General features: G+C 72.5%; 55 protein-coding genes (2 of these 55 running past the window's edge). 27 read left to right on the top strand and 28 right to left on the bottom strand.

Features of this window, described 5'->3' with window-relative positions; genetic code table 11:
• The 3 genes from Q7A36_RS12120 to tcuC all read right to left on the bottom strand — a co-directional run.
• Nucleotides 1–3,701 carry the 5' portion of a bifunctional diguanylate cyclase/phosphodiesterase gene (locus tag Q7A36_RS12120; RefSeq protein ID WP_305103955.1) on the bottom strand. It extends 295 nt beyond the left edge of the window, so 3,701 of the gene's 3,996 nt are visible here — the first part of the coding sequence; it begins with the start codon at nucleotides 3,699–3,701; its stop codon lies beyond the left edge, outside the window.
• 449 nt (nucleotides 3,702–4,150) lie between these two features.
• Nucleotides 4,151–4,939 carry a substrate-binding domain-containing protein gene (locus Q7A36_RS12115; protein WP_305103954.1) on the bottom strand — a complete coding sequence of 263 codons (789 nt, stop codon included), beginning with the start codon at nucleotides 4,937–4,939 and terminating at the stop codon, nucleotides 4,151–4,153.
• A 26-nt stretch (nucleotides 4,940–4,965) separates the two neighbouring features.
• Nucleotides 4,966–6,273, bottom strand: coding sequence for an MFS transporter (gene tcuC, locus Q7A36_RS12110; protein WP_305103953.1), 1,308 nt, complete (start codon nucleotides 6,271–6,273; stop codon nucleotides 4,966–4,968).
• A gap of 245 nt (nucleotides 6,274–6,518) precedes the next feature.
• Here tcuC and Q7A36_RS12105 point away from each other — a divergent pair, with 245 nt between their 5' ends.
• Nucleotides 6,519–8,030 (top strand): MFS transporter, encoded by a 1,512-nt coding sequence (locus tag Q7A36_RS12105; protein WP_305103952.1) that lies wholly within the window; start codon nucleotides 6,519–6,521, stop codon nucleotides 8,028–8,030.
• Between the two features lie 36 nt (nucleotides 8,031–8,066).
• Here Q7A36_RS12105 and Q7A36_RS12100 read toward each other — a convergent pair whose 3' ends face one another.
• The 3 genes from Q7A36_RS12100 to Q7A36_RS12090 are packed head-to-tail and all read right to left on the bottom strand — an operon-like array spanning nucleotide 8,067 to nucleotide 10,908.
• Complete coding sequence (locus tag Q7A36_RS12100; RefSeq protein ID WP_305103951.1) at nucleotides 8,067–8,954, bottom strand: prephenate/arogenate dehydrogenase family protein; 888 nt, start codon at nucleotides 8,952–8,954, stop codon at nucleotides 8,067–8,069.
• Nucleotides 8,951–10,039, bottom strand: coding sequence for a histidinol-phosphate transaminase (gene hisC / locus Q7A36_RS12095; RefSeq protein ID WP_305103950.1), 1,089 nt, complete (start codon nucleotides 10,037–10,039; stop codon nucleotides 8,951–8,953). Before hisC ends, Q7A36_RS12100 begins: the two co-directional genes overlap by 4 nt.
• Complete coding sequence (locus Q7A36_RS12090) at nucleotides 10,039–10,908, bottom strand: chorismate mutase (protein WP_305103949.1); 870 nt, start codon at nucleotides 10,906–10,908, stop codon at nucleotides 10,039–10,041. The genes hisC and Q7A36_RS12090 overlap by 1 nt, the downstream gene beginning before the upstream one ends.
• Nucleotides 10,909–11,041: 133 nt before the next feature.
• Between Q7A36_RS12090 and metX the strand changes: the two genes are divergently transcribed.
• From metX to metW, 3 genes are read left to right on the top strand one after another with little or no spacing between them, the layout of a single operon-like run.
• On the top strand, nucleotides 11,042–12,196 hold the full coding sequence (gene metX / locus Q7A36_RS12085) for a homoserine O-acetyltransferase MetX (protein ID WP_305103948.1): 1,155 nt from the start codon (nucleotides 11,042–11,044) through the stop codon (nucleotides 12,194–12,196).
• A gap of 4 nt (nucleotides 12,197–12,200) precedes the next feature.
• A complete protein-coding gene (locus Q7A36_RS12080; protein ID WP_305103947.1) occupies nucleotides 12,201–12,695 on the top strand; it encodes an ankyrin repeat domain-containing protein in 495 nt (164 codons plus the stop codon).
• Nucleotides 12,696–12,743: 48 nt separating this feature from the next.
• Entirely contained in the window at nucleotides 12,744–13,343 is a 600-nt protein-coding gene (metW, locus tag Q7A36_RS12075; protein ID WP_305103961.1) for a methionine biosynthesis protein MetW, read from the top strand.
• A gap of 83 nt (nucleotides 13,344–13,426) precedes the next feature.
• Here the strand turns inward: metW and Q7A36_RS12070 are convergent, their stop codons facing one another.
• A complete protein-coding gene (locus Q7A36_RS12070; RefSeq protein ID WP_305103946.1) occupies nucleotides 13,427–13,648 on the bottom strand; it encodes a hypothetical protein in 222 nt (73 codons plus the stop codon).
• Between the two features lie 236 nt (nucleotides 13,649–13,884).
• Nucleotides 13,885–14,745, bottom strand: coding sequence for an SDR family NAD(P)-dependent oxidoreductase (locus Q7A36_RS12065; RefSeq protein ID WP_305103945.1), 861 nt, complete (start codon nucleotides 14,743–14,745; stop codon nucleotides 13,885–13,887).
• On the opposite strand from Q7A36_RS12065, the gene Q7A36_RS12060 reads away from it, so the two are divergent.
• Both Q7A36_RS12060 and Q7A36_RS12055 read left to right on the top strand, forming a co-directional pair.
• Nucleotides 14,744–15,016, top strand: coding sequence for a hypothetical protein (locus Q7A36_RS12060; protein ID WP_305103944.1), 273 nt, complete (start codon nucleotides 14,744–14,746; stop codon nucleotides 15,014–15,016). The genes Q7A36_RS12065 and Q7A36_RS12060 overlap by 2 nt on opposite strands.
• A 60-nt stretch (nucleotides 15,017–15,076) precedes the next feature.
• Entirely contained in the window at nucleotides 15,077–15,316 is a 240-nt protein-coding gene (locus Q7A36_RS12055; RefSeq protein ID WP_305103943.1) for a hypothetical protein, read from the top strand.
• Between the two features lie 29 nt (nucleotides 15,317–15,345).
• On the opposite strand, the gene Q7A36_RS12050 is transcribed toward Q7A36_RS12055, so the two are convergent.
• Complete coding sequence (locus tag Q7A36_RS12050; RefSeq protein ID WP_305103942.1) at nucleotides 15,346–16,476, bottom strand: M20 family metallopeptidase; 1,131 nt, start codon at nucleotides 16,474–16,476, stop codon at nucleotides 15,346–15,348.
• A gap of 187 nt (nucleotides 16,477–16,663) precedes the next feature.
• On the opposite strand from Q7A36_RS12050, the gene Q7A36_RS12045 reads away from it, so the two are divergent.
• Both Q7A36_RS12045 and Q7A36_RS12040 read left to right on the top strand, forming a co-directional pair.
• Nucleotides 16,664–17,107, top strand: a complete 444-nt coding sequence (locus tag Q7A36_RS12045; RefSeq protein WP_305103941.1) for a MaoC family dehydratase — start codon at nucleotides 16,664–16,666, stop codon at nucleotides 17,105–17,107.
• A complete protein-coding gene (locus tag Q7A36_RS12040; protein WP_305103940.1) occupies nucleotides 17,104–18,030 on the top strand; it encodes a bifunctional riboflavin kinase/FAD synthetase in 927 nt (308 codons plus the stop codon). Before Q7A36_RS12045 ends, Q7A36_RS12040 begins: the two co-directional genes overlap by 4 nt.
• A gap of 310 nt (nucleotides 18,031–18,340) precedes the next feature.
• Here the strand turns inward: Q7A36_RS12040 and Q7A36_RS12035 are convergent, their stop codons facing one another.
• Together Q7A36_RS12035 and Q7A36_RS12030 are read right to left on the bottom strand one after the other, a co-directional pair.
• On the bottom strand, nucleotides 18,341–18,766 hold the full coding sequence (locus Q7A36_RS12035) for a response regulator (RefSeq protein WP_305103939.1): 426 nt from the start codon (nucleotides 18,764–18,766) through the stop codon (nucleotides 18,341–18,343).
• A 110-nt stretch (nucleotides 18,767–18,876) separates the two neighbouring features.
• Entirely contained in the window at nucleotides 18,877–19,716 is an 840-nt protein-coding gene (locus Q7A36_RS12030; protein ID WP_305103938.1) for a Crp/Fnr family transcriptional regulator, read from the bottom strand.
• 131 nt (nucleotides 19,717–19,847) lie between these two features.
• Here Q7A36_RS12030 and Q7A36_RS12025 point away from each other — a divergent pair, with 131 nt between their 5' ends.
• From Q7A36_RS12025 to Q7A36_RS12005, 5 genes are read left to right on the top strand one after another with little or no spacing between them, the layout of a single operon-like run.
• Entirely contained in the window at nucleotides 19,848–20,213 is a 366-nt protein-coding gene (locus Q7A36_RS12025; RefSeq protein WP_305103937.1) for a hypothetical protein, read from the top strand.
• Nucleotides 20,210–21,022: a gluconate 2-dehydrogenase subunit 3 family protein gene (locus Q7A36_RS12020; RefSeq protein WP_305103936.1), complete on the top strand. Its 813-nt coding sequence runs from the start codon at nucleotides 20,210–20,212 to the stop codon at nucleotides 21,020–21,022. The genes Q7A36_RS12025 and Q7A36_RS12020 overlap by 4 nt, the downstream gene beginning before the upstream one ends.
• Nucleotides 21,015–22,787, top strand: a complete 1,773-nt coding sequence (locus tag Q7A36_RS12015) for a GMC family oxidoreductase (RefSeq protein ID WP_305103935.1) — start codon at nucleotides 21,015–21,017, stop codon at nucleotides 22,785–22,787. Before Q7A36_RS12020 ends, Q7A36_RS12015 begins: the two co-directional genes overlap by 8 nt.
• Complete coding sequence (locus tag Q7A36_RS12010; RefSeq protein ID WP_305103934.1) at nucleotides 22,784–23,479, top strand: c-type cytochrome; 696 nt, start codon at nucleotides 22,784–22,786, stop codon at nucleotides 23,477–23,479. Before Q7A36_RS12015 ends, Q7A36_RS12010 begins: the two co-directional genes overlap by 4 nt.
• Before the next feature lie 18 nt (nucleotides 23,480–23,497).
• Entirely contained in the window at nucleotides 23,498–23,956 is a 459-nt protein-coding gene (locus Q7A36_RS12005; RefSeq protein WP_305103933.1) for a cupin domain-containing protein, read from the top strand.
• 2 nt (nucleotides 23,957–23,958) lie between these two features.
• Here the strand turns inward: Q7A36_RS12005 and Q7A36_RS12000 are convergent, their stop codons facing one another.
• Nucleotides 23,959–24,939: a Bug family tripartite tricarboxylate transporter substrate binding protein gene (locus Q7A36_RS12000; protein WP_305103932.1), complete on the bottom strand. Its 981-nt coding sequence runs from the start codon at nucleotides 24,937–24,939 to the stop codon at nucleotides 23,959–23,961.
• Between the two features lie 304 nt (nucleotides 24,940–25,243).
• On the opposite strand from Q7A36_RS12000, the gene metZ reads away from it, so the two are divergent.
• From metZ to apaG, 3 genes are all read left to right on the top strand, one after another.
• Nucleotides 25,244–26,476 (top strand): O-succinylhomoserine sulfhydrylase, encoded by a 1,233-nt coding sequence (gene metZ, locus Q7A36_RS11995; RefSeq protein WP_305103931.1) that lies wholly within the window; start codon nucleotides 25,244–25,246, stop codon nucleotides 26,474–26,476.
• Nucleotides 26,477–26,552: 76 nt separating this feature from the next.
• Nucleotides 26,553–26,720: a hypothetical protein gene (locus Q7A36_RS11990; protein ID WP_305103930.1), complete on the top strand. Its 168-nt coding sequence runs from the start codon at nucleotides 26,553–26,555 to the stop codon at nucleotides 26,718–26,720.
• Nucleotides 26,721–26,724: 4 nt separating this feature from the next.
• Nucleotides 26,725–27,141, top strand: a complete 417-nt coding sequence (gene apaG, locus Q7A36_RS11985; RefSeq protein ID WP_305103929.1) for a Co2+/Mg2+ efflux protein ApaG — start codon at nucleotides 26,725–26,727, stop codon at nucleotides 27,139–27,141.
• 131 nt (nucleotides 27,142–27,272) lie between these two features.
• On the opposite strand, the gene Q7A36_RS11980 is transcribed toward apaG, so the two are convergent.
• From Q7A36_RS11980 to Q7A36_RS11930, 11 genes are all read right to left on the bottom strand, one after another.
• Nucleotides 27,273–28,247: an ABC transporter ATP-binding protein gene (locus Q7A36_RS11980; RefSeq protein WP_305103928.1), complete on the bottom strand. Its 975-nt coding sequence runs from the start codon at nucleotides 28,245–28,247 to the stop codon at nucleotides 27,273–27,275.
• Complete coding sequence (locus tag Q7A36_RS11975) at nucleotides 28,244–29,272, bottom strand: ABC transporter ATP-binding protein (protein ID WP_305103927.1); 1,029 nt, start codon at nucleotides 29,270–29,272, stop codon at nucleotides 28,244–28,246. The genes Q7A36_RS11980 and Q7A36_RS11975 overlap by 4 nt, the downstream gene beginning before the upstream one ends.
• A complete protein-coding gene (locus tag Q7A36_RS11970; RefSeq protein WP_305103926.1) occupies nucleotides 29,269–30,204 on the bottom strand; it encodes an ABC transporter permease in 936 nt (311 codons plus the stop codon). The genes Q7A36_RS11975 and Q7A36_RS11970 overlap by 4 nt, the downstream gene beginning before the upstream one ends.
• Nucleotides 30,170–31,129, bottom strand: coding sequence for an ABC transporter permease (locus Q7A36_RS11965; RefSeq protein ID WP_305103925.1), 960 nt, complete (start codon nucleotides 31,127–31,129; stop codon nucleotides 30,170–30,172). The genes Q7A36_RS11970 and Q7A36_RS11965 overlap by 35 nt, the downstream gene beginning before the upstream one ends.
• A 7-nt stretch (nucleotides 31,130–31,136) precedes the next feature.
• On the bottom strand, nucleotides 31,137–32,945 hold the full coding sequence (locus tag Q7A36_RS11960) for a peptide ABC transporter substrate-binding protein (RefSeq protein ID WP_305103924.1): 1,809 nt from the start codon (nucleotides 32,943–32,945) through the stop codon (nucleotides 31,137–31,139).
• A 113-nt stretch (nucleotides 32,946–33,058) separates the two neighbouring features.
• Nucleotides 33,059–33,706 (bottom strand): ABC-type transport auxiliary lipoprotein family protein, encoded by a 648-nt coding sequence (locus tag Q7A36_RS11955; protein ID WP_305103923.1) that lies wholly within the window; start codon nucleotides 33,704–33,706, stop codon nucleotides 33,059–33,061.
• The gene (locus tag Q7A36_RS11950) at nucleotides 33,703–34,725 is read right to left on the bottom strand and encodes an MlaD family protein (RefSeq protein WP_305103922.1); all 1,023 of its coding nucleotides are present in this window, start codon (nucleotides 34,723–34,725) and stop codon (nucleotides 33,703–33,705) included. The genes Q7A36_RS11955 and Q7A36_RS11950 overlap by 4 nt, the downstream gene beginning before the upstream one ends.
• 30 nt (nucleotides 34,726–34,755) lie before the next feature.
• A complete protein-coding gene (locus Q7A36_RS11945; protein WP_305103921.1) occupies nucleotides 34,756–35,523 on the bottom strand; it encodes an ABC transporter ATP-binding protein in 768 nt (255 codons plus the stop codon).
• 2 nt (nucleotides 35,524–35,525) lie between these two features.
• Entirely contained in the window at nucleotides 35,526–36,638 is a 1,113-nt protein-coding gene (locus tag Q7A36_RS11940; RefSeq protein ID WP_305103920.1) for an ABC transporter permease, read from the bottom strand.
• On the bottom strand, nucleotides 36,635–37,405 hold the full coding sequence (locus Q7A36_RS11935; protein WP_305103919.1) for a TrmH family RNA methyltransferase: 771 nt from the start codon (nucleotides 37,403–37,405) through the stop codon (nucleotides 36,635–36,637). The genes Q7A36_RS11940 and Q7A36_RS11935 overlap by 4 nt, the downstream gene beginning before the upstream one ends.
• Before the next feature lie 281 nt (nucleotides 37,406–37,686).
• Nucleotides 37,687–38,619, bottom strand: a complete 933-nt coding sequence (locus Q7A36_RS11930) for an NAD(P)-dependent oxidoreductase (protein ID WP_305103918.1) — start codon at nucleotides 38,617–38,619, stop codon at nucleotides 37,687–37,689.
• A gap of 191 nt (nucleotides 38,620–38,810) precedes the next feature.
• Here Q7A36_RS11930 and Q7A36_RS11925 point away from each other — a divergent pair, with 191 nt between their 5' ends.
• Entirely contained in the window at nucleotides 38,811–38,945 is a 135-nt protein-coding gene (locus Q7A36_RS11925) for a hypothetical protein (protein WP_305103917.1), read from the top strand.
• On the opposite strand, the gene Q7A36_RS11920 is transcribed toward Q7A36_RS11925, so the two are convergent.
• Nucleotides 38,942–40,609, bottom strand: coding sequence for a stimulus-sensing domain-containing protein (locus Q7A36_RS11920; RefSeq protein WP_305103916.1), 1,668 nt, complete (start codon nucleotides 40,607–40,609; stop codon nucleotides 38,942–38,944). The two genes, Q7A36_RS11925 and Q7A36_RS11920, sit on opposite strands and share 4 nt — an antisense overlap.
• 354 nt (nucleotides 40,610–40,963) lie before the next feature.
• Between Q7A36_RS11920 and Q7A36_RS11915 the strand changes: the two genes are divergently transcribed.
• Nucleotides 40,964–41,854 (top strand): hypothetical protein, encoded by an 891-nt coding sequence (locus Q7A36_RS11915; protein WP_305103915.1) that lies wholly within the window; start codon nucleotides 40,964–40,966, stop codon nucleotides 41,852–41,854.
• 52 nt (nucleotides 41,855–41,906) lie between these two features.
• On the opposite strand, the gene Q7A36_RS11910 is transcribed toward Q7A36_RS11915, so the two are convergent.
• Entirely contained in the window at nucleotides 41,907–42,608 is a 702-nt protein-coding gene (locus Q7A36_RS11910) for a response regulator transcription factor (protein WP_305103914.1), read from the bottom strand.
• A 483-nt stretch (nucleotides 42,609–43,091) separates the two neighbouring features.
• Here Q7A36_RS11910 and Q7A36_RS11905 point away from each other — a divergent pair, with 483 nt between their 5' ends.
• The 4 genes from Q7A36_RS11905 to Q7A36_RS11890 all read left to right on the top strand — a co-directional run bounded on the left by Q7A36_RS11905 (nucleotide 43,092) and on the right by Q7A36_RS11890 (nucleotide 46,182).
• On the top strand, nucleotides 43,092–44,687 hold the full coding sequence (locus Q7A36_RS11905; protein ID WP_305103913.1) for a phosphoenolpyruvate carboxykinase: 1,596 nt from the start codon (nucleotides 43,092–43,094) through the stop codon (nucleotides 44,685–44,687).
• Nucleotides 44,688–44,727: 40 nt separating this feature from the next.
• Entirely contained in the window at nucleotides 44,728–44,883 is a 156-nt protein-coding gene (locus tag Q7A36_RS11900; RefSeq protein WP_305103912.1) for a hypothetical protein, read from the top strand.
• 1 nt (nucleotide 44,884) lies between these two features.
• The gene (locus Q7A36_RS11895; RefSeq protein ID WP_305103911.1) at nucleotides 44,885–45,298 is read left to right on the top strand and encodes a DUF2237 family protein; all 414 of its coding nucleotides are present in this window, start codon (nucleotides 44,885–44,887) and stop codon (nucleotides 45,296–45,298) included.
• A gap of 143 nt (nucleotides 45,299–45,441) precedes the next feature.
• Nucleotides 45,442–46,182, top strand: a complete 741-nt coding sequence (locus Q7A36_RS11890; protein ID WP_305103910.1) for a hypothetical protein — start codon at nucleotides 45,442–45,444, stop codon at nucleotides 46,180–46,182.
• A gap of 179 nt (nucleotides 46,183–46,361) precedes the next feature.
• On the opposite strand, the gene Q7A36_RS11885 is transcribed toward Q7A36_RS11890, so the two are convergent.
• The 3 genes from Q7A36_RS11885 to Q7A36_RS11875 all read right to left on the bottom strand — a co-directional run bounded on the left by Q7A36_RS11885 (nucleotide 46,362) and on the right by Q7A36_RS11875 (nucleotide 48,611).
• A complete protein-coding gene (locus Q7A36_RS11885) occupies nucleotides 46,362–47,069 on the bottom strand; it encodes an endonuclease/exonuclease/phosphatase family protein (RefSeq protein WP_305103909.1) in 708 nt (235 codons plus the stop codon).
• Nucleotides 47,069–47,689, bottom strand: coding sequence for a DUF2238 domain-containing protein (locus tag Q7A36_RS11880; protein ID WP_305103908.1), 621 nt, complete (start codon nucleotides 47,687–47,689; stop codon nucleotides 47,069–47,071). The genes Q7A36_RS11885 and Q7A36_RS11880 overlap by 1 nt, the downstream gene beginning before the upstream one ends.
• Nucleotides 47,690–47,762: 73 nt before the next feature.
• Entirely contained in the window at nucleotides 47,763–48,611 is an 849-nt protein-coding gene (locus Q7A36_RS11875) for a prephenate dehydratase (RefSeq protein ID WP_305103907.1), read from the bottom strand.
• 72 nt (nucleotides 48,612–48,683) lie between these two features.
• Between Q7A36_RS11875 and hisN the strand changes: the two genes are divergently transcribed.
• The 5 genes from hisN to Q7A36_RS11850 form a co-directional block, all read left to right on the top strand.
• Nucleotides 48,684–49,457 carry a histidinol-phosphatase gene (hisN, locus tag Q7A36_RS11870; RefSeq protein ID WP_305103906.1) on the top strand — a complete coding sequence of 258 codons (774 nt, stop codon included), beginning with the start codon at nucleotides 48,684–48,686 and terminating at the stop codon, nucleotides 49,455–49,457.
• Nucleotides 49,458–49,499: 42 nt separating this feature from the next.
• Nucleotides 49,500–51,374: an extracellular solute-binding protein gene (locus Q7A36_RS11865; RefSeq protein ID WP_305103905.1), complete on the top strand. Its 1,875-nt coding sequence runs from the start codon at nucleotides 49,500–49,502 to the stop codon at nucleotides 51,372–51,374.
• Nucleotides 51,375–51,377: 3 nt separating this feature from the next.
• Nucleotides 51,378–52,481: a microcin C ABC transporter permease YejB gene (locus tag Q7A36_RS11860; protein ID WP_305103904.1), complete on the top strand. Its 1,104-nt coding sequence runs from the start codon at nucleotides 51,378–51,380 to the stop codon at nucleotides 52,479–52,481.
• 208 nt (nucleotides 52,482–52,689) lie between these two features.
• The gene (locus tag Q7A36_RS11855) at nucleotides 52,690–53,727 is read left to right on the top strand and encodes an ABC transporter permease (RefSeq protein ID WP_305103903.1); all 1,038 of its coding nucleotides are present in this window, start codon (nucleotides 52,690–52,692) and stop codon (nucleotides 53,725–53,727) included.
• Nucleotides 53,724–53,896: the 5' end (the start) of an ABC transporter ATP-binding protein gene (locus tag Q7A36_RS11850; protein WP_305103902.1), read on the top strand. The gene runs 1,456 nt beyond the window's last position; 173 of the gene's 1,629 nt are visible here — the first part of the coding sequence; it begins with the start codon at nucleotides 53,724–53,726; the stop codon falls past the right edge of the window. Before Q7A36_RS11855 ends, Q7A36_RS11850 begins: the two co-directional genes overlap by 4 nt.

Raw genomic sequence — 53,896 nt, 5'->3', positions numbered from 1 at the left:
TAGCTGAGCGAGGAATAGCCGGTGCCGAAATCGTCCATGGCGATGCGAACGCCCAAGGCTTTCAGCCGGTGCAGGGTGGCGAGCGTCGCCTCGGTGTCCTGCAGCATCACCGTCTCGGTGATCTCGAGCTCCAGACGTCCCGCCTCGAGGCCAGAGACCTCCAGCGCCGCCGCCACCGCGTCCACCAGGCCGCGGCTGGCGAACTGGGCGGGCGAGAGATTGACCGCCACCTTCGGCGCGCCCGGCCAGGACACCGCCTGCCGGCAGGCCTGAACGAGGACCCACTCGCCGATCGGGACGATGAGGCCGATCTCCTCGGCGAGTGGGATGAAGGCATCCGGCGGCACCAGGCCGCGCTCGGGGTGACGCCAGCGGATCAGCGCCTCGAAGCCGCTGACCCGGCGCGAGGCGACGTCCATGATGGGCTGGTAGAACAGCTCGAACTCGCCCATGGCGAGGGCGCGGCGCAGATCCATCTCGAGGGCGCGGCGCAGTTGCATGCGGGCGTCCATCTCGGGCTCGAAGAAGCGCCAGCGCCCACGCCCCTCGGCCTTGGCGCGGTAGAGCGCCATGTCCGCACCCTTGAGCAGGGCATCGGCGTCGAACCCGTCCTGCGGCGCGACCGCGATGCCGACGCTGGTGCCGACCACGATCTGGTGGCCGTCGAGCTCGAAGGGGACGGCGATGGTCTCGACCAGGCGGCGGGCGAGGGCGGTGGCATCGCGCGGCTGATCGACGCTGGCCTGGATGACGGCGAACTCGTCGCCACCGAGCCGGGCGAGGGTATCGGTTTCGCGCAACTCGGCCTTGAGACGGGTGGTGACGGCGCGCAGCAGGGCGTCGCCGGTCGGGTGGCCGAGGGTGTCGTTGACTTCCTTGAAGCGGTCGAGGTCGAGGCAGAGCACGGCGAAGCCCTCGCCACGGCGGGCCCGGGCGATGGCATCCTCGAGGCGCTGGCGGAACAGCATGCGGTTGGGCAGGCCGGTGAGGGCGTCGTGCTGGGCGATGTGAGCGATGCGCGCCTCGGCCTCGCGCCGTTCGGTGACATCGATGACGACGCCGATCGAGCGCAAGGGGCGTCCCTCCGCGTCGTGTTCGAACCGGAAGCGCGCCTCGACGTGGCGGATGCCGCCCTGTGCCGCGTCGCGAATGCGGTAGTCGACGGCGCCCTCGGGCTCACGGCGCGCCAGGATCGCGGCGACATCGGCGCGCAGCCGGTCCCGATCCTCGGGCAGCACCACGGCGAGCCACTCCGCCGTCGGGATCGGCGCCTCGCCCGCGGGCAGCCCGAACATGGCCTTCGCCTCCGGGTCGAAATCGATCAGCTCCGCGACGTAGTCGCGCCGGAAGCTGCCGATCCGGCCGATCTCCATGCCGAGGCGCAGCAATGCCTCGCTGGCGCGCAGCCGCTCCGCCGCCACGCGGCTCTCCGTCACATCGATGGCGACGCCGAGCGCAGTCAGCGGGTGCCCTTCGGCATCGTAGGCGATGCGGGCGCGGGCCTCGAGGTACCGGATCCCACCATCGGCATTGCGGACCCGGTGGATGACGGCCCATTCGGGGCCGCGGCGCGCCAGCACCGCCGCGAGCTCCGCCCGGACATGCTCCTGGTCCTCGGGCGGCACGACGGAGGACCACTCCTCGTTCGTGATGGGCGCCTCGCCCGCGGGCAGCCCGAGCATGGCCCGCGTCTCGGCGCCGCAGCGGAGTTCCCCCGTGGCGAAGTCGTGCCGGTAGGTGCCGATCCGGCCGACCTCCATGCCGAGGCGCAGCAGCGCCTCGCTCTCGCGCAGGCGTTCCTCCGCCTCGTGGCGCTCGCTGACGTCGATGACGACCCCCGTGGAGCTCACGGGCCTTCCCTCGGCATCGAAGTGGTAGCGGGCGCGCATCTCGACATGGCGCGGGCTGCCGTCGGGACGGCGGAGGATGCGGTAGTCGCAGGCCACCTCCGGGTCGCGGCGGGCGATCGCGTCGGCGATCCGTGCCATCAGCCGCGGCCGGTCCTCCTGGTGGACGGTGGCCATCCAGACCTCGGCGGTCACGGGCGCGTCGCCGGCGGGCAGGCCGAACTGCGCCCGCGAATGCTGGTTGCAGTGGAGGGCGCCGGTGGCCAGGTCGCGGCTGAAGGTGCCGATGCGCCCGACCTCCTGGCCCATGCGCAGTTGCGCCTCGCTCTCCCGCAACCGCTCCACCGCCGCGCGGCTCTCGGTCACGTCCTGCACGATGACAACGCAACGCACCGGAAGGCCATTCCCGTCGCGCGCGGAGACGGCGACGCTGAGCCGCGCCCAGGTCACCGTACCGTCCGGATGCAGGTACCGCTTCTCCGTATCCCGTGCGTCGCCGCCGGCTGAGATGTTGCGCCAGCGCTGCCGGCCCGCCTCGCAGTCGTCGGGGGGCACGATATCGGCCGGAGTGAGGCCGCCGAGCAGCTCCGCCTCGCCGCGGCCGACGATCTCGCAGTAGCGACGGTTGACGCGGAGGAAGCGGCCGGAGGCGAGGTCGAGTTCGGCGATGCCCGCCGTCCCGTTCTCGAAGATGGCACGCAGCGCCCCGTCGCGCTCGGCCAGCGCAGAGGCGGCGCGCTCGCGCTCATCCGCGACCGCGAGCCGCGCCTCCGCCTCGGCGCGGGCCGCGCGCTCGCGCTCGACCGCCAGGGCCGCGGCCGCATCGGCTTCGGCGCGGGATTCCTGCAGGCGCCGCAGCGCCGCCCGGTGCCGCGCCTGCCGGTTCAGCAGCAGCACGCCAGCGAGGATCAGCCCTTCCAGCAGCAGCACGGCGACGACAAGGCGCCGCGCCTCGGCGCGCCAGGGCGCGAGCACGTCCTCCGTCACGCGCGTCGTCACCACGACCAAGGGGCGCGCCTCCAGGGCCTGGATGCCCACGATCCTTTCGATGCCGTCCAGCCCGCCCGACGACCGCAAAGACATGCCCTGTCCGCCCGGCGGGAAGCGCCGGGCGAGCGTGCTGAGGGGAACAGCATTGCCGGTGACCATCTCCAGCCGGGGATGCCGCGCGAGCAGCACGCCCTCCCGGTGGCTGAGCGCGATCGAACTCGCCGGACCGAGGGCGATGCTGCCGAAGAAGCGCTCGAAATGGTCGAGGCCGATGGTGGCACTGACGATGCCGAGGAAGCGGCCATCCGGCGCGCTGATGCGGCGCGCGACGTAGATGTGCCAGGTGCCGTCGACGGCGCTGCGCGTCGGCATGCTCAGATAGCTGTCGCGGCCGGGATCCTCGGCGATGGCCCGGAAATAGTCCCGATCGGAGACCGCGATGGTGGGCGTCGGCCAGAATTTGTTGCCGACGAGGGCATTGCCCTGGGCATTGGTCACGAAGACGGACCCGATCTGCGGCAGCGCCGCGGCGCGGGCACGCAACGACTCATAGACCTCGCGGCTGGGCAGGCGCGCGGCGAAGGCCTCCGGCGTGTCGATGCCCTCGGCGCGGAGCCATTCGATTATGCCGATCTGCATCAGCTCGACGGAGCGGAAGCTGCCTTCCACCGAACTCGCCAGCACCAGGGAGAGATTGCGCACCTCGCGCTCGGCATCGCGCAGCGCCGCCTCCCGCTGCTGCAGGAGATAGGTGCCGGCGCTGATTGCGAGAGTCAGACCCAGCGCAGCACCGCAGATTGCACGCCAGACGGAAGCATGGATGCGCGACGCGAACTGCAGCATCGGGGCGGGCAGGGACGACATGGAACCACCGCAAAAAAGCGGGCGAACTTGCCCGCTCCCGTTATCGCTTTGCTGGTTCCCTGCGGGCAATCGGTGCGGTGCCTCCGCGCGGTCCGGCCATGCGAAGGCTGAGCATCGCACGCCATGCCGCCGCGGGCCGGGTTGGCGACCGGCAGGCAGCCGGGGTTCCGGCGCCGGTGCCGTGCCGGTCGAGCCTCGGAAGCGCTTGCCGAGCGGCAACGCGAGATCGCGCAGCGGACCATGCCCGGCGCGGACCACGGCATCGCACCTCTGGGCTGGGCCGCGAGATCGGACCGGTTACCACGCCGTCCCGCGGGTCAACACCGGTCATGCCCGCCTTCGGCAAGGCCGCCGCCTGGCAGGGTGCCGAGGCGGGTCGTCCCGTCGGTCGCCGGCGCCCGCGGCAGCCCGCCCTGCATGGCCGACGGCGGCGGCGCGCCGGCCCCGGATCAGCGCGGCTTCGCCAGCGGCTCCATGCCGCTCTCGAGGATGGCCGGCGCGGCCTCTGGCGAGGCGAGGTAGCGGACCAGGGCCCGCGCCGCCTCCGGCTCGCGGCTCGTCGCGACCACGCCGGCGGAGAAGACCGTGTATTGCTGCAGCTCCGACGGCAGCGGGCCGAGGATGTCGATGCCGTGGATCGGCTTCAGCTCGCTGAGCTGCTGGAAGCCGATCTCGGCGCCGCCGCGCGCCACCACCTCGCCCACCGGCTCGGCCGGGATCATCCGCGCGCGGCCGGCCAATTGCTCGGCGATACCCATGCGCTTCAGCATCTCTCGCTCGATATAGACGCCGCTGGCGCTGTCGGAATAGGCGACGGACTTCGCCGCCAGCAGCGTCTGCCGCAGCTCCTCCACCGTGCCGATCCGCGGGTGCGGCGCGCCCGCGCGCACCGCCACGCCGATGCCCGAGCGCGCGAGGTCGGCGCGGCTGTCGGCCAGCACCTTGCCTTCCTCGACGAGCTTGCCGAGCGCGTAGCCCACCATGATGACGACGTCGATCGGCTCCCCGCGCGCCAGCCGCGCCGGCACGGCCTGCGGCGTCTGGCCCATGGACGGGCCCCAGCCGGCGGCCAGGCTGTGCCCGGTCTCCTTCTCGAAGCCCGGCGCGAGCGCCTTGTAGGCCGCGGCGAAGCCGCCGGAGCTGACGATGCGGATCTCCGCCGCCGCGGCGCGCCGGGCGAGCAGGAGCGTGGCGGCGCCGGCCGCCAGCGCATGGCGGCGGGTCAGGGCGGGTGTCATGAGTCGGTGCCTCCTCCCGCGCGCGGTCAGGCGGGCCTGCCCGCGGCCGGCAGGCGCGTCTCCGCCGCGACGCGCCGGTAGATCAGCAGCGTCGCCAGCAGGCCGCAAGCGCCGCCGAGCGTCAGCCAGAAGCCCGGCGCGGCGCGGTTGCCCGTCTCCCGGATCAGCCAGGTCGAGACCGCCGGCGTGAAGCCGCCGAAGACCGCGGTGGCGAGCGAATAGGCCAGCGAGAAGCCGGCCGTGCGCACCGCGGGCGGCACCACCTCGGTCAGCGCCACCACCATCGCGCCGTTGTAGCTGCCATAGAGGAAGGAGAGCCAGAGCAGCGCGAGGAGCATGTTGGCGAAGCTTGCATGCGCGACCAGCCAGGCGAGCACCGGATAGGCCGTCAGCATCGTCAGCGCGGAGAAGCCGAGCAGCAGCGGGCGCCGCCCGACGCGGTCCGACAGTGCGCCCATCACCGGCAGCCAGACCAGGTTGGACAGGCCGATGCAGAAGGTGACGGCCAGGCTCTCGGCATCCGAGAGGTGCAGCACCGTCTTGCCGAAGGTCGGGGTATAGACGGTGATGGTGTAGAAGGAGATGGTCGTCATCGCGACCAGCAGCATGCCGAGCAGCATGATGGGCCAGCCCCGCGCCAGCGATGCCACTACCTCCCGCAGCGAGGGGCGGTGCTGGCGGCGGAGGAATTCCGGCGTCTCCTCCAGCGAGCGGCGGAGGTAGAAGAGCACGGGGATGATCAGGCAGCCGATGAAGAAGGGCACGCGCCAGCCCCAGGCCGCGATCGCCTCCGGCGGCAGGGCGCGGTTCAGCGCGAAGCCGATCGCCGCGGCGGCCATGATCGCCACCTGCTGGCTGCCGGACTGCCAGGCGACGTAGAAGCCCTTCCTGCCCGGCGCCGCCATCTCGGCGAGGTAGACCGAGACGCCGCCAAGCTCGACGCCGGCCGAGAAGCCCTGCAGCAGCCGACCGACCAGGACCAGCACCGGCGCGAGCAGGCCGAGCGTCGCATAGCCCGGGGTGCAGGCGATCAGCACCGTGCCGAAGGCCATCAGCAGCAGCGTGACGATCAGCCCGGCGCGGCGGCCGATGCGGTCGATATAGGCGCCGAGCAGGACGGCGCCGAGCGGGCGCATCAGGAAGCCGGCGCCGAAGGTCATGAAGGTCAGCATCAGCGAGGCGAATTCGCTGCCCGCCGGGAAGAAGACGGCGGCGATCTGCGTCGCATAGAAGCCGAAGAGGAAGAAATCGAACATCTCGAGGAAGTTGCCGCTGGTGACCCGCAGCACCATGGCGAGCTTCGAGCCGCCCTGTCCTTCGCCCGTCTCCGACATCCCCTGCCTCCCGCAGCGCATCGCCGGCGAGAACCCTGCAGGCGCCGGCAAGGTTGCGCCGCCGTGCCGGGATGGCGCCGCATGGACGCTTTGCAATCCGGACCGCGCGGTCGTGTCCGCCGCCGGTGGCACCCGCATCCTTGCGCCGCGGCCGGAAGCGCCGAGGATGCGGGCCGGCCCCTGCGGCGCGGGCGGGAACGTATGGGCGTCCCGCCGCATTGGGCGGCAGGAGAGCCGATGCGCCCATGCCCCTGAACGAGACCATGCCCGCCCTGGCGAGCGAGGCGGAGCCCGCCGCGCCGCCCGCGCGGTCGCCCTTCCTCACCGTCTTCCCCTCCATCGTGCTGCCGATGTTCCTGGCGATCGTCGACCAGACCATCGTCTCCACGGCGCTGCCGGCGATTGGCGCCTCGCTCGGCGGGGTGGAGCGGCTGTCCTGGATCGTCGTCGCCTATCTCGTCGCCAATACCATCGCGGCGCCGGTCTATGGCCGGCTCGGCGATGCGCTGGGGCGGCCGCGGCTGATGCTGGCCGGGCTCGCGCTCTTCCTGCTCGCCTCGCTGCTCTGCGCCGTCTCGACCAGCGTCGAGATGCTCGCCGCCATGCGGGTGCTGCAGGGGCTCGGCGGCGGCGGGCTGATGACCCTCTCCCAGGCGCTGGTGGGGGAGAGCGTGCCGCCGCGCGAGCGCGGCCGCTACCAGGGCTACCTCGCCGGGGTCATGGTCTGCTCCAGCACCTTCGGGCCGGTCGCGGGTGGCTTCCTGACGCAGCATCTCGGCTGGCGCTCGGTCTTCCTGGTCAACCTGCCGATCGGGCTGGTCGCGGCGCTGCTGCTGCTGCGCCTGCCGCGGCGGCGGACGGGCGGCGGGCGGATCCGCTTCGACACGATCGGCCTCGGCCTCTTCATCGGCTTCGTCGCGCCGATGCTGCTGGCGCTCGAGGCGGTGCAGCGCTTCGACCCGCTCTCGCTGGCCACCGCCGCCGGGCTGCTGGCCGTCTCGCTGCTCGCCCTGCTGCTGCTGCTGCGGCAGGAGCGCCGTGCCACCTCGCCGCTGCTGCCCGTCGCGCTGCTGCGGCAGGCGCCGATCTGGCGGGCGGATGCCATGGCGGCCTGCCACGGCGCGGCGCTGGTCTCGCTCTTCACCTTCCTGCCGATCTACATGCGGGTCGTCCGCGGCACCTCGGCGGCCGAGACCGGCCTGCTGCTGCTGCCGCTGACCATCGCCATCGGCGTGAGCTCGATGGTGACGGGCCGGCTGGTGACGCGCACCGGGCGGACGGCGATCTTCCCCTCGGTCGGTCTCTGCCTGGCGACGGCGGTGCTGGTCGCGCTCGGGCTATGGGCGCCCGCGCTCGGGACGCGGGAGATCGCCTGGGGCTTCGGGCTGAACGCGCTCGGCATGGGCACGGTGATGGGGGTGGTGCAGATCACCGTGCAGGGGGCGGCGGGGCCGAAGATGCTCGGCGCCGCGGCGGGCTCGGTGCAGTTCTCCCGCTCGGTCGGCGCCGCCTTCGGCACGGCGCTGGTCGGCGCGGTGCTCTTCGCCACGCTGACCCTGCAGGGCGGCGGCGCGGCGGCCCTCTTCGTCGACCTCATCCGCCTCGGGCCGGATGCGCTGGCGGGCGTGCCGGCGGCGCAGCAGGCGCAGTTGCAGGCCGGGATCGCGCAGGCCTTCAGCCTGGCCTTCCTGGTGGTCGCGGCCTTCACCGGCTGCGGCGCGCTGCTCGCCTGGTCGATGCCGCTGCGGCGGATCTGACGCGGCGCGCCGGCTTCCGCCGCCGGGCGACCGGGGCTAGGCCTGCTTCCGCTCGATCAGCCCGCGGCGGATCCGGCGGCCGCGGCGGATGCGGTCCTCGATGAACTCCGCCTGGCCCCAGCGTACGGCGCGGGCCAGGGCGTGGCTGTCCTCGGTGAAGCGGGCCAGCATCTCCAGCAGCGCATCGCGGTTGTTCAGGAAGATGTCGCGCCACATGTCCACGTCGCTCGCCGCGATGCGGGTGAAGTCGCGGAAGCCGGAGGCGGCGAATTTCAGCACCGCCTCGCGCGTCTCCTCCGCCAGGTCATCGGCCGTGCCGCAGATGGTGAAGGCGATCAGGTGCGGCAGGTGGGAGACGATGGCGACGACCTTGTCATGGGTCTCGGCATCCATCCGCTCCACCATGGAGCCGCAGCGCCGCCACAGCTCGGCGATCCGCTCGGCCGCCGCCGGATCGCCGTTCGGCAGCGGGGTGAGGATGCAGTACCGCCCCTCGAAGAGTTGGGCGAAGCCGGCCTCCGGGCCGCTGTGCTCGGTGCCCGCCATGGGATGCGCCGGCACCAGCCGCGCGCCGGGCGGCAGCAGCGGCCCGAGGTCGCGGATGACGCTGCCCTTGGTGGAGCCCACGTCGGAGAGGATGCAGCCCGGCGCCAAATGCGGCGCGATCTGCCGCATGACGCCGGCATAGGCGCCGACGGGGACGCAGAGGATGACGCCGTCGCAGCCCGCGACCGCCCGCGCCGGATCCTCCTCCACCACATCGGCGAAGCCGAGCTCGCGCACCTTCGCCAGCGTCTCCGGCCGGCGGGTATGGGCGACGACGGTCCGGGCGATGCCGCCCTTCTCCCGCGCCGCCCGCGCGATGGAACTGCCGATCAGCCCGACGCCGATCAGGCACAACCGCTCGAACAGGACATCGCTCATGCGCCGCGCATGAACCCGGCCAACGCGTCCTGCACCATGCCGCATTCCTCGGCCGTGCCGATGGTGATGCGGAGCGCCTGCGGCAGCGAATAGGCCGCCATGGCGCGCACGATCAGGCCGCGCGCCTTCAGCGCCGCATCCGCCGCCTTGGCGCGCTCCGCCGTGCCGAAATCGGCCAGGATGAAATTGCCCTCGCTCGGGTGCACGGCGATGCCGAGGGCGCGCAGGCCCTCCGACAGCTTCGCGCGCCAGGCGTCGTTGTGCGCGACGCTCTTCTCCACCCAGCCCGGCTCGGCCAGCGCCGCGATGCCGGCCGCCATGGCCGGCGCATTCACGTTGAAGGGCCCGCGCACGCGGTTGAGGATGTCGATGACATGCGCCGGCGCGTAGGCCCAGCCGAGGCGGACGCCGCCGAGGCCGAATACCTTGCTGAAGGTCCGCGTCATCACCGTATTGCCGCCGGCATCGACCAGCGCCGTGCCCGGGTCGTAGTCCGGCCGGGTGACGTATTCCGCATAGGCGCTGTCGAGCACCAGCAGCACGTCCTCCCGCAGGCCGGCGCGCAGCCGCGCCACCTCGGCCGCCGGCAGCATGGAGCCCGTGGGGTTGTTCGGGTTGGCCAGGAAGACCAGCCGCGTGCGCGGCCCGACGGCGGCCAGCATGGCGTCCACATCCGCCGTCAGGTTCCGCTCCGGCACCTTGATCACCCGGCAGCCGGCATAGCGCCCGGCAATGTCGTACATGATGAAGCCATGCGCCGACATCACCAGCTCGGTGCCCTCACCGCCATAGGCCATGACCAGCGCGCCGATCAGCTCGTCCGAGCCGTTGCCGCAGACGATGCGCGCGGGGTCGAGGCCGAAGCGCCGGCCGATCGCCTCGCGCAGCGCCGTCGCGCCGCCATCGGGGTAGCGGTGCAGCTCGGCGGCCATGGCGGCATAGGCCTGCTGCGCGCCGGGCGGCACGCCGAAGGCGCCTTCGTTGGAGGAGAGCTTCACGATCCGGTTCACGCCCGGGATCTTCGACTCGCCGCCGACATAGGGCTCGATCGAGAGGATGGAGGGGCGGGGCAGCAGGGCGGGCATCAGCCGGGGTTTCCTCTCTCGGGCACGGCGTGGAAGCCTAGGGGCAGCGCGCGGTCGAAGGGCAGGGCGGCGAGCCGCGCATCGCCGTCCTCCACCACGCCATCGATCTCCGCCAGCGCCCGCACCACGCCGCCGTCGCGGCGCAGCAGCAGGCTGCGCGGCGGCAGCCCGGCGGCGGCCAGCGCCGCGGCCACCTGCGCCCGGCCGCGGTCCCCGGCCATTTCGAGCCGCAGCAGGGAGCGGTCGTCGCCGCTCGGGTCCGCCGCGCCGGGGGCAACGGCCAGCGCCGCCGCCTCGCCCTCGGACCAGAAGGGCAGGCGCGCCACCACCTGCAGCCGCGGCGCGTCGAGCCCGGTCCACCAGGCCTGCTCGGCCGGCTCGCCCTCCTCGGGCGCCGGGAGGACGGCCACCTGCGCCTCGCCGGCGGCGACGGCCGCCAGAGCGCGCGCCGCGGTCGGCAGCGGCCGCAGCGGGATCGCCCCGCCGAAATGGTCGCGGGCGAGGCGGAGCTGCGCCTCCTCCCGCGCATAGACGGCCACCGTGAAGCCGCCCTGCATGGCGCTGCTGGCGCCGAAGATCTCCCGCCACAGCCGCACCACCGCGCCGCCGGGCAGGGCGCCGGCGTGGCGGGCCAGCAACCGGCGCAGGATCATCGCCTCCCGCCCCGGCCGCAGCGGGCTGCCGCCGCGCTTGACGCCGCTGGCAGCGAGGCTCGCCACCACCTCGGCCCGGCGCATCACCAGGTCGTGCAACTGGTCGTCGAGCCGGTCGATCTCGGCCCGCAGGGCCGCCAGCGCCTCCGGGGGCGTACCGGGGGCCGTGGCCGCCGGCGTCGCGGGCGCGGTCTTCGTGTCGGAGGCTGCGGTCATCGTCCGGGATGTCTTTCCGGCCTGCTTTAGACGCCGCGGGCCCGCCCGCCAAGCGGAGGCACGCGCGCCGCCCCCGGCTGTTTCCCCTGGCGGCCGCTTGCTCTATGGAGGCCCACGAGGATCGTGGCCCGCCATGTCAGCCCATATCGCTCCCTTCCCGCAGGTGGATCACCAGCGGGCCGTCTTCGCGGACGGCCTGGCGCTCGATTGCGGGATGACGATCGCGCCGATGGCCGTGGCCTACCGGACCTATGGCACGCTGAACGCCGCGCGCAGCAATGCCGTGCTGGTCTGCCATGCCCTGACCGGCGACCAGTACGTGGCGGAGCCGCATCCGCTGACCGGCAAGCCCGGCTGGTGGGAGACCATCCTCGGCCCCGGCAAGCCGCTCGACACCGACCGCTACTTCCTGATCTGCGCCAATGTGCTCGGCGGCTGCATGGGCAGCACCGGCCCGCGGGAGGAGATGACGGATTCCGCGGGGCGCGGCCTCGGCCGGCCCTGGGGCACGGATTTCCCCAGCATCACCATCCGCGACATGGTCCGCGCCCAGAAGCGGCTGGTGGACCATCTCGGCATTTCCCGGCTGCTGGCCGTGGTCGGCGGCTCGATGGGCGGGATGCAGGCGCTGGAATGGGCCGCGACCTTTCCCGGCTCGGTCTTCGCCGCCGCGCCCATCGCCACGGCGGCGCATCACAGCGCCCAGAACATCGCCTTCAATGAGGTCGGCCGCGCCGCCATCCAGTCCGACCCCGCCTGGAAGGCCGGGCGCTACTGGGAGGAGGGGCGGGTGCCGGCCCAGGGCCTCTCGGTCGCCCGCATGGTCGCCCACATCACCTACCTGTCCGAGCAGGCGCTGACCCGGAAATTCGGCCGCCGCCTGCGCGGCGCCTCGGCGCTGACCTTCCTCGAGGACGTCTTCGAGGTGGAGAGCTACCTCCGCCACCAGGGCAGCACCTTCGTCCGGCGCTTCGACGCGAATTCCTACCTGACCATCACCCGCGCCATGGATTATTTCGACCTGGCGCAGGAACACGGCGGCGACCTGGCGGCGGCCTTCCGCGGGACGAGGACGCGCTTCTTCGTCGCCTCCTTCTCCTCGGACTGGCTCTTCCCGACCACCGAGAGCCGCGCCCTGGTCCGTGCCCTGAACGCCGCGGCGGCCAATGTCAGCTTCGTCGAGATCGAGTCCGACAAGGGCCACGACGCCTTCCTGCTGGAGGAGCCGGTCTTCCACCGCGCCCTCGGCGGGTTCCTCGCGGGCTGCGCCGACCGGCTGGGGGTGTGAGGGGATGGAGGACGAAGCCGAGCGGATCGAGCAGGTCTTCGGGATCCTGCGGGATGGCGAGACGGAGCTCCTGCGCGGCCTGCTGGCCGACGGGTTGCCCGCCAACCTGCAGAATGCCCGCGGCGACAGCCTGCTGATGGTCGCCGCCTACAACGGCCGGCATGCCGAGGCGGCGCTGCTGCTCGGGCACGGCGCCGACCCGATGCTGGCGAACCCCAAGGGTCAGCTTCCGATCGTCGGCGCCGCCTACCAGGGCGATGCGCGCATGGTCGGGCTGCTGCTCGACCACGGGGCGCCGGTGGACGGCGCCGGGACGGATGGGCGGACGGCGTTGATGACCGCGGCGATGTTCGACCGCGCCCCGGTGGTGGAACTGCTGCTCGCCCGCGGCGCCGACCCGGCGCTGCGCGACGCCAAGGGGCAGACCGCGCTGCAGGCGGCGGAGGCCATGGGCGCCCGGGTGGCGCCCGGCCTGCTGCGCGCCGCCGGCCAGGACTGAGCCATCATGCCCGACACCCACCTCCCCATCCGCTTCGTCGCCAAGAACATGCGGCTCGACCTCCGCCTGATCGCGGAGATGATCCCGCGCGGCGCGACGGTGCTCGACATCGGCTGCGGCGACGGCGCGCTGCTCGCCCACCTGACGGCCGAGAAGGGCGCCGATGCCCGGGGCATCGAGATCGACATGGCGCAGGCGACCCAGGCGGTCGCGGCGGGGCTGGCGGTGATCCAGGGCGATGCCGACAACGACCTCGCCTTCTATCCGGACGGCGCCTTCGACTACGTGGTGCTGTCGCGGACCCTGCAGGCGGTGGAGAAGCCGCGGGAGGTGCTGCGGCAGATGCTGCGCATCGGCCGGCATGCCATCGTCTCCTTCCCGAATTTCGGCCACTGGCTGCTGCGCTGGCAATTGCTCAGCACCGGCCGCATGCCGATGACGGATACCTGGCATCGCGCCTGGCATGAGACGCCGAACATCCATCCCTGCACGATCAGGGACTTCTTCGACCTCTGCGCGCTGGATGGCTATGTGGTGGAGCGCTGGCTGGCCGTCGACGACCGGGGGCTGAAGACGCCCTGGAAGCGGTCACCCTGGCTGGCGAATCTGTTCGGGGAACAGGCCTTGTTCCTGCTCAGGCGGCGCTGAGACAGGCGGCGCTTCGGCGCCATCGGGCCCTGGGCCCGTCGCTGGGTCGACCCGGCCATCCTGGCACGGGGGACGCCGGGTGGTCAGTGCAGGCGGGCGCCGCGCGGGCGGCGGACCAGGCAGGCGGCCCCGGCGGCCGCCTTGGGGGTATCGGGCATCAGGGACGCGGCGAGCGCAGCATGCCGCGCCGCGTCCATCGCCCCCATGCGCAGGCACTCCGCTTCGACATAGGACAGCATCAGCCGCAGGGCGGACTGGTCGGTGGTATCGGCCTCGGCTTCGACAACCTGGGGCGCAGCGCGCATGCAGCGGCTCCGGACAATGTGAACTGGCCACTCACACATACTAGTGACGTGGTAACGCGGCAAGGCGGAAGTCGTTGCCGCGCCTGCGTGAGTGGCTTTCTCCAAATGATTCTTGGCGCCAATAGCGAACAGTTGATGAATTCTGGCAGATTTTCTACTTCTAGTTATGGGCTTCGCCGCCCGGTATGGGCACCCCGGTGCTCCGCCCTGGCGGGACCGGGGGCCGGGCGATCCCGTCAGAACCGCTCCACCCAGGGCCTGACCTCGATCTCCCAGCTCCAGGCGCTGCGCGGCTGGCCGATGAGGTGCCAGTAGGTCGCGGCGATGGCGTCGGGGTCGAGCATGGTGTCCTCCCCCGTCTCCGGCCGCCGGGCGCTGCGGATGCCGCCATCGATGACGACATGCGCCACATGCACCCCCTTCGGGTGCAGCTCCCGCGCCGCCGACTGCGCCAGGCCGCGGAGGGCGAATTTCCCCATGGCGAAGCTCGCGCTCTGCGGGTAGCCCTTCACCCCGGCGCTCGCGCCGGTCAGCAGGATGGTCCCCCGCCCGCGCGGCTCCATCCGCCGCGCCGCCTCCCGCACCGCGAGGAAGGCACCGAAGGCACAGACCTGCAGGCTCTTCTGCACCTCCGCCGGGTCGAGTTCGGCGATCGGCCCGCGGGTGCGGTAGCTGGGGTTGTAGACCACCACCTCGGCCTCCTCCCCGGCGGCGCGGAACAGCGCCGCGACCTGCCCGGCATCGGCGGCATCGCAGGCATGGGTGCTGGCGCCGGTCTCCGCCGCCAGCGCCGCGAGCTTCGCCGTGTTCCGGGCGGCGAGCGCGACGGCATAGCCCTCCCGCGCCAGCAGCCGGGCGAGCGAGGCCGAGAGGCCATCCCCCGCGCCGATGATCAGGGCCTGCGGCATGCCTCGTCTCCTCCTGTCGTCCGGCATCATGCCACGGCGCCATCGCTTCGCCACGGCCGCGCCCTCGATCCGCCGCGGGGCGGGGCGATGCTCCTTCCTGTCGAGGCCCTGCAAGTCGGGCGCGCCGATGAAGACCTCCGGGCCCCTCGCCCGCCGGTTGTCGGCCCGCCCTCGGAGGAAGCCGAGCATGAAGACGATCCGCACCGCGTTCCTGGCTGCCCTTGCCGCCCTGCCGCTGCTGGCCGGCGCCGCCTCCGCCCATGACGGCTGGGGCTATGGCTCGGCCGGCGGCGACGATCCCTACTGGCGGGAGCGCGAGGCGCGCCGCGCCTGGTTCGAGGCCGAGCGCGCCCGCGAATGGGCCTGGCGCCGGCACGAGGCCTGGGAGCGTGGCCGCGTCTACGCCCCGCCCCCGCCGCCCGCCTATGGTCCGCCCGGCGGCTGGGGCCCGCGCTGGTAGCGCAAGCCTTCGGCCGCGGGCCGGGCTATTCTCCCGGCGCAAGCGCCGGGAGCCGCGAGAATGCCCTTCCAAGTCGACCCTGAGGATCGCCGGGTCACCGATGACCTCTACGCCGCCGGCCGCGCCGCCTTCGCGGCCGGCGCCTCGGTCGTCGAGAACCCGGCCGCGGGCACCGGCAATCTCGGCCGCGCCTGGTTCGCGGGCTGGCTGGACGCGCTGGCCGATGCCACCGACGGCCGCGACCGTGCCGCCCGCGCCTATCCGATCCTGCTGGCCGAGGACCGGGCGAACTTCTTCTGAGCCCTGCTTGGCATGTCGGGCGGGCCGATTCAGCCCAGGCTCTCCAGCAGTTCGCACAGCACCGCGCAGCGCGGGGCGAGGTCGGGCCAGCGGATATGCTCGTCCGGCGCATGCGCCCCAGCGCCGGTGCAGCCGAGGCCATCGAGCGTCGGCACTCCCATGGCGGCGGTGAAATTGCCGTCCGAGCCGCCGCCCCGATGCTGCTTCGGCAGGGCATAGCCGATGCGGCCGGCGATCGCCCGCGCCGCCTCGTAGAGCGCGAGATTGGCCGGCGTCTCCTCGAGCGGCGGGCGGTTCAGCCCGCCCTCCACGGTGATCCGGATCCCGTCCTCCTCCCGCGCCAGCGCCCGGATGGCGGCGACCATGCGCTCGGCCTCGGCCAGGCTCGGGGCGCGGAAGTCGATCCGGCAGCCGGCCTCGGGCGGGATCACGTTGGGCCGGGTGCCGCCCCAGACCGGCGCCACGTTGGTGGTCACGCCGCGCCCGAGGTCGGTCAGCGCATGCACCTGCAGGATGGCCTCGGCAAGGGCGACCACGGCGCTCCGCCCCTCCGACCAATTGCCGCCGGCATGGGCGCTGCGGCCCTCGATGGTCAGGGTGAAGCCGCCGGTGCCCTTGCGGCCGGTGACGCAGGCGCCCTGCGGGCCACCGGCGGGCTCCGGGATCAGCACGGCGCAGGCGCCGCGCGCCGCCGCCTCGATCGGGGCGCGGCTGGTCGGGCTGCCCACCTCCTCGTCGGGCGTCAGCAGCAGCGTGACAGGCCGCCGCGTCCGCGTGCCCTGGCGGAGGATCTCCCGCACGCTGTGGAAGGCCATGAAGCTGCCGGCCTTCATGTCGTAGATCCCGGGGCCATGGGCGCGCTCCCCCGCCACCCGGTACGGCATCGCGCCGGCGAGCACGCCATGGTCCCAGACCGTGTCGAGATGCCCGGCCACCACCACCGGCGTCCCCTCCCCCGGCGTCCGCGCGATCAGGGTGTCGCCGAAGCCGCCCGAGCCCGGCAGCCGCTCGATCGCCGCGCCCACCGCGCGCAGTTCCGCCTCCGCCCGGTCGAGCAGGCCGTTCACGGCGCTTGCGTCGGTGGTGGGCGTCTCGTGCTCCACCCAGGTCCTGAGTTCCGCGAGCAGGCGGTCGGAGGAGCCGATCTCGGTGACGGGCATGCAGGGGTCCTTCGCCAGAGCAAACGGCGCCTGAGTAAAGGCTCGCCGACGCCGCACCTTGCTCGTTCCAACAACAGCCGGACCCTCCGGCGGGCGTCGCCACGCGCGTCGGATGGTCCGGTCCCGGCCATCCTTGTCCCTCCCGGGCCCGAAGGGTAGACCGGCCGCGCATCAGCCAGGATTGCCCATGTCCGACGGCCTGTTCTTCGAGGACCTCTCGCTCGGCCAGACGGCCAGCTTCGGCAAGACCATCACCGAGGCCGACATCGTCCTCTTCGCCGCCGTCACCGGCGACACCAACCCGATGCACCTGAACGCGGAATACGCGAAGGACGCGATCTTCGGCGAGCGCATCGCCCATGGCATGCTGGCCGCCGGGCTGATCACCAAGGTGCTCGGCACCCAGCTTCCGGGCCCGGGCACCATCTACATGTCGCAGACGCTGAAATTCCGCGCCCCCGTCCGGATCGGGGAGACGGTGACCGCGACGGTCGAGGTGCTGGCCCTTCATCCGGAGAAGCACCGCGCGACCCTGCGCACCGTCTGCACCGTCCGCGGCAAGCCGGTGCTGGAAGGCGAGGCCTTCGTCTCCGTCCCCTCCCGCGCCGCGCGCGCCAGGGCGGCGGAATGACGCCGGCGATCCTCACGGACTGGCGGGCGGTGCCGGCCGGGCTCCGCGGCTGCACCATCGCGCTGGGCAACATGGACGGCGTGCATCGCGGCCATCTCGCGGTGCTGCAGGCGGCGCATGCGGCGCGGCCGGGCGCGAAGCTCGCGGCGCTCACCTTCGAGCCGCATCCGCGCGAGCATTTCCGCCCCGACGACCCGCCCTTCCGCCTGACCCTGCTGCCGGCCAAGGCGGCGGCCCTCGGCGCCGCCGGCGCCGCGGCGGTCTATGCGCTGCGCTTCGACGCGGCGCTCGCCGCCATGCCGGCCGAGACCTTCTTCGAAGCGGTGCTGCGCGAGGGCCTCGGCGCCGTGCATCTCTCCTGCGGCCAGGACTTCGCCTTCGGCCATCGCCGCGGCGGCGGTGCCGCGAGCCTCGCGCGCCTGGCCGAGGCGGCCGGCATCGGCACCACCATCGTGCCGCCGGTGACCGATGCGCAGGGCCCGATCTCCTCGACCCGCATCCGCCGCGTGCTGCAGGACGGCTACCCCGAGCGCGCGACGGAGATGCTCGGCCGCCCCTGGGAGATCCGCGGCGAGGTGGTGCATGGCGACAAGCTCGGCCGCGTGCTGGGCTGGCCGACGGCGAACATGTGGCTGGGGCGGCACCTCGAGCCGGCGCGCGGCGTCTATGCCGTGACGGTCAGTCTGCCGGACGGGACGGAGGCGAAGGGCGTCGCCAATATTGGCCGCCGGCCGACCCTCGGCGGCGACCCGGAGACGCGGCTCGAGACCTACATCTTCGACTGGTCCGGCGACCTCTACGGCCGGGAGATCGGAGTGCGGCTGGTGCGGTTCCTGCGGCCGGATGCGAAGTTCAACGGGCTGGAGGAGCTGAAGGCGGCCATCGCGCAGGACGCGGAGGACGCCAGGGCGGCACTGCGCTAGGCGGGGCGCTGCCCCGCACCCCGCCAGGAGGGCACCGCCCTCCTGGACCACCCGCCAAGGGCTTAAGGCCCTTGGAACCCACGAATCTATCCGCGCTCGGAGAGATTCGGACAAAGTTCCGGGTCGGATCGTGGCGGAAATGGGGCGGCGGAGGCCCAGCCGGCGAGCGGGGCGCCGGGCCATGCCGCGGGCGCGACGCGCGGATCGGAAGGGGACGCAAGCGCCCATCCTGCTCACCTCGCCTCAGCCGAACCGAACATAGCAGGAACATCTAGCTGATGCCAAGCCGAACCGGCGTCGGGACCATGCCTTACGCCGCCCCGGCCACCTGCTGCGCGCTCCCGCGGGCGCGCAGTACCTCGCACACCAGGTCCACCAGCTTCGCACCCTCGAAGGGCTTGCACAGCACCGGCGCATCGGGCGCCTCCGGTACGCGCCCGGCGCCATAGCCGGTGGCGATGATCACCGGGATGCCTCGCGCGACCAGGGCGAGGATCACCGGCCGCGCCTCCCGTCCCTTCAGGTTCAGGTCCACCACCGCCAGGTCGATCTCACCGGGCGTCGCCTCGATCCGCCGCAGCGCCGTCTCGACCTCGCTATCGGGGCCGAGCACCGTCGCGCCGGCCTCCATCAGCTCGTCCTCCAGCAGCATCGCCACCAGCGCCTCGTCCTCCACGACCAGCAGGCGGCAGCCGCGCAGGCGGTTGCAGATCGGCAGGGCGAGCGGTCCATGCATGGCGTTCCCTCCGATGGAGAGGCCCATCCAGCTAGGGCACCAACCCGGCGCCGCGTCATCCCGAGATTCGCGCCCTTGTGCCTTGCCCTGAGGAACCATTGCGGCCAACGTCAGCCACCGGACATTTGGCCGGGCACCTCCCCCAACCGGCCCGGAAACAGCCTCTCCTGCACCGCGCGCAGGCGGTGGTAGCAGGGGCAGGCGGTGGCCTCCAGCGCCGCACGGTCGGCGATCGCCAGTTGTGCCCGGGCATGCCGCACCAGGCCGGCGCGGCGCATCTGCTGCAGCATCAGGTTCACCGTCGGGCGCCGCGCGCCGAGCATGGCGGCGAGGTGGTCCTGGGTCAGCGGAAGGTTCGGACCGACGCGGTCGGCGACCGAGAGCAGCCAGCGCGCGATGCGCTGCTCCAGCGGGTGTGCGGCATTGCAGGCTGCCCCATGCGCGGCCTGCGCCAGCATCAGCATGCTGAACTGCCGCAGCAGGCTGCGCAGGTTGCGGCTGCCATCGGCCAGCATCTGCAGCGTGGCCGCCTCGATCCGTCGGCCATGGCTGGCGATCTGCACCATCGCCCGCAGGCTGGCCACCGGATCGCCGAGCAGCGCCGGCAGCCCGACCAGCCCCTCGCGCCCGATCAGCCCCACCTCGAGCATGCCCTCCTCCGGCAGGTCGGCAAGCAGCGAGACCAGGCCGGCATCGGGCAGGTAGACATGGCGGATCGGCTCGCCCGGCACGGCGAGGACGTGGCCCGCGGGATAGCTCACCGGCTCGGCCGCCCGCAGCACCATCACGCGCTCGGCGCGCGTCATCATCGCCAGGAGGGCATTGCCCGACGCGCGGAGCACCGCCCGGGACGCCGCTGCGGAATCCATGCCGGTCACCCGTCCGTCACGCCGGTCCTCGACAGCAATGCCGCCGCGCCGCGTGTCGTTCCCTGCGGTGGTCGGCGTCATCGCGCCCTTGTCACAGGCGGTGGCCGCGCTGCCGCCGCGTCCCGTGCCGCGACGCTGCGTTGGCGCGGCACGACGCCGGCACCGCCGGACGTCGCGCCCGAACTTCGCGCCCCGAGCCGCAGGAGGTCCGCATGCGAGCACGCCCCCGAGCCTTGTTGAGGGGCGCCGCGCTCCTGCTGCTGCTCGCGCCCGGGGCGGCACTGGCGCAGGGGCAGGAGAGCGTCGTCGCGCCGATGGGGCCGCAGACCAGCGCGCATCCGCCGCCGCTGCTCTCCTCCGCCGCCGCGACTGCCGTCCCCTCCGGCCCCGTCATCCCGCCGAAGCCGGTCGCGGCGCCGGTGCCGGAGACGCGCGGCGGCGGCCTCGTGCTGCCGGGCATGGTGCGGCTCGCCTCGCCCGCGCGGCTCGCCTGCGACGAGATCGGCGACCGCACTGCGCGGCGGCGCTGCGAGGGGCTGAAGGCGCCGCCCGCGCCGCCCGCGGGGTCGGCGCCATGAGCGGCGGGCTCGACCGCCGCGGCCTGTTCCGCGGCGCGGCCGCGCTCGGCGGCGCCGCGGCGCTGCCCGCGGGCGCCGGCGCGCAGACCGAGGCGCCGGCCGCGCCGCCCGCCGCGCCGCCCGCGGCCGCCGCGCCGCCGCCGGCGCCCGGCAGCCTCGCCGCCTGGCGCGCCGGCCAGCGCGCGGCGCCGGACCAGGTCCCCTACCGCTTCTTCAACCCGATGGAAGCCGGTTTCGTCGAGGCCGCGGCGGACCGGCTGATCCCGGCCGATGACGACTGGCCCGGCGCGCTCTGGGCCGGCGTGCCCGCCTATATCGACGGCCAGCTTGCCGGCGCCTATGGCCAGGGCGCCCGCTTCTACGCCGCCGGCCCCTGGGCCAAGGGCATTCCCAGCCAGGGCTACCAGCTTCCCCTCGCGCCGGCCGCGCTCTACCGCACCAGCCTCTCTGCCCTGCTGCGGGAGGGCGAGCGGCGCGGCCTCGACTTCACCGGCGCGACGCCGGAGCAGCAGGACGGCTTCCTGCAGGAGATGGAGGCGGGGAAGATCGACTGCGGCGGCTTCCCCTCCTCGGTCTTCTTCGAGACGCTGCTGGCCAATACCATCGAGGGCTTCCTCTCCGACCCCGTCTATGGCGGCAACCGCGACATGGTGGGCTGGCGGATGATCGGCTTCCCCGGCGCCTATGCGGCCTATCTCCCGCTCTACACCCATCACGGCATGACGCTGGCGCGCGAGCCGATGTCGATCGGCGACCATGCCCGCGCGCAGCAGGTGCATGGCGAGGAAGGAGCCCACCGGCATGGCTAGGACGCTGCCCAAGGTGGATGTGGTCTTCGTCGGCTTCGGCTTCACCGCCTCGATCATCGCGCGTGAGCTGAAGGACAGCCCGGTGCGGATGCTGGCGCTGGAGCGCGGCAGACCCCGCGACACGGTGCCCGACTTCCAGTCGCCCGCCATGCATGACGAGCTCGCCTATGGCGTGCGGCTCGGCCTGATGCAGGACCTGGCGAAGGAGACGGTGACGGTGCGCAACCGCGCCGACCAGGTGGCGCTGCCGATGCGCCAGCTCGGCAGCTTCCTGCCGGGCAGCGACCAGGGCGGCGCCGGCGTGCACTGGAACGGCCAGACCTTCCGCTTCCAGGAGGCCGACTTCCGCCTGCGCAGCCATCACGAGACGCGCTACGGCAAGGGCTTCGTTCCGGCCGAGCTCTCGATCCGCGACTGGGGCATCACCTACCAGGACCTCGAGCCGCATTACGACCGCTTCGAGCATCTCTGCGGCATCTCGGGCTTCGCCGGCAACGTCAAGGGCGAGATCCGCCCCGGCGGCAACCCGCACGAGGCGCCGCGCAGCCGCGACTACCCGAACCCGCCGACCAGGCCCGCCTATCTCGGCGCCATCTTCGCCAAGGCGGCGATGGAGCTGGGCTACAACCCCTATCAGGTGCCCAGCGCCAACATGACGCAGGGCTATACCAACCCGGAGGGCGTGCGGCTCGAGCCCTGCATGGTCTGCGGCTATTGTGAGCGATTCGGCTGCGAGCATTTCGCCAAGTCCAGCCCGCAGACCACGCTCTGGCCGGTGCTGAAGCAGCAGAAGAATTTTTCGCTGCGCACGGGCGCGCATGTGACCCGGGTGAACCTGTCGAAGGACAGGAAGCACGCGACCGGCGTGACCTATGTGGACGCCGCGACCGGCGAGGAGCTGGTGCAGCCGGCCGAGCTCGTCGTGCTCTCCGCCTGGGCCTTCCACAATGCGCGGCTGATGCTGCTGTCCGGCATCGGCACGCCCTACGACCCGCGCACGCGCCGCGGCAATGTCGGCCGCAACTACGCCTACCAGACCATGAGCGCCGTCAGCCTCTTCTACGACGAGGACGTCAACCTCAACCAGTTCATGGGCGCGGGCGCGCTGGGGACGGTGATCGACGACTTCTCCGGCGACAATTACGACCATACCGGCCTCGGCTTCCTCGGCGGCGCCTATATCTGCGCCTATACGACCGGGGCGCGGCCGATCGAGTTCCACCCGGTGCCGCCCGGCACGCCGCGCTGGGGCGCGGGCTGGAAGAAGGCGGTGGCGAAGCACTACAACCACACCGGCGGGCTGCAATGCCACGGCCAGTCCAACGCGGCGCATGCGAACCACGTGGACCTCGACCCCACCTACCGCGACGCCTATGGCCAGCCGCTGCTGCGCATCACCTTCGACTTCCCGCAGAACGACCTCAGGATGTCGCGCTACGTCACCGACCGCGCGACGGAGATCGCGCAGCGCATGGGGGCGCAGCAGATCGTCGCCGAGCCGCGCACCGCGCCCTGGTCGGTGGTGCCCTACCAGACCACGCACAATACCGGCGGCGCCATCATGGGCACCAATCCGAAGGAGACGGCCTGCAACCGCTACGGCCAGTCCTGGGACGTGCCGAATGTCTTCGTCACCGGCACGGCGCTCTTCCCGCAGAACGCCACCTACAACCCGACCGACACGGTGGGCGCCCTCGCCTATTGGGAGGCGGCGGCGATCCGCGACCGCTACCTGCGCCGCCCCGGCGCGCTGGTGCATGCATGAGGCGCGCCGTGCTCGCCGCCGCGCTGGCGGCGCTCCTCACCCCGCCGGCGCTGGCGCAGCCGCAGGCCACCGCCCCGGCGGCGCAGCAGCCGGTGCAGGGAGCGGCGAATGCGGAGAACGGCCGGCGCATCGTGCAGAACGGCACCGATGCCGGGGCGCCGCCCTGCAGCCAGTGCCACGGCGCCAACGGGCTGGGCAATGCCGAGCAGGGCATCCCGCGCCTCGACGGCCAGTCCGGCTACTACCTCTTCAAGCAGTTGGAGGACTATGCCTCCGGCGCGCGGGGCAATGACGTGATGACGGCGGTGGCGCAGGCGCTGACGGATGCCGAGCGGCAGGACACGGCGGCCTTCTACGCCGCGCTGCGGGTCGATCCGCCGCCCGCGCCGGGGATCGACGCCGCGACGGCGCGGAAGGGGAGGATGATCGTGGAGGCCGGCATCGCCGGGCGCGGCGTGCAGGGCTGCGCCAATTGCCACGGTCCCGACGGCATGGGCCTCGCGCCCGCGGCGCCGAGGCTCGCCGGGCAGTTCGCCGGCTATGCGCGGGCGCAGTTCCAGGCCTTCCATGACGGCACGCGGAAGAACGACACGGCGGCCGTCATGCGCGACCTGTCGCACCGCCTGCCGCAGCCGGAGATGGAGGCCGTCACGGCCTATCTGGAAGCCCTGCGGCCCGCCGCGCAGGACTGACCACGGAGGAACATCGCCATGCGCCCATCCATCATCGCCTGCGGCCTCGGCGCCGCCTTCCTCGCCGGGCTCTTCGCCGCGCGGCTCGCGCCGCCGGCCGAGGCGCAGCAGGCCCCCGCGCTGCAGCCGCGCATCGTCAACCTGATGTCCATGACGGAGGACGAGATCGGCCCGCTCGCCCCCGGCGCCGACCTCCGCAGCCGCACGCTGGTTGCCACCGAGCAGGGCACGGTCGCGGTGCAGAGCGGCAACGTGATCAAGCATTTCCACGCCGATGCCAACGAGATCCAGCTCATCCTGGACGGCACCGGCTCCTTCTGGCTGGGCGACAGGCAGGTGCAGGTGAAGCCGGGCGACCTGGTGATCATCCCGAAGGGCGTGGTGCATGCGGGATCCCAGGCGACGACCGGGCGGTTCCGGGCGCTCGCCATCAAGCTGCCGCCGCAGCGGCCGGACGACGTGCACCGGGTGGACTGAGCCTATGAGTCGCCGGCGGTGATGCCGAGGCTGCGGATGGCCTGGCCCCACTCCGCGGCATCGGCGCGCATGCGGGCGCCGAACGCTGCCGGGGTCTCCTGCGTCACCTCGACGCCGATCGCGGCCATGCGGTCCCGGATCTCCGGCAGCAGCAGGGCGCGATTGATCTCGGCGTTCAGCCGCGCGACCAGCGGCGGGGCCATGCCCTTCGGCCCCAGCACGCCGTACCACACCGCCATGGCATAGCCCGGCAGCGTCTCGGCGACCGTCGGCACCTCGGGCAGCAGGGCGCTGCGCCGCGCCTCCGTCACCGCCAGCAGGCGCAGCCGCCCCTCGCGGACATGCGGCAGGGTCTGCGTGCCCGCGCTGAAGAAGAGCTGCACCTGGCCGCCAACCGTGTCCAGCACCGCCGGCGCGCCGCCGCGATAGGGCACGTGCACCATCTCGATCCCCGCCATGCGGCAGAACATGGCGGCGCAGAGGTGGTTGGTGGAACCGGGCCCGGCCGAGGCGTAGGACAGCTTCCCCGGATTGGCCTTGGCGTAGGCGATGAACTCCGCGACGCTGCGCGCCGGCACCGCGGGGTGGACCACCATGGTGTTCAGCACGAAGGCGAGCAGCGCGACCGGCGTGAAATCCTCGACGCCGTCGAAGGGCATGTCCTTCATCAGCGCCGCGTTCATGGCATGCGTGCTCATCGTGGCAAACAGCAGCACGTGCCCGTCCGGCGCCGCCCGCGCCACCACGGCCGAGCCGATATTGCCCGAGGCGCCGGAGCGGTTCTCCGCCACCACGGGCTGGCCGAGCGCGAGGCGCAGCGGCTCGGCCAGCGCGCGGGCGAGGATGTCCGTGGTGCCGCCCGGCGCCCAGGGCACGACCAGGGTGACGGGGCGGCTCGGGTAGCCGTCCTGCGCCCGGGCCGCGGCGGGCAGCAGCGGCGCGGCCAGCAGGGCGCGGCGGGTCGGTCCGGGAAGGCGCGTCATGCGGGGAATCCTGCCTGTGGCGTCATGGCGCGCCAAGCACGGCGCGTGCCGCGGCACCGGCCCTGCCCCCCGGGCTTGACCCGCGGGCGCCGCCGGGCCTATCGGTGTCCCTGGTGGCCGCGGCCGCCCCTCGCGATTTGTCCGGCCAGCTTGCGGCGAGGTCCTTCACGGGTTCCCATCCATGGCGCGCAGCGCCGGGGGCGGGAAAAAACAAGCGCGCTAAACGGCCGTCGGGGGCGCCCCGCCGTCCCCGTCCCGTTCATCGGGCCGGACACCGCGTTTCGCCGCCAAGGTGCCAGCCCGCATGTCCAAGACCCTGCCGCCCCGCCCGTTGCGCCCCGCCACCCTGCTGGTCCGCGGCGGCACCATGCGCACGAACCAGGACGAGACCGCCGAGGCGCTCTTCCTCACCTCCGGCTTCGTCTACGACAGCGCCGAGCAGGCCGAGGCGACCTTCAACGGCACCGCCACGCACTACCAGTATTCCCGCTTCGGCAACCCGACCGTCAGCATGCTGGAGCAGCGCCTCGCGGCGCTCGAGGGCGCGGAGGCCTGCCGCCTGACCGCGACCGGCATGGCGGCCGTGCATGCGGCGATGCTGTCGCACCTGAAGGCCGGCGACCGCGTCGTCGCCTCCCGCGCCCTCTTCGGCTCCTGCCACTGGATCGTCTCCACCCTGCTGCCGCGCTACGGCATCGAGAGCGTCTTCGTGGACGGCGGCGACCTCGGGCAGTGGCAGACGGCGCTGGCCAAGCCCGCGGCCCTCGTGCTGCTGGAGACGCCGTCCAACCCGATGCTGGAGATGGTGGACCTGCCGGCGGTCGCCGACCTCGCCCACAAGGCGGGCGCGATCGTCGTGGTGGACAATGTCTTCGCCACGCCGCTGCTGCAGAAGCCGCTGACGCTCGGCGCCGATGTCGTCGTCTATTCCTGCACCAAGCACATGGACGGCCAGGGCCGCGTGCTGGGCGGCGCCGTGCTCGGCTCGAAGAAGTGGGTGGACGAGGTGCTGCAGCCCTTCATCCGCAACACCGGCCCCTCGATCTCCCCCTTCAATGCCTGGGTGGTCCTGAAGGGGCTGGAGACGCTCTCGCTCCGGGTCGAGGCGATGTGCCGCAGCGCCGCGGCGGTGGCCGACTTCCTGGCGGAACGGCCGGAGGTGGCGAAGGTGCTCTACCCCTTCCGCGCCGACCATCCGCAGCAGGCGCTGGCCCGCCGGCAGATGAGCGGCGGCGGCACGGTGGTGACCTTCGAGCTGAAGGGCGGCCCAGGGGCGGCAAAGGACGCCGCCTTCCGCTTCTGCAACGCGCTCGAGATTATCGACATCTCGAACAACCTCGGTGACAGCAAGTCCATGGTCACCCACCCCGCGACCACGACGCATATGCGCATCGGCGCGGAGGAGCGGGCGAGGCTCGGCATCACCGACGGCACCATCCGCCTCTCGGTCGGGCTGGAGGACGTGGCCGACCTGATCGACGACCTGGCCAGGGCGCTGGACGCCGCCGGCGGCGCCGTGGCGCGCGCGGCGGAATAGAGCCGCCGGCCCAGGCCGCGGTGGCGCCAGCCCCGCGGCCTGTGGCAGTCTCCTGTTCCGCTGGGGGAGACACATCATGGCCCTGGAGACCTGGACTGCCTTCGCGCTCGCCTCGCTCGCGCTGCTGGCCGGGCGCCTCTCGGGCGCGGTGACGCGGCCGGCGGTGCGGCGGGGCCTCAACCGGCTGGGGGGCACGCTGCTGATCGGCGCCGGCCTCGCCACCGCCGCGATGCGCAGGGCCTGACGCCATGGCCGAGTTCCGCAGCCCCGCATGGACCGCCGTGACGCAGGACGTGCGCGTGACGGTCCGCACCTATTTCCTGGCCGACCAGTCGGAGCCCGCCCGCGGCCATTTCGCCTGGGCCTATCGCGTCACCATCGCCAATGAGGGACGGCGCACGGTGCAGTTGCTGCGGCGCACCTGGCTGATCACCGACGGCCAGGGCCGCACCCAGCGCGTGCATGGCGAGGGCGTGGTGGGCGAGAAGCCGGTGCTCGAGCCCGGCGAGAGCTTCGAGTACACCTCGGGCACGCCGCTGGCCACGCCCTCCGGCATCATGCGCGGCACCTACCACATGATGGTCGCCGAGACGGGCGAGCCCTTCGACGTGGAGATCCCCGCCTTCAGCCTCGACAGCCCGCACCAGCCGCATGCGCTGCACTGATGCGGCGCATACTCTTGCGCCCTGGCCCTGGAGCATTCTCCCGCTGACCGTGCAGCCTGAGAATGCTCCAGGCTTTCGATGTGCAGAGCGGATTCACGCCTCCGAGCGTTTCCACTCTGCGGCGACCCGCTCTAGCCGCGGTGGTGGCAGGCCACCCAGTGGCCGGGCCGTGCCTCGCGCAGCGCCGGCACCTCCTCGCGGCAGCGGGTGAGGTCGGCGATCGGGCAGCGCGTGTGGAAGTGGCAGCCGCTCGGCGGGTCCAGCGGGTTCGGCACGTCGCCCTGCAGCCGGATGCGCCGGCGCTTCACCGCCGGGTCCGGGATCGGCACGGCCGAGAGCAGCGCTTCCGTATAGGGATGCAGCGGCGTCGCGTAGAGCGCGCGCGCGGAGGCGATCTCCACGATCCGGCCGAGATACATCACCGCCACGCGGTCGCTGATGTGCTCGACCACGGAGAGGTCGTGGGCGATGAAGAGGTAGGTGAGGCCGAACTTCTCCTGCAGGTCCTCGAGCAGGTTCACCACCTGCGCCTGGATGGAGACGTCGAGCGCGCTGACCGGCTCGTCGCAGATGACGAGCTTCGGGTTCACCGCCAGCGCCCGCGCGATGCCGATGCGCTGGCGCTGGCCGCCGCTGAACTCGTGCGGGAAGCGCCGCATCTGGTCGGCCTTCAGCCCGACCGTCTCCAGCAGCTCGACCACCCGCGCCTGACGCTCCCGCGCGCTCTTCGCCAGCCCGTGGATAACCAGCGCCTCCGCGATGATGGCGCCGACCGACATGCGCGGGTTCAGGGAGGCGAAGGGGTCCTGGAAGATGATCTGCATGTCGCGCCGGAGCGCGGTCATCTCCTGCGGCGTCAGGCGCGTGATGTCGCGGCCCTCGAACCGGACCTCGCCGGCGGTCGGCTCGATCAGCCGCAGGATCAGGCGGCCGGTGGTGGACTTGCCGCAGCCGCTCTCGCCGACGAGGCCGAGCGTCTCCCCCGGCGCGATGTCGAAGCTGACGCCGGAGACGGCATGCACCTCGGCCACCGTGCGGCGCAGCAGCCCGCCCTTGACCGGGAAGCGCTTGACGAGGTGATCGACGCGGAGAAGCGGCTGGGTCACGAGATCTCCTCGGCGCGGATGCAAGCGGCCTTGTGGCCCGGGGTGATCTCCCGCAGGGCGGGCTGGTCGGCGAGGCAGGCCTCGACCGCGAAGCGGCAGCGCGCGGCGAAGCGGCAGCCCTGGGGCGGGTGCAGCAGGCTCGGCACCGTGCCCGGGATGGCCTCGAGCCGCCTGTGCTCCGTCGCCGCGAGGTCGAGGCGCGGGATGGAGCGGATCAGCCCCTGGGTATAGGGGTGCAGCGGCCGGGCAAAGAGCGCCTCGACCGGCGCCTCCTCGATCACCTTGCCCGCATACATCACCACGACGCGCTGCGCCGTCTCCGCCACCACGCCCATGGCATGGGTGATGAGGAGGACGGCCATGCCGAGCCGCTCCTTCATCTCCTGCATCAGGTCGAGGATCTGCGCCTGGATGGTGACGTCGAGGGCGGTGGTCGGCTCGTCCGCGATGAGCAGCTTCGGGTTGCAGGACAGCGCCATGGCGATCATCACGCGCTGGCGCATGCCGCCGGAGAACTGGTGGGGATAGTCGTGGATGCGCCGTCCCGGGTTCGGGATGTGCACCAGCTTCAGCATCTCGGCGGCGCGGTCGAGCGCGGCGCGGCGGGACAGGCCCTCGTGCTCCCGCACGGCCTCGGCGATCTGCTCGCCCACGGTATAGACGGGGTTGAGGGAGGTCATCGGCTCCTGGAAGACGAAGCCGATCTCCCTCGCGCGGATGCCGCGCATCTGGTCCGGCTTCAACGGCACCAGGTCGCGGCCCTGCCAGAGGATGCGGCCCTCGGCGATCCGGCCAGGCGGCATGGCGATCAGCTTCAGGATCGTCATCGCCGTCACGGTCTTGCCGCAGCCGCTCTCGCCGACGACCGAGAGCGTCTCGCCGCGATCGACGCCGATATCGACGCCGTCCACCGCGCGGACCCAGCCGTCGTCGGTGCGGAACTGCACCTTGAGGCCCTCGATCTCCAGCAGGCGCGGCGCCGCCGCGGCGGCGGCGGTCGGCGCCGGCAGGGTGGCGGCGCTCATTGCACGCGCCTCGGGTCGAGGGCGTCGCGCAACCCGTCGCCGACGAAGTTGATGCTCACCACGGTCAGGAAGATCGCCAGGCCGGGGAAGATCGCCCAGTGCGGGGCGAAGTCGAGGTTGTCCTTGGCATCGAAGAGCAGGCGCCCCCAGGTCGGGATGTCGGGCGGGAAGCCGAGGCCGAGGAAGCTCAGCGTGCTCTCGGCGATGATGGCGGCGGCGATGTCGATGGTGCCGGCGACGATGACCGGCCCGAGCGCGTTCGGCAGGATATGCCGGAGGACGAGGCGGGTGCGCGAGGCGCCGAGCGCCCGCGCGGCCTCGACGAACTCCTTCTCCCGCAGCGAGAAGAACTGCGCGCGGACGAGGCGCGCGACCGGCATCCAGCGGAAGCCGCCGATGACCGCGACCACCAGGATGAAGATGCCGAGCTCCGGCCCCACCACGGCCGAGAGCGAGCTGCGGAAGAGGTAGATCACCAGCAGCAGCAGCGGCAGTTGCGGCAGGGAGAGGAACAGGTCGGTCAGCCACATCAGCGCCGCATCCACCGTGCCGCCCGCCATGCCGGCGAGCGCCCCGACCAGCACGCCGACCACCACCGCGACCGCCATGGCCGCGAAGCCGACGGCGAGCGAGATGCGCCCGCCATAGAGGATGCGCGCCAGCAGGTCCTGCCCGAGGTCGTCGGTGCCGAAGGGATGCTCCCAGGAGGGCGGGGAGAGCCGCGCGGTGAAGTCGATCTCGTCGATCGGCAGGGTCCAGAGCAGCGGGCCGACCAGCACGCCGAGGACGAGCACGAGCAGGATGGCGGCGCCCGCCACCGCCAGCCGGTGCTTGCGGAAGCGCCGCCAGGCCTCCGTCCAGGGCCCGATGCGCGGCGCGGCCGGCGCGGCCGGCGCGCTAGCGGTAGCTGATGCGGGGATCGAGCCAGCCATAGAGAAGGTCCGCGATCAGGTTGAAGAGGATGACGAGGCCGGCGAAGACGAAGGTGACCGCCATGATGACGGGCGTGTCGTTGGCGAGGATCGCCGTGATGAGCAGGGAGCCGATGCCGGGGATGCGGAAGATCTGCTCCGTCACGATGGCGCCGCCGAAGACGGTGGGCATCTGCAGCGCGACCAGCGTGACGACGGGGATCATGGCGTTGCGGACCACGTGCCGCAGCGTCACCCGGCGCTCCGGCAGGCCCTTGGCGCGCGCCGTCGTCACGTGGTCGAGCCGCACCACGTCCAGCACGGCGGAGCGGACGAAGCGCGTCCAGGCCGCGCCCTGGAAGAGGCCGAGCACCGCGACGGGCATGATGGACTGCTTGATCTCCGCCCACCACCAGGCCCAGCCCGTCGCGTTGATCTGCGTGCTGTAGACGAAGGGCAGCCAGTCCAGGTGGATGGAGAAGACCAGGATCAGCAGCAGCCCGGTGAAGAAGGTGGGCAGGGAGAAGCCGACGAAGGCGAGGGTATTGGCCACCTGGTCGAAGAGAGAATAGGGCCGCGTGGCGGCGGCGACGCCGACCGGCAGGGCAACGGCGAGCGCCAGGACCTGCGAGGCGCCGATGACGGCGACCGTGGTCGGCAGGCGCTGCAGGATCAGCTCGTCCACCGGGATGCGGCTGACGAAGGAATAGCCCCACTCCCCCCGCAGCATGGCCCAGAGCCACCTGACGTAACGGAGGTGGATCGGGTCATCGAGCCCGAGGCTGGCGCGCAGCGCCTGGCGCACCTCGGGCGGGACGGCGGGGTTGGTCGCCAGCTCGCCGAAGGGGTCGCCCGGCGCCAGCGCGAGGACGACGAAGAGCACGACGCTGATCCCGAGCAGGCTCGGGATCGCGATCAGCAGGCGCCGGATGAGGTACTGGAGCACGCCGCGATCAGGCCTCGCGGTACCAGTCCTGCAGCGCCCACATGGTGCTGTCCCAGGCGCTCAGCTCCGGCCGCAGGGCATTCAGGCTGGCGCTGACCAGCGGCCGCCGCACCACGGGGATGATGTGGTTGCTGCCGACCACGATGTCGTTCATGCGGATGAAGAGCGCGGCGCGCTTGACCGGGTCGAGCTCCGACTCCGCCGCCCGGAAGGCCTTGTCGTAGTCCTCCGAGCGGAAGCGGGAGACGTTGCGGCCCTGCCAGGCATTGGCCTTGGTCGCCACCTCCCAGGAGGCGTACTGGTTCATGAAGCGCTGCGGATCCGCCTCCGTCATGGTCGTGGTGTACATCTGCATGTCGGCGTAGAATTTCGGGAAGGTGTCCGGGTTCGCCACGTCCGAGGAGAAGAAGACCGAGCCGACCACCGACTTCAGCTCGAGGTCGATGCCGCAGCGCCCCGCCGCCTGCTTGATGATCTGCTGGCAGCGCTGGCGCGGCGCATTGACCGAGGTCTGGAAGACGAATTTCAGCCGGACATTGCCCTTGGCGCGGATGCCGTCGCCGCCGCGCGCCCAGCCGGCCTTGTCCAGCACCTCGTTCGCCTTGGCGATGCTGAACTCCCATTTCATGTTGTGGGAGTTGAAGCGCTCCGGGTTGTTCAGGAAGTTGGCGGCCGCCGGGCCGCCGCGGCCGTAGATGAACTGGCTGATGGCGTTGCGGTCCACCAGATAGGCCATGGCCTGCCGCACCGCCGGGTCGGAGAAGGCGGGATGCGTGGTCCTGATCGAGGAGCGCTCGCCCTCGACCTCCTGGTTCGGGTCGGTCGGGTTGAGCTGGATGAACTCGATGTTGCCGCCTTCGACGATGTTGACCCGGCCACGATTGGCGGCCTCGAGGCGCTTCAGCAGCTCGTCCTCGACCTGCAGGTTCCAGGCATAGTCGAAGTCGCCGGTCTGCAGCACGGCGCGCGCGGCCGAGACGGCATCGCCGCCGCCCTTGATCTCGAGCGTGTCGAAGAAGGGACGGTTCTCGCCGTGATAGGCCGGGTTCAGCTCGGCCCGCAGCACGTCGCCCGGCGCGAAGCTGGCGAAGCGATAGGGACCGGTGCCGACGGGCTTGAGGTTGGCGGGCGCGTCGCGCGCATTCGGCCCGTTGTATGCGGCGAAGAGGTGCTTCGGCACCATGGCGCCGCTCGCGGCGCAGAAGGCGCTCGCCCAGAAGGGCGTCGGCTGCTTGAACTCCACCCGCACGGTATAGTCGTCCAGCTTGACGACATTGGCATCGACATAGAGACCGCTGCTGGTGGTGCCGACCTGCGGGTTCTTCCCGTATTCCCAGTTGAAGACGACGTCGTCGGCCGAGAAGTCCTGGCCGTCGTGCCACTTCACGCCGCGCTTCAGCTTCCAGGTGACGCTGCGGCCGTCCTGCGCCAGGCCGCCATTGTCGATCGAGGGGATCTCGGCGGCCAGGCACGGCACCAGCGTCCCGTCGCTCGCCCAGCCGGCCAGCGGCTCGTAGAAGACGCGGCTGGCATCCTGGTTGGTGGTGCCCACCGCGAAATGCGGGTTCAGCAGGGTGGAGGCCTGCCAGTAGAGGATCTTCAGCGCCCCGCCGCCACCGCGCTTCGTGGGCTTGTAGGCCGGGGCGGATTGCGCGGCGGATTGCGCGGCGGCCGGCGCCGCGCCGGTCACGGCCAGAATCTGCGTCGCCATCGGCGCGGTCAGGCCGAAGGCGGCCAGGCGCCGCACGAAGCCGCGGCGCGACAGCGTGCCGCGCTGCACCCGACCGATCAGGTCGCGCAGTTGGTCCTCGATCATCCCAGTCTCCCGACCTCAATCTTCGTGCCGCGGGCGTGGCTCGCCCGTCGGTGCCTCCATGGTGCCAAGTGAACATCGGCGCGCCGGGCCATGCAAGGCACGGGCCGGCAGCGTCACCGGCGGGGGATGGATCCCGCCAGCGCGCCCTCCAGCCGGCCGAAGGCGGTGCCGAGCGCGGCCGTCATGGCCGCCGCCGCCTCGGCCGGTACGATCCGGCCGTCGCCGCGCGGGCCGCCCGGCAGCGCTGCCGTGCCTTCGACCAGGAATTGCCCGAGGACGCGGCTCTCGCCGGTGCCATCGGCCAGCAGCAGGGCGGAGAGCGCCGCGCGGGCGAGGCCATTGGCGGGCTCGGCCTGCAGCCGCGTCAGCTCGCCCTCCAGGATCAGGTCGGACCGCAGGCGGGAGCCGGGCGCGGTGACGGCGCCGAAGCGGCCGCTCGCCACCAGCCAGCGCCGCAGCGCCTCCTCCGCCAGGTCGGCGGGCGGGGCGGTCCATTCGCTCCAGAACTCGTAGGTGACGACGCCGGCCGGGCCCAGCACGCGCAGGCCGCGCTGCTCCAGCCCCGGCGCCGCCCGCAGCGTGCGCAGCAGCAGGACCGGGCCGCGGCGCGCCGGCGCCGGCACAGCCGGTCGCCCCGGTGCCGGCATAGCCGGTCGCTCCGGCGCCAGCACGAAGCGCTGCGGCTCCTGGTAGGGCCGCTCCGGCAGCACGCTGCAGGCGGGCAGTGCGGCGGCCAGGGCCAGCAGGGCGCGGCGGGTCATCGGCGGGCCTCGTTCGGCGCCGGCGGCGGCGCGCCGAAGATCGCCTGGGACGGGTTGCGGCGGATCTGCTCGGAGGTGTCGCGCAGGTTGGCAACCGCGGCGCGCAGGTCGCGCAGCAGCGGCGCCAGCTCCGCCTGGACGTCGGTCGAGACGCTGCGCGCCGTCCGCAGCGAGGCATCGAGCGTGCCGACGCTGGCCGGCAGCCGGGCGGCGGCGGCGCGCAGCTCGCCGGTCGCGGCGGCGGTGTTCGCCAGCGCCTGCGCCAGCTCCCGGCTCCCCAGGAGCCTGCGCGCCTCCTCGGCGATGCCGCGCAGCTCCGCCGTCATGGCGGGAACATCGGCCTGCTGCGCCGCGGCGCGGAGCGTGCGCAGCAACTCGGCCGCCTCCCGCAGCGTCACCGCCAGGTCGCCGTCCTTCACTTGGCCGCGCAGGTCGGCGGCGAGGCCGACGACATTGTCCAGCAGCCCCGGCAGGTCCACCTCCTGCAGCTTCTGCAGGAGCTGCTCCGCCGCGCTCTGCACCTGCGCGACGGTCGAGGGGATAGCCGGGACATAGGCGTAGCGCGGCTCCCAGGGCACGGCGCGCGGCGGGAAGCGCGTGGGATCGATGAAGTCGAGCTCGAGATAGTTCACGCCGGTGATGCCCTGCGCCGCGATATGCACGCGCAGGCCGAGGCGCACCGCCTCCTCCATGTCCGGCACCTCGCCGATGCGGGCGGTGTCCACGATGAAGCGGACATAGACGAGTTGGAAGGCGGCGCCGAAGGGATCGCCCTGCGGCCGGCGGTACTCCGCCGAGACCAGCCCGATCTCCGAGACCCGGCCGATGGTGACACCGCGGTAGCGCACCGGCGCCCCGACATCGAGGCCCTGCACGGATTCGCGGATATAGGTCTCGTACTGCTCGGCGGAGGAAGTGAGGCGGTTCGCGGTCAGGAACAGCACGAAGCCGATGCCGAGCGCGAGCCCGGCCAGCACCAGGGCGCCGACGCGCAGGTAGAGGCCACGGGCCTGCGGCATGTCAAAGAGCCCCCTTGCGACATAGGCGGGTCATGCCATCACCTCGCGCCGGAAGAAGGCACGCACCACGGGGTTGTCGCTCTCCTCGCGCAGGCGCCGCGGATCGCCCTCGGCGATCATGCCCTTAGCCTCCTTGTCCAGCATGATGCAACGATCCCCGATGGCGAGGATCGACTGCAGCTCATGCGTCACCACGACGAAGGTGGTGCCGAGATCGCGCGCGAGTTGCCGGATCAGCGCATCGAGCCCCGCCGAGGTGATGGGGTCGAGCCCCGCCGAGGGCTCGTCGAGGAAGAGGATCGGCGGGTCGAGCGCCATGGCGCGGGCGATGCCGGCGCGCTTGGCCATGCCGCCCGAGATCTCCGCGGGCAGGCGCAGCGCGGCGTCCGAGAGCCCGACCAAGCCGAGCTTGACGCGTGCGACCAGCGCCCGCGCCTCCGCCGGCAGGCCGGTGTGCTCCTCGAGCGGCACCTCGACATTCTCGAGCAGCGTCGAGGAGCCGAAGAGCGCGCCCGACTGCCACATCACGCCGATCCGCCTGAGCAGCGCCTGCCGCGCCGCGCCCTCGAGCGCATCGAGCCGCTCGCCCAGGATCTCGATGCTGCCCGCGGCCGGCGGGTAGAGGCCGATGATGTGCTTCAGCAGCGTGGATTTCCCGCTGCCCGAGCCGCCGAGGATGACGAAGACCTCGCCGCGGCGGACCTCGAAGGAGACATGCTCGAAGATCGTCCGCCCGTCGAAGCGCGCCGCGAGGTCGCGCACGCGGAGCACCGGCCCTGCGTCTGCCGCCTCCGCCATGGCTACCAGCCCAGCCGGAAGAAGAGCACGGCGAAGATGCCGTCCAGCACCACGATGGAGACGATGCCGCCGACCACCGCCGCCGTCGCGGCATCGCCCACCGCCCGCGGGCCGCGCCCGGCGGCGAGCCCGGCGCGGCAGCCGACCAGGCCGATGGCCAGCCCGAAGACGGCCGCCTTGGCGAGGCCGCCGATGAGGTCCTTCGGCTTCACCCAGGCCTGGAGCTGGTTGACCACCGCGACCGGCGGGAAGCCGAGCGTCGCCATCACCACCCCCATTCCCAGCAGGCCCGAGAGGTCGAGCAGCAGCGACAGCACCGGCATGACCAGCATCGCCGCGAGCAGCCGCGGCAGCACCAGCCAGGCGACGGGGTCGATGCCCATGATGCGCAGCGCGTCGATCTCCTCGTTCACCGTCATGGTGCCGAGCTCGGCGGCATAGGCGGAGCCAGTGCGGCCGGAGAGGATGACGGCCGCCATCAGCGGGCCGAGCTCGCGCAGCAGGGAGATGCCGACGAGATTCGGGATGAAGATCTCCGCCCCGAATTGCCGCATGGGGATGGAGGACTGGAAGGCGAGGATCAGGCCGATCAGGAAGCCGAGCATGGCGCAGAGGCCGAAGGCGCGCAGCCCCGCCTCGTCGAGATGGCGCAGCACCTCGGACAGGCGGAGCCGCCAGGGGCGCCGCAGCGTCGCCAGGCCGGCGAGGATCGCCTCGCCGAGGAAGGCGACCTGGCCGAGCATGTCCTGGCCGCGGGTCCAGGCCGCCTCGCCGATCCGGCCGAGCAGCGGCAGCGGCACGGGCGGTTGCGGCGCCGGCCGCGCCAGCGCGCCGCGGGCACGGTCCAGCACCGCCTGCAGCGGGCCCGCCGGCAGGCCGCGGAACTCGGCGCCGCGCGCCTCCCGCTCCAGCCGCAGCAGCAGCACCGCGCCGGCGGTATCCAGCGCGGTGACGCCGGCGAGGTCGAGCACCAGGGGGTGCGCGCCGCGGGCCTGGCGCAGCGCCTCCGGCCAGAGGCGGGCGGCGGCCGCGGCATCCAGCGCGCCGCGGAAGGCGAGGCGGCGGCCGGCGCCCTCCGCCTGCACCGCGAGGCTCGCCGGGGCGGCCTCGCTCATGCCGGCCGGCTCATGGCGTGGAAGAGGACAGCGGCGGCCGCGGCGACGTTCAGGCTCTCGACCAGGCCGCTGCCGGGCAGCGTCAGCCGCGCCTCGCAGGCCTCGAGCGTCGGCGGCGGCAGGCCCTGCTCCTCGTTGCCCAGCACCAGGGCGATCGGGCGGTCGCGCGGGATGGCCTCGGGCGCCGCGCCGCCGGCGGCGACGGCGGCGACCGTCAGGAAGCGGCCGTGCATGCCCTTCAGCAGCACCGCGATGTCGCGGGCGCGCAGCACCCGCAGATGCTCGAGCCCGCCCTCGGCGGTGCGGAAGGCGGCGTCCGAGAGGTCGGCCTGCCGCGCATCGCCCGAGAGCAGCAGCGCCTTGGCCCCGAAGAAGGCGGCGGAGCGGGCGATGGCGCCGAGATTGTGCGGGTTGCCGATGCCGTCCAGCACCGGCAGCAGCGGCGCCTGCGGCAGGTCGGGCGGCAGGGCGTGGCCGGGCAGCGGCTCGGCGAAGCGGGCGACGGCGACGGCGCAGATGCCGCCATGGTGCTGGGTGCCGGCGATGCGCATCATCTCCTGCGGCCCGACCTCCCGGTAGGGGCGGCGGGTGCGGGCGAGGTGCTGGCAGAGCGGGCCGGCGATGCGGCGACGGTCCTCGGTATAGAACAGGCGCAGCACCTGCTGCGGGCGGCGGAGGAAGAGCGCGCGGACGGGGGCCGCGCCGCAGATGCGGTTCGGCTCCGGCGGCCGGGGCAGGAAGGGCGCGTCAGGCGGCGGGAGGGGCATGCAGGCTTATACGCATGCCCGGCGATGTTGGGCATGCGCGGGCCTGGCGCAAGCGGCAACGGGTGACGAACCGCAACGGCCCGGGCGGCGCCCTGCCCGATGGGCGGGCCGGTCCGGACCTCCGCACCTCGGGGTTCTCCGGCCCGCGGGCCGCCTTGCATGGTGGGCGAGCCGATGCAGGCCTCCGGGCCATCCGGCCCTCCGGTCATCGGCGCGCCTTCTATGTTGGGCGGGCCGATTCAGGCCTCCGGGCCATCCGGCCCTTCGGTCATCGGCGCGCCTCAGCACATGGCCAGCGACACCAGCACCCGCGCCGCGATCAGCGACGACACCCGCGCATTGCTCTCCACCGTCGCCCCGGCGATGTGCGGCGTCAGAATCAGGTTGGGCACGCCGGCGAGCGGCGAGCCGGCGGGCAGCGGCTCCACCTCGAAGACATCGAGCGCGGCGCCGCCCAGGCGTCCCGCCCGCAGCGCCGCGGCCAGCGCCGCCTCCTCCACCACCCCGCCGCGGGAGGCATTGACCAGCACCGCATCCGGCTGCATGAGCGCGAGACGCTCCGCCGAGATCAGCCCGCGCGTCTCGGGCGTCAGCGGCACGTGCAGCGTCACCGCATCGGCCCGCGCCAGCAACTCCTCCAGCGGGACCATGTCGGTCCGCATCTCCTCCCACAGGGCATGGGTCGCCGGCAGCAGCGGATCATGGCCCAGGATGCGCATGCCGAAGGCACTCGCCAGCCTCGCCACGCGGCGGCCGATATCGCCGAAGCCGACGATGCCGAGCGCCTTGCCGCCCATCTCCCGGCCGCGGATGTGGCGCTCGCGCGGCCAGGCGCCGGCGGCGACATCCCCGGTCGCCTGGAAGGCGCCGCGCAGAAGCTGGCCGATGGCGAGGATGACGTATTCGGCGACCGAATCGGCATTGGCGCCGGAGGCCGGGATGACGTCGATCCGCCGCGCCCGGCAGGCCGTCAGGTCGATGTTGTAGAGCCCGACGCCGAGCCGCCCGAGCACGCGCAGCCCCGGCGCCGAGGCCAGCAGCTCGGCATCGACCCGGGTGCGGTTGCGCACGATCAGCGCCTGCGCCCCGCCGAGGGCGGCGCGCAGCGCGGCCGGGTCCTCGAACAGCCGCGGATCGTAGAGCGTCGGGTGGACGGCGCGGAGGCGCTCGACGGCGGCCTCCTCCATGAACTCGGCGATGACGATCTGGCGCATCGGCTCTGACGATTCCTGACGGCCCGGCCGCCGCATCGGGTGGCGCCGGCGCTCCCTGTCCGTGCAGCATATAGGCGGGCGCACCGCGGGTGATACAGTCATGCGTGCATGCGCCAACTCGATTCGCGTCGCGCGTGTGCGAGCGAAGACACCGTTCCGAAGCCATGCGCCCGCTTCTGCAACAAGGCCGCATGACGGATGCCGTCCTCGCCCGGCGCGACGCGACGGCCGATCGCCGCGATCCCTCGCTCGCGCGCAGCGACGCCGGTCGCACCGCGGCCGGCAGCCGCGATCCCTCACCCACGCGCGGCGAAGCCGGTCGCTAGGCGACCGGCAGCCGCACGATGAACCTCGCCCCCAGCACCTTCCCCGCGGCGTCGCGGCGGTTCTCGGCGGCGATGCGGCCGCGCAGCCCCTCCACGATCTGCCGGCAGATCGACAGGCCAAGGCCGGAATGCTGGCCGAAGCGCTCGCCGCTCGGCCGCTCGGAATAGAAGCGCTCGAAGATGTGCTCGAGCTTGGCCTCCGGGATGCCGGGACCCTCGTCCTCCACCACCACCTCCACCATCGCGCCGGCGGGGCGGGCGCGGACCGTCACGCGCCCGTCCGCCGGGCTGAAGGAGAGCGCATTGCCCAGCAGGTTGCGGAAGACCTGCACCAGGCGCCCCTCCACGCCGCGCACCACCAGCCCCTCGGCCGGCGACTCCAGCACCACCTGCGGGTCGTCGTCGTCGCGCGTCGCCTGGTGCAGCTCGGCCAGTGTCGAGAGGATGGGCGCGACATCCACCGGGGTCGCCACGGTGCGCGACAGCTCGGCATCGACGCGCGAGCTGTCGGAGATGTCGGCGATCAGCCGGTCCATCCGCACCGCATCCTCGGCGATGATCGCCAGCAGGCGGTTGCGCTGCTCCGGATTCTCGATCCGCCGCAGCGTCTCGATGGCGCTGCGCACGCTGGTCAGCGGGTTGCGCAGCTCATGCGCCACATCGGCGGCGAAGCGCTCGTTGGTGTCGATCCGGGCCCAGAGGGCGCGGGCGGCGGATTGCAGGTCGCGCGCGAGGATGCCGATCTCGTCCTCCCGCTGCAGCAGGCCGGCGGGCACGCTGCCGCTGCGCCCCTCGCCCTGCCGCATGGCGGCGGCGCTGCCGGCGAGCTGCATGATCGGCCCGGCCAGCGTCCGCGCGAGGTAGAAGGAGAGCGCGACGGTCAGCACCAGCGAGACGGAGAAGATGCCGAGCACGCTGGCCCGGATCTCGAAGAGCCGCTGGTCCACCTCCCGCGCCTCGCGCGTCAGCAGCACGATGCCGACGGACTGGTTGCCGCGCCGCGCCGGCTCGGCGACCGAGACCAGCAGGCGGCCATCGGCGGTGCGGCGGATATAGGGCGTGACGCCGCCCTCGAGGGCGAGGCGAAGCTCCTCCCGCCGGTCGGGGCCGAGATTGGGCTGCCAGTCGAAGGAGGGCGCGTCGGGGTTCACGTCGATGTCGACGTCGCGGCTGCCGCCGCGCGGCAGCAGCCGCAGCAGCTTGTCGTAGAGCCCGGCGACGGTGAGCGAGAAGGCGCCGCGCGGCTCGGGCGGGGCCAGCGGCTCGGTCACCACGGCGCCGCCCGCCCCCTCCCGCACCCGGCTGTCGGCGATGACGAGGCCGGTATTGTCGAAGAGCCGCGCCTGGGTATTGGGCGAGGGATCGACCAGCCGCCGCAGCAGCGGCCGCGCCTGCTCCGGCACCAGCACGGCGCGGTCGTCCTGCAGCCGCGTCGCGGCTTCCGCGATGGCGCCGGCATAGATACGCGCCTGGGTGCGCATGGCCTCCACCTCGGCCGCCAGCAGCCCGTTCTGGTACTGGTCGAGATAGAGCATGGCCGCCGCCAGCAGCGCCGGCGGCAGCACGTTCAGCAGCAGGATCCGCCGTAGCAGGGGGGAGACCCAGCGGCGGCGCGGCGGGGCGGCGGCGGTCTTCGGCTCGGGCGGCAGGCCGACATCGGGCATGGCGGGGTCTCGCGGGCCCGGCGGCTTAGCACGGATCGGGTGGAAATGGCGCAGGCCGCGGCAGGCGGCTTGCCAGGGCGAGGCGGCTTGCCAGGGCGGGCCGCGCGGCCTTCCCGGCGCGACGGCGCCTGCATCGCCGGGCGCCACGATCCGGTTGCAGGGGCGCGGTCACCCATGGCGAGGCGGGATCAAGCATCCGGGAGGGCAAGGGTGGATGCCGGTGGTCGCCGCGCCTGCCACGACCCATCATGACAATGGCACAATGTATGCAGTTCCGGTCCGCGCAACCCGATACCCGCACCAGGCCGGCGGCACCCCGTCCCGGCAGGCGGGCCGCGTGGAGAGGACCCCCGCTTGAACAGAACATTGCTGGCCGCCTGCCTCCTGACCCTCGCCGCCGTCCCGGCGCTGGCCCAGACACTGGACGAGAATCGCGGCGCCGCCCCGCCCGGCTTCAGCGACAACAGCGTGAGTTGGCGCTACGGCTGGGCCTTCAAGGAGCCGGGCGTGACCAACGAGCGGCACGCCAACGGCATCGAGATCCCGAAGCACATCCTGACCTTCACCCATGTGGATGGCGGGACGATGTGGTCCAACTTCATCAACATCGACGCGCTCTTCTCGACCGGGCGCGACCCGGCCAAGGGCGGCGGCAGCGGAGCCATCGAGGTCTACGGGATCTACCGCGGCGACCTCAGCCTGAACGAGGCGACGCGCAGCAGGATCTTCTCCTACGGCACCGTCCTGCAGGACGTGTCGCTGCAGATCGGCGGCGACTTCAACACCAAGAACGACGAGTTCTCGTCCGCGAAGAAGCTGCTGGTCTTCGGGCCGGACTTCCACTGGAACATCCCGGGCGGCTTCCTCAGCACCGCAGTGCAGTTCTCGAAGGAATGGAACAACAACGGCATCGTCGACAAGGCGGTCAGCTTCGACCCGGCCTTCGAGGCGGAGGTGGTCTGGTCCGTGCCGCTCGCCTTCACCCGGCTGCCGCTGAGCTTCGAGGGCTTCGGCAACATGGTCGGCCCGAAGGGCAAGGACGGCTTCGGCTTCGGCACCAAGACGGAGGTGCTGACCGAGCCGCGCCTCAACCTCGATGTCGGGGCGATCGCCTTCGACAAGCCGCACCGGCTGGATGCCTTCATCGGCTACCAGTACTGGCTCAACAAGTTCGGCAACGACCACACGCGGGTGCCGGGCGCGCTGGCCAATGCCTTCTTCGTCGGCCTGCGCTACCACCTCTGAGCCGGGCGGACATGGCGGCACCCGCCCGCGCCTCGTTCGCGGGCGGGCCGCCTCAACTCTCCTTGTAGCGGTAGCCGATGCCGTAGAGCGTCTCGATCTGCGCGAAATCCTGGTCGGCCTGGCGGAATTTCTTGCGCACCCGCTTCACGTGCGAATCGATCGTCCGGTCGTCGACATAGATGTTCTCGCCATAGGCGGCGTCGATGAGCTGGTCGCGGTTCTTCACCATGCCCGGCCGCAGCGCCAGCGCCTTGACCAGCAGGAACTCGGTCACGGTGAGCTGGATGTCGTGGCCCTTCCAGACGCAGGTGTGCTTGGTCTCGTCCAGCACCAGGTCGCCGCGGACGATCACCCCGCCCGCCGGCGTGCCGCTGCCCTCGGCCCGGCTCGCCTCGTTGCGGCGCAGCAGGGCGCGGATGCGCTCGAGCAGCAGGCGCTGGCTGAAGGGCTTGGTGATGTAGTCGTCGGCGCCGAGGCGCAGCCCCATGAGCTCGTCCACCTCCTCGTCCTTGCTGGTCAGGAAGACCACCGGCATGGCGCTGCGCTGGCGGAGCCGCTGCAGCAGCTCCATCCCGTCCATCCGCGGCATCTTGATATCGAGCACGGCGAGGTCGGCGGGCCGGGCCAGCAGGCCCTGCAGCGCGCTCTCCCCATCCGTGTAGGTGCGTACCTGGAAGCCCTCCTGCTCCAGGGTCATGGAGACGGAGGTCAGGATATTGCGGTCGTCGTCCACCAGGGCGATCGTGGCAGGCATGGATTGCTCTCCGCCGGGGCCGGGCCGGTCCTCGTCCGGACTGGATGCCCCAGATTTGGTGCGGGATTGTGGCGCAACCCCGACGGGAGCGAGATGGTGACGGACAACCCGGCTTTCGAGGCGCGGTTCCGGCCAGGCCGTGCCGCCCCCGCCGGGGGCAGCGGCCGCCCCGGCTGCCGGGCGGACCGGCGCGGGCACGGCGCGTGGCGGCGGTGGGACCGGGGCGGAGGCGGGGGAGCAGGCGCTTCGCCTTAAATTCAGTGCCCCGGCGGTCGATGCCGATGCGATCCGCGCCGAGTTGATTCGCGCCGCAGGCAAGGCCCGGGCAGGATTACCATGACTCTCGGTTGCAAACCCTGGGGGTAAGGTTACGCTGGTTCCGCTTACGGTGCCGCCGTAATTTAGCCTTCGAGAGACTGGACATCGCGGGCCTGCCCGGCGCCACCGACTCGCTGGCCCGGGATACCACCTGGAGGATAGTGAATGAGCCTGCCCGAGACCGCCCTTGCCGGCACGGGTGTGACCACGGGGTCCACCGTCCATGCCAACCTCACGGCTCCGGGGCTGGTCGAGCATGCGCTCCGTCGCGGCGAGGGCCGGCTCTCCGCCGACGGCGCCTTCATGGCGGTGACCGGCGTGCATACCGGCCGCTCCGTCCAGGACAAGTTCGTGGTCGACGACGCCGAGGTCCACGACCAGGTCTGGTGGGGCAAGATCAACCAGCCCATGGCGCCGGAGAAGTTCCGCGGCCTGCGCAGCAAGGTGACGGCCTGGCTCGGCGCCCGCCCGGTGCTCTTCACCCAGGACCTCTATGCCGGCGCCGACCCGGCGCACCGCATCAAGGTGCGCCTCGTCACCACCAATGCCTGGCACGCGCTCTTCGCGCGAAACATGTTCATCCGCCCGCCGCGGGCCGAGCTCGAGGGCTTCGCCCCCGACTTCACCATCCTGCACGCCCCGGAATACGAGGCCGACCCGGCCGCCGATGGCTGCCGCACCTCGACCTGCATCGCCCTTTCCTTCGCCGCGAAGACCATCCTGATCGCCGGTACCAGCTATGCCGGCGAGATCAAGAAGAGCATCTTCACGGTGATGAACTGGCTGCTGCCGGCGCGCGGCGTGCTGCCGATGCACTGCTCGGCCAATGTCGGCCGCGCCGGCGACACCGCGCTCTTCTTCGGTCTCTCGGGCACCGGCAAGACCACGCTGTCCTCCGACCCGGAGCGCAGCCTGATCGGCGACGACGAGCATGGCTGGTCCGATACCGGCGTCTTCAACTTCGAGGGCGGCTGCTATGCCAAGGTCATCCGCCTCGACCAGGTGGCCGAGCCGCAGATCTGGGCCGCCTCCCACCGCTTCGGCGCGGTGCTCGAGAACGTGGTGGGCGACGCCTTCGGCAATCTCGACCTCGACGACGCCGCGCTGACCGAGAACACCCGCTCCTGCTACCCGCTCGAGTTCATCCCGAACACCGTCGCGGGCGGCCAGGCGGGCAAGCCGAAGAACGTGGTGATGCTGACGGCGGATGCCTTCGGCGTGCTGCCGCCGATCAGCAAGCTGACCCCGGCGCAGGCGATGTACCACTTCCTCTCCGGCTATACCGCGCGCGTCGCCGGCACCGAGAAGGGGCTGGGCAAGGAGCCGCAGGCGACCTTCTCCACCTGCTTCGGCGCCCCCTTCCTGCCGCGCCACCCCGAGGTCTACGGCAAGATGCTGGCCGAGCGCATCGCCCGCGACGGCGCCGATTGCTGGCTGGTCAATACCGGCTGGACCGGCGGCGCCTATGGCACCGGGAGCCGCATGAGCATCCACCACACCCGCGCCCTGCTGCGCGCGGCGCTGGACGGCTCGCTCGCCAAGGTCAAGTTCGTGCGGGACCCCTTCTTCGGCCTGATGATGCCGAAATCGGTCCCGCATATCCCGAGCGAGGTGCTGAACCCGCGCGAGTCCTGGGCCGACAAGGCGGCCTATGACGCGACCGCGGCGAAGCTGGTCGGGCTCTTCGAGAAGAACTTCGAGACCTTCGCCGGCGCGGTGGACGAGGCGGTCAAGGCCGCGGCGATCCGCGCCGCGGCGTAAGGGTGTGGCGGCCGCCCCGGCGGCCGCCTATCCTCCCGGCATGAGCGACGTGCCGCGCGACCTGATTCCCACCATGCTCCTGGCCATCCGCGCCGACATCGCGGAGGGCCGGCATGCCGGCCCGTCCCGGCGGGCGGACCGGCCGGGCGGCGATGCCGGACCGATCGGGCGCCGCCCCAGCCTGGTCGAGGCCTGAGATGCCCGATGGCGGCCTGGGCCCGGGACGGCGCGGCGGGGGCGGGCAGCCGCCGGCGACCAATGTCCTGGGCGGCCCGCTCCTCCCCTGCTCCGTCGCGCCGCTGACCGGCTTCTTCCGCGACGGCTGCTGCAACACGGGGCCGGAGGATCTCGGCCTGCACGTGGTCTGCGCCGAGATGACCGCCGACTTCCTCCGCTTCTCCAAATCGCGCGGCAACGACCTCTCCACCCCGCGGCCGGAATTCGGCTTCGCCGGCCTCAGGCCGGGCGACCGCTGGTGCCTCTGCGCGGCGCGCTGGGAGGAGGCGCGGTCGGCCGGCATGGCGCCGCGCGTGCTGCTGGAGGCGACGCATATCGCCGCGCTCGAGGTCTGCAGCCTCGAGGACCTGAAGGCGCACGCGGTCGAGGCCTGACGGGACCGGCCCCGGCGGATCTTCGCCCGGGCACCGGCCGGGCGGCCCGGACCCTGGCGACGGAAGCCCGTCCGAAACTTTCCTGTGGCGCGCACCCCGGTGGGTTCGCCTAGGCTCCGCCGGCCCATCGGGGGAGCGCCGCCATGTGTTTCGGCCTCTGGCTCTGGAAGCACCGGAACGCCAACGACGACACGCGGCTGCTCTATGCGGCGGCCGACCGGCTGGGTCCGACCTGGCCCATGCTCAGCGGCGAGCAGGCGGACTACGAGGCCATGCTCGGGGCGGCGACGCCGCAGGCCGATCTCCCCGCCGCCCTGCAGGCGCTGCGCAATGCCTGGCCGCTCTACGAGGCGAGCCCGCGCACCGAAAACCCCCTCGCATCGGCCCGGGGCCGGTCCCTGATGGACTACATCTTCGATGTCCGGAGCTGGCTCGGCGGCCTCTGCGTGCTGCTCTTCCTCTTCGTCTACCTCAACTTCAACACCAGCCTGCTGACCGATCTCAGCAACCCGGCGGTGTCCCGCGGGGTCATCACCTTCCTCGTCGCCATCGCCACGGTCGGCATCGCCGTCATCGTCGTCGTCAACAGCCTCCTCGGCACGGGGTCGAAGGAGGACATGGCGGAGCGCTTCCGCCAGGGAAAGGACGTGCTGACGGTGCTGATCGGCGTGCTCGGCACCATCGTCGGCTTCTACTTCGCGCAGACCCCCGCGACTCCGGGGGGCGCTGCGCCGGCGGCGTCGCAGCAGGCCTCCGGCGCCGCGCGCGGCGCATCGGCACCGGCCCCCGCGCCCCCGCAGCCGAGACCCGGCGAAGGGCCGCCGGGGGTGGGCGGCGCGCCGCCGGCGCCGGACCAGCCGGGGACCGCGCCGGCCAGGCCGTGACCAGGCCCGCGGCACCCGGCGGAAGGTCCGCCATGTCCTTCCCCCCGGCGCCGGCACAGCCCATCCGGAGCCGGACCTCGCATCACGCCGGACGCCCCTCGGCATCGCGTCCGCAGCCGATGCCGGCGCCTTCGCAGACCGGACAGGGTCCTCCGCCCGGGCCCGGGCCCGGCCGCCGCTCAGCCGGCCGGCCGCCGCATCTCCAGCCGCGCCACTACCGGCAGGTGGTCCGAGGCGCGGCGGGCCAGCGGCGTGTCGTGCGCCGCCAGCCCCGCCACCAGCCCGCGCGGCCAGCCGAGGATCCGGTCCAGCGAGCCGAGCGGGCGGAAGGCCGGGAAGCTCGGCGCCCGCGGCGGCGGGCCGAAGACCGGCGCCAGCACCTCCAGCGCGCCGGCGCCCGCGCGCCACTCGTTCAGGTCGCCCAGCAGCAGCGTCGGCAGGCCGCGGCCCAGGCCGGCCTCCATGGCATCGAGCAGGGCATGCGCCTGCTGCCGCCGGGTCGCCTGGCCGAGGCTGAGATGCGTGCCGATGACACGCAGCGGCCCCTGCCCCAGGTCCAGCACCGCGAGGATGGCGCCGCGCGGCTCCATCCCGCCCAGGCGCAGGCCGTGCGGCCCCTCCAGCACGCGCGCCTCCTGCCGCGCCAGCAGGACATTGCCGCGCCAGCCCTGATGCGCCGGCGCCTCGACCGGCGGCAGCGCCCGCAGGCCGAGCGCCGCGATCGCCGCGGCGTCCAGCATCGGCCGGCCGCGCGCGAGGTAGTGCTGCGCCTCCTGCAGGGCGATCAGGTCGGGCCGGATCTCGGCGACGACGGACAGGATGCGGTCCGGCCGGAACCGCCCCGCCGGCCCGCGGCCGCGATGCGCGTTGTAGGTGGCGACCCGCATCAGGTGCCGGCGGCCGGCCCGAGCGGCGGCACGGGCGGCGCCCAGCCCGCGCCGGCCTCGCGCATCCCGCGGGCGGTGGCCCAGCGCCAGCCGAGCGCGCCGAGCACCGTGCCCGCCATGGTCAGCGCGACATCGGTCCAGGTATCGGTCCAGTCGCCGATCAGGCCGGTGGCCCATTCGAAGACCTCCCAGCCCGCGCCCAGCACGAAGCCGAAGCCGGCGGCCAGCAGCGCCAGCCGCCGCGCGGAGCGGAGCGCGCCATCGGCCAGCAGCAGCGCGGCGACGACCGCGCCGGCGAGCACGCCGCTCAGCAGGTGCACCACCTCGTCATAGGGATTGGCGCCGTAGAACCAGTTCAGCCCGTAGCCCGGGCTCGACAGCAGGGAGGCGAGGGCCGGCACCGCATCCAGCGGGCGCGGCAGGGCGCGGATGCGCCAGGGCAGGCGCGGCATGCGCTCCCGCGGCGTCAACACCAGGGCGAGGCAGCCGAGGAGGGCGAGCAGGGTGCCCGTCGCGGCGCGGTGCTTCTCCAGGTTCCAGAACCAGGCGGCCACGGCGAGCATGGCGGCGTGGCAGACCCAGGCGAACCAGCCCGGGCGGGCGAACTGCGGCGGCTGCACCAAACCCCTCTCCCGCTCGCCCCGTCCCCGCGGGGCTCGCCGGCCGCAACGCGCGGGGCCGCCGCGGGTGCCGTTACCGTCCCTGGTGCTCCAGCCGGTAGCGGTGCGCCCGGTAGGTGCCCAGCACCTTCAACTCGCGCGAGAAGTAGGAGAGTTCCTCCAGGGCCCGCTGCACCGGCGGCTGGTGCGGATGGCCGTCCACATCGGCCAGGAACTGCGTCGCGGTGAACTCGCCGTCGAGCATGTAGCTCTCGAGCTTGGTCATGTTCACGCCATTGGTGGCGAAGCCGCCGAGCGCCTTGTAGAGCGCCGCCGGCAGGTTGCGGACGCGGAAGACGAAGGTGGTGACGCAGTCGGGCGTCGCCGCCGGCGGCCAGGCGGGGTCGGTGGCGCAGACATAGAAGCGCGTGGTGTTGTGCGCCGCGTCCTCGACGTTCCGCCGCAGGATCTCGAGCCCATAGGTCTCGGCGGCCAGCGCGCTGGCGATCGCCGCGTCCTCCACCCCGCCCCGCTCGGCGATCAGGTGCGCGGCGCCGGCGGTGTCGGCCTCGATCACCGGCTCGAGCTTCAGCTCCTTCAGGATGTTCCGCACCTGGCCGAGCGCGACCGGGTGGCTGTGGGCGCGCCGCAACGTCGCCAGGGTCGCACCCTTCGGCGCCAGCAGGCAGTGCTCGACCCGCTCGAAATGCTCGCCGACGACGGAGAGGCCGCTCTCCGGCAGCAGGCGATGGATGTCGGGCACCCGGCCGGCCAGCGAGTTCTCGCAGGGCAGCATGGCCAGCCGCGCCTGGCCGCCGCGGACCGCGTCCATCGCCGCCTCGAAGCTCGGGCAGGGCAGCGTCCGCCAGCCGGGATAGGCGGCGCGGCAGGCGAGGTCGGAATAGGCCCCGGGCAGGCCCTGGAAGGCGATCACTTCGGTCATGCGGCCCGCCATGGACAGGAAACGCCGCGGCTTCTAATCGCGCTCACGGGGCGGCGCAAACGGGGACGGGCAATGCAGGACTTCGTCGAGGCGGCCGAGGCGGCGGCCGAGGCCGCGGGACAGGTGATCCGGCCGCTCTTCCGCAGCGCGCTGCTGGTGGAGGCCAAGGGCGATGCCAGCCCCGTCACCGAGGCCGACCGCAAGGCGGAACTCGCCATGCGCGACCTGCTGCGGCGGCGCTTCCCGGACCACGGCATCTGGGGCGAGGAATTCGGGCCGGAGCGGCAGGAGGCCGAATACCTCTGGGTGCTGGACCCGATCGACGGCACCCGCGCCTTCGTCACGGGGCGCCCGCTCTTCGGCACGCTGATCGGCCTGCTGCACCGCGGCCGGCCGGTGCTGGGCGTGATCGACCAGCCGGGGATCGGGGAGCGCTGGATCGGCCTGGCGGGGGAGCGGACGCGCTTCCGCTCGCCGCTCGGCGGCGCGCCGGGCTGCCGGCCCTGCGCCCGGCTGGCGGAGGCGGAGCTCTCCTGCACCAGCCCCGACATGTTCGAGCCGAAGGACCGCCCGGGCTTCGAGCGGCTGCGCGCCGCCGCCCGCCGCGTCACCTGGGGCGGCGACTGCTACGGCTACGGCCTGCTGGCGCTCGGCCTCGTGGATGTGGTGGCGGAATGCACCATGAAGCCCTGGGACTGGGCGGCGCTGGTGCCGGTGCTGGAAGGCGCCGGCGGCCGGGTGACGGGCTGGGAGGGCGAGACGCTGACGCTCGAGAGCGACGGGCGGGTGCTGGCGGTGGGCGACCCGGCGCTGCTGGCCGAGGCGGTGGACCTCCTCCGCAACTAGCGGAAGGTTGCCGCGGCGGGGCCGAACCCCCATCCTCCCGCCATGCACCGCCGCGACCTCCTGGCCAGTGGCCTCGCCCTGCCCTTCCTCGGCCTCCCGGCGCGCCACGCCGCCGCCGTGACGCCCGCCGGCAAGCCCGGCCCGGACGGCATCATCCGCACCCATGCGCTCTCCCTGCTGGGCGAGCCGTCGCTGCCGGCGGATTTCACCCATTGGCCCTGGGTGAACCCGAACGCCCCCAAGGGCGGCGAGATCGTGCGCTACGCGCTTGGCAGCTTCGACAGCTTCAACCCCTTCATCCTCCGCGGCACGCCGGCCGTCGGCATCAGCGGGCTGTTCGAGACGCTGCTGCGCGACAGCTACGACGAGGCGAGCACCTCCTACTGCCACCTGGCCGGGCAGATCGAGCTGCCGGAGGACCAGTCCTGGGTCGCCTTCCTGCTGCGGCCCGAGGCGCGCTGGCACGACGGCAAGCCGGTCACCGCCGCCGACGTGGTCTGGACCTTCGACACGCTGCGGCGGGAGGGGCGGCCCAACTACCGCTCCTACTGGGCCGACGTGACCGAGGCGGTGGCCGAGGGGCCGCGCCGCGTCGTCTTCCGCTTCAAGGACAACCGCAACCGCGAGCTGCCGCTGATCCTCGGCCAGGTGCCCGTGCTGCCGAAGCACTGGTGGGAGGGGCGGGAATTCGGCCGGCCGCTGCTCGACATCCCGCTGGGATCCGGCCCCTACCGGCTCGAGCGCTTCGAGGCCGGGCGCAGCCTGGTCTTCCGCCGGGTGGAAGACTATTGGGGCCGCGACCTGCCGACCATGAAGGGCACGGCGAATGTCGACGTCACCCGCTTCGAGTATTTCCGCGACAGCACGGTGTCGCTGGAGGCCTTCAAGGCCGGGCAGATCGACATCCGCACCGAGAACGTGGCGAAGGACTGGGCCACGGCCTACGACTTCCCGGCGATCCGCCGCGGCCTGGTGAAGCGGGAGGAGATCCCGAACGAGGTGCCGGCCGGCATGCAGGGCTTCATCATGAACCTGCGCCGGCCGCTCTTCCAGGATGCCCGCGTGCGCCGCGCGCTCATCGAGGTCTTCGACTTCGAGTGGATGAACGCCAACCTGTTCTACGGCAGCTACAAGCGGACCACCTCCTACTTCGCCAATTCCGAGCTGGCCTCGAGCGGCGTGCCGCAGGGGCGCGAGCGGGAGATCCTGGAGGCCTATCGCGGCAAGGTGCCGGACGCGCTCTTCACCGAGCCCTACCGGCTACCCGTCACCGACGGCAGCGGCAACAACCGCGAGGGTCTCCGCCGCGCCCTCGACTTGCTGCGGCAGGCCGGCTGGACGGTGAAGGACCGCCGGCTGGTCAATGCCAGGGGCGAGGGCTTCGCCTTCGAGATCCTGCTGAACGGGCCGAGCTACGAGCGCATCGCCCTGCCCTATATCCAGGTCCTGCAACGCCTCGGCATGGAGCCGCGGGTCCGCACCATCGATCCCGCCCAATACGAGGTGCGGATGGACAATTTCGACTACGACGTGACCATGGACGTCATCGGCCAGTCGCTCTCCCCGGGCAACGAGCAGCGCGACTTCTTCGGCTGCGCCGCCGTCGACAAGCCGGGCAGCGAGAACCACGCCGGCATCTGCAACCCCGTGGTGGACGAGCTGATCGAGGCGCTGATCGCCGCGCCGGACCGTGAGGAGCTGGTGGCGCGCACCCGCGCGCTCGACCGCGTGCTGCTGTGGAACGACTACATCATCCCGAACTGGCACAGCAGCGTCTTCCGCGTGGCCTATTGGGACAAGCTCGGCCGTCCCCCGCGCAACCCGAAATACGCGCTCGCCATTGACAGCTGGTGGGTGGTGCCGGACCGCGTCGGCACGGTGGAACAGGGCAAGCGCGAAGCGCAGCAATCGAAATAGGCCATGGGCGCCTATCTCCTCCGCCGCCTGGCGCTGGTGGTGCCGACGCTGCTCGGCATCATCCTGATCAACTTCGCCGTCACGCAATTCGCCCCGGGCGGCCCGGTGGAGCAGATGCTGGCCGAGCTGAAGGGCAATGCCGGCAGCACGCTCGGCCGGATCTCGGGCGAATCCCAGGGCGAGACGCGCGCCGCGCAGCGCCCCGAGACCGGCGGCAGCGAGGCCAGCAAGTACCGCGGCGCGCGCGGCCTCGACCCCACCATCGTCGCCGAGATCGAGAAGGCCTTCGGCTTCGACAAGCCGTGGTACGTCAGGCTCGGCGACATGCTCTGGGGCTATGCCCGCTTTGACCTCGGCCGCAGCCTGTTCCGCGACCGCCCGGTGGCGGGACTGATCCTGGAGAAGATGCCGGTCTCCATCTCCCTCGGCCTCTGGTCCACGCTGATCATCTACCTCGTCTCCATCCCGCTCGGCATCCGGAAGGCGGTGCGCGACGGCTCGCGCTTCGACCTCTGGACCTCCGCCGTGGTGCTGGTGGGCTACGCCATCCCCGGCTTCCTCTTCGCCATCCTCCTCGTCGTGCTCTTCGCCGGCGGCAGCTACCTGCAGTGGTTTCCGCTGCGCGGCCTGCTCTCCCCCGGCATGGAGGGCGCGTCCTTCCTCGCGCGCGCGGTGGACTATGCCTGGCACATGGTGCTGCCGACGCTCGCCCTCGTCATCGGCGGCTTCGCCGGGCTGACCATGCTGACCAAGAACTCCTTCCTTGAGGAGATCCACAAGCAGTACACGGTGACCGCGCGCGCCAAGGGCGCCGGGGAGACGCGCGTGCTCTATGGCCATGTCTTCCGCAACGCCATGCTGCTGATCATCGCCGGCTTCCCCGCGGCCTTCATCGGCATCCTCTTCACCGGGGCGCTGCTGGTGGAGATCATCTTCTCCCTCGACGGCCTCGGCCTGCTGGGCTTCGAAGCGGCGATGCGGCGCGACTACACGCTGATGTTCGGCACGCTCTACATCTTCACCCTGCTCGGCCTGGTCATGCAGATCGTGGGCGACTTCACCTACACGCTGGTCGACCCGCGCATCGACTTCGAGGCGCGGCGGTGAGGGCGTGTCGCGTGGCCTTGCAGGGGGCTCCGCCCCCTTGCATCCCCCGCCGGGGGGTCAAGCGACCCCCCGGACCCCGGCGTGGGTTTATCGCCGCAGGAGGGACCCCCGCTGGGGGTCCCTCCTGCGGCGATGACTCATGGGATCCAAGGGCCTTAAGCCCTTGGCGGGAGGGGTGCGGGGAGGGCAGAGCCCTCCCTGCAAAGCCATGACTCTCTCGCCCCTCAACCGCCGCCGCCTCGCCAATTTCCGTGCCAACAGGCGCGGATACTGGTCGCTGTGGATCTTCGCGGCGCTCTTCCTCGTCACCCTCTTCGCCGAGTTCATCGCCAACGACCGCCCGCTGGTCGCGCAGGTGAACGGCCATTGGTACGTGCCGGTGCTGGTCGATTATGCCGAGAGCGACATCCTGGAGGACGGCCTGCCGACCGAGGCCGACTGGCACGATCCCGCGCTGGTCGAGGAGATCGCGCAGAAGGGCTGGATCCTCTGGCCCGCCATTCCCTATGCCTACAACACGGTGGTGAAGGGCCTCGACCAGCCGGCGCCCTCGCCGCCCTCGGCACGCAACTGGCTCGGCACCGACGACCAGGCGCGGGACGTGCTGGCGCGCGTCATCTACGGCTTCCGCATCTCCGTCCTCTTCGGCTTCACGCTCACCATCATCTCCTCCGTCATCGGCATCGCGGCCGGCGCGGTGCAGGGCTTCTATGGCGGGTTGACGGACCTGCTCTTCCAGCGCTTCATCGAGGTCTGGTCTGGCCTGCCGCAGCTCCTGCTGCTGATCATCCTGGCCAGCGTGATCGAGCCGGGCTTCTGGACCCTGCTGATCTTCCTGCTGCTCTTCTCCTGGATGGGGCTGACCGGCGTGGTCCGGGCCGAGTTCCTGCGCGGCCGCAACCTCGACTATGTCCGCGCCGCGCGGGCGCTCGGCGTCTCCGATGCCAGGCTGATGGCGCGGCACATCCTGCCGAATGCCATGGTGGCGACGCTGACCTTCCTGCCCTTCATCCTCTCGGGCTCGGTGACGGTGCTCGCCTCGCTCGACTTCCTCGGCTTCGGCCTGCCGCCGGGCTCGCCCTCGCTCGGGGAACTCCTGTCGCAGGGCAAGAACAACCTGCAGGCCCCCTGGCTCGCCTTCACCGGCTTCGTCGTGCTGGGCGGGGTGCTGACCCTGCTGATCTTCGTGGGAGAGGCCGTGCGCGACGCCTTCGACCCGCGCAAGCTGCCGGGGGGCGGTCGATGAGCCTGCTCACCGTCGAGGACCTCTCCGTCGCCTTCGGCGCCCGGACCGTCGTCCGCGGCGTCTCCTTCGCCGTGAACCCGGGCGAGACGGTGGCGCTGGTCGGCGAGAGCGGCAGCGGCAAGTCCGTCACCGCCCTCTCGACGCTGCGCTTGCTGCCGCCCGGCGGCCA

This window comes from Paracraurococcus lichenis (assembly GCF_030657435.1).
Classification (GTDB): Bacteria; Pseudomonadota; Alphaproteobacteria; order Acetobacterales; family Acetobacteraceae; genus Paracraurococcus; species Paracraurococcus lichenis.
The sequence above is the reverse complement of the archived record's forward strand: the minus strand, read 5'-3'. Positions and strand labels throughout refer to the sequence as shown.

Excerpts from the sequence above, each read along its gene's own strand:
- Q7A36_RS12115 (WP_305103954.1), bottom strand. The coding sequence starts at position 4,939 with ATGACACCCGCCCTGACCCGCCGCCATGCGCTGGCGGCCGGCGCCGCC.
- tcuC (WP_305103953.1), bottom strand. The coding sequence starts at position 6,273 with ATGTCGGAGACGGGCGAAGGACAGGGCGGCTCGAAGCTCGCCATGGTG.
- Q7A36_RS12105 (WP_305103952.1), top strand. The coding sequence starts at position 6,519 with ATGCCCCTGAACGAGACCATGCCCGCCCTGGCGAGCGAGGCGGAGCCC.
- Q7A36_RS12100 (WP_305103951.1), bottom strand. The coding sequence starts at position 8,954 with ATGAGCGATGTCCTGTTCGAGCGGTTGTGCCTGATCGGCGTCGGGCTG.
- hisC (WP_305103950.1), bottom strand. The coding sequence starts at position 10,039 with ATGCCCGCCCTGCTGCCCCGCCCCTCCATCCTCTCGATCGAGCCCTAT.
- Q7A36_RS12090 (WP_305103949.1), bottom strand. The coding sequence starts at position 10,908 with ATGACCGCAGCCTCCGACACGAAGACCGCGCCCGCGACGCCGGCGGCC.
- metX (WP_305103948.1), top strand. The coding sequence starts at position 11,042 with ATGTCAGCCCATATCGCTCCCTTCCCGCAGGTGGATCACCAGCGGGCC.
- Q7A36_RS12080 (WP_305103947.1), top strand. The coding sequence starts at position 12,201 with ATGGAGGACGAAGCCGAGCGGATCGAGCAGGTCTTCGGGATCCTGCGG.
- metW (WP_305103961.1), top strand. The coding sequence starts at position 12,744 with ATGCGGCTCGACCTCCGCCTGATCGCGGAGATGATCCCGCGCGGCGCG.
- Q7A36_RS12070 (WP_305103946.1), bottom strand. The coding sequence starts at position 13,648 with ATGCGCGCTGCGCCCCAGGTTGTCGAAGCCGAGGCCGATACCACCGAC.
- Q7A36_RS12060 (WP_305103944.1), top strand. The coding sequence starts at position 14,744 with ATGAAGACGATCCGCACCGCGTTCCTGGCTGCCCTTGCCGCCCTGCCG.
- Q7A36_RS12065 (WP_305103945.1), bottom strand. The coding sequence starts at position 14,745 with ATGCTCGGCTTCCTCCGAGGGCGGGCCGACAACCGGCGGGCGAGGGGC.
- Q7A36_RS12055 (WP_305103943.1), top strand. The coding sequence starts at position 15,077 with ATGCCCTTCCAAGTCGACCCTGAGGATCGCCGGGTCACCGATGACCTC.
- Q7A36_RS12050 (WP_305103942.1), bottom strand. The coding sequence starts at position 16,476 with ATGCCCGTCACCGAGATCGGCTCCTCCGACCGCCTGCTCGCGGAACTC.
- Q7A36_RS12045 (WP_305103941.1), top strand. The coding sequence starts at position 16,664 with ATGTCCGACGGCCTGTTCTTCGAGGACCTCTCGCTCGGCCAGACGGCC.
- Q7A36_RS12040 (WP_305103940.1), top strand. The coding sequence starts at position 17,104 with ATGACGCCGGCGATCCTCACGGACTGGCGGGCGGTGCCGGCCGGGCTC.
- Q7A36_RS12035 (WP_305103939.1), bottom strand. The coding sequence starts at position 18,766 with ATGCATGGACCGCTCGCCCTGCCGATCTGCAACCGCCTGCGCGGCTGC.
- Q7A36_RS12030 (WP_305103938.1), bottom strand. The coding sequence starts at position 19,716 with ATGACGCCGACCACCGCAGGGAACGACACGCGGCGCGGCGGCATTGCT.
- Q7A36_RS12025 (WP_305103937.1), top strand. The coding sequence starts at position 19,848 with ATGCGAGCACGCCCCCGAGCCTTGTTGAGGGGCGCCGCGCTCCTGCTG.
- Q7A36_RS12020 (WP_305103936.1), top strand. The coding sequence starts at position 20,210 with ATGAGCGGCGGGCTCGACCGCCGCGGCCTGTTCCGCGGCGCGGCCGCG.
- Q7A36_RS12015 (WP_305103935.1), top strand. The coding sequence starts at position 21,015 with ATGGCTAGGACGCTGCCCAAGGTGGATGTGGTCTTCGTCGGCTTCGGC.
- Q7A36_RS12010 (WP_305103934.1), top strand. The coding sequence starts at position 22,784 with ATGAGGCGCGCCGTGCTCGCCGCCGCGCTGGCGGCGCTCCTCACCCCG.
- Q7A36_RS12005 (WP_305103933.1), top strand. The coding sequence starts at position 23,498 with ATGCGCCCATCCATCATCGCCTGCGGCCTCGGCGCCGCCTTCCTCGCC.
- Q7A36_RS12000 (WP_305103932.1), bottom strand. The coding sequence starts at position 24,939 with ATGACGCGCCTTCCCGGACCGACCCGCCGCGCCCTGCTGGCCGCGCCG.
- metZ (WP_305103931.1), top strand. The coding sequence starts at position 25,244 with ATGTCCAAGACCCTGCCGCCCCGCCCGTTGCGCCCCGCCACCCTGCTG.
- Q7A36_RS11990 (WP_305103930.1), top strand. The coding sequence starts at position 26,553 with ATGGCCCTGGAGACCTGGACTGCCTTCGCGCTCGCCTCGCTCGCGCTG.
- apaG (WP_305103929.1), top strand. The coding sequence starts at position 26,725 with ATGGCCGAGTTCCGCAGCCCCGCATGGACCGCCGTGACGCAGGACGTG.
- Q7A36_RS11975 (WP_305103927.1), bottom strand. The coding sequence starts at position 29,272 with ATGAGCGCCGCCACCCTGCCGGCGCCGACCGCCGCCGCCGCGGCGGCG.
- Q7A36_RS11970 (WP_305103926.1), bottom strand. The coding sequence starts at position 30,204 with ATGGCTGGCTCGATCCCCGCATCAGCTACCGCTAGCGCGCCGGCCGCG.
- Q7A36_RS11960 (WP_305103924.1), bottom strand. The coding sequence starts at position 32,945 with ATGATCGAGGACCAACTGCGCGACCTGATCGGTCGGGTGCAGCGCGGC.
- Q7A36_RS11955 (WP_305103923.1), bottom strand. The coding sequence starts at position 33,706 with ATGACCCGCCGCGCCCTGCTGGCCCTGGCCGCCGCACTGCCCGCCTGC.
- Q7A36_RS11950 (WP_305103922.1), bottom strand. The coding sequence starts at position 34,725 with ATGCCGCAGGCCCGTGGCCTCTACCTGCGCGTCGGCGCCCTGGTGCTG.
- Q7A36_RS11945 (WP_305103921.1), bottom strand. The coding sequence starts at position 35,523 with ATGGCGGAGGCGGCAGACGCAGGGCCGGTGCTCCGCGTGCGCGACCTC.
- Q7A36_RS11940 (WP_305103920.1), bottom strand. The coding sequence starts at position 36,638 with ATGAGCGAGGCCGCCCCGGCGAGCCTCGCGGTGCAGGCGGAGGGCGCC.
- Q7A36_RS11935 (WP_305103919.1), bottom strand. The coding sequence starts at position 37,405 with ATGCCCCTCCCGCCGCCTGACGCGCCCTTCCTGCCCCGGCCGCCGGAG.
- Q7A36_RS11930 (WP_305103918.1), bottom strand. The coding sequence starts at position 38,619 with ATGCGCCAGATCGTCATCGCCGAGTTCATGGAGGAGGCCGCCGTCGAG.
- Q7A36_RS11925 (WP_305103917.1), top strand. The coding sequence starts at position 38,811 with ATGACGGATGCCGTCCTCGCCCGGCGCGACGCGACGGCCGATCGCCGC.
- Q7A36_RS11920 (WP_305103916.1), bottom strand. The coding sequence starts at position 40,609 with ATGCCCGATGTCGGCCTGCCGCCCGAGCCGAAGACCGCCGCCGCCCCG.
- Q7A36_RS11910 (WP_305103914.1), bottom strand. The coding sequence starts at position 42,608 with ATGCCTGCCACGATCGCCCTGGTGGACGACGACCGCAATATCCTGACC.
- Q7A36_RS11905 (WP_305103913.1), top strand. The coding sequence starts at position 43,092 with ATGAGCCTGCCCGAGACCGCCCTTGCCGGCACGGGTGTGACCACGGGG.
- Q7A36_RS11900 (WP_305103912.1), top strand. The coding sequence starts at position 44,728 with ATGAGCGACGTGCCGCGCGACCTGATTCCCACCATGCTCCTGGCCATC.
- Q7A36_RS11895 (WP_305103911.1), top strand. The coding sequence starts at position 44,885 with ATGCCCGATGGCGGCCTGGGCCCGGGACGGCGCGGCGGGGGCGGGCAG.
- Q7A36_RS11890 (WP_305103910.1), top strand. The coding sequence starts at position 45,442 with ATGTGTTTCGGCCTCTGGCTCTGGAAGCACCGGAACGCCAACGACGAC.
- Q7A36_RS11885 (WP_305103909.1), bottom strand. The coding sequence starts at position 47,069 with ATGCGGGTCGCCACCTACAACGCGCATCGCGGCCGCGGGCCGGCGGGG.
- Q7A36_RS11875 (WP_305103907.1), bottom strand. The coding sequence starts at position 48,611 with ATGACCGAAGTGATCGCCTTCCAGGGCCTGCCCGGGGCCTATTCCGAC.
- hisN (WP_305103906.1), top strand. The coding sequence starts at position 48,684 with ATGCAGGACTTCGTCGAGGCGGCCGAGGCGGCGGCCGAGGCCGCGGGA.
- Q7A36_RS11865 (WP_305103905.1), top strand. The coding sequence starts at position 49,500 with ATGCACCGCCGCGACCTCCTGGCCAGTGGCCTCGCCCTGCCCTTCCTC.
- Q7A36_RS11860 (WP_305103904.1), top strand. The coding sequence starts at position 51,378 with ATGGGCGCCTATCTCCTCCGCCGCCTGGCGCTGGTGGTGCCGACGCTG.
- Q7A36_RS11855 (WP_305103903.1), top strand. The coding sequence starts at position 52,690 with ATGACTCTCTCGCCCCTCAACCGCCGCCGCCTCGCCAATTTCCGTGCC.